Here is a 57,671-nt window from a genome sequence, read left to right on the forward strand (position 1 = left end):
GTTATTCAAAAAGTGAAGAGATGTTGAGAATAACCATTGCCTTATTTATCGCAAAAAGGAATGGAAATTTATCTATATTTGGTTACTAATTCCAATTAGAATTATGCACATTGAAGGCATTCACTTTGTGGTAAACAATCAGGGGAAACGAGTTGCTGTACAAATAGACCTCAACAAGCATCGCGAGCTGTGGGATGAGTTTTATTTTCAGTGGATTTTGATGAAATGGTGGCAAGAGCTGGACCGCTATTGGAAAGCTACCCTGCGCGAAGTAGTTCGTTTGGACCAAGACGAGCCTTCTGTGCAAGATTTGATGAACATTGCTAATCTGCGTTCTTTGCGCCTCACCTATCCCGAAATGGATGATTTAAGCCCCGTAGCAGTACTTGAAGAGCTTGAGGATTTGATTATTGCCCATACTGCCATTACAGACCTGTCGCCGGTAAGCAACCTACCTCACCTTTATCATTTGGACCTAATGCATACCCAGGTCCAGTCTATAGAACCGCTACGCCACTTGCGCGGGCTACACGAATTATACTTGCATCACACGGCGGTAACCGACCTGAGCCCCTTACAGAATATGCACTACCTCCAGATACTGGCAATTGGGGAAACCAAGATTGAGAACATCGAAGCGCTGGCACACACACGCCGTCTTCAGAAGTTGTTTGCAGCACACTGCAAAGTGAAAGATATAAGCCCCTTGCAGTATTGCGAAAAATTAGAAGTGCTTAACTTGAAATATACCCCAGTAAAAGACATCTCGCCTTTAAAAAAGCTGCGCAGCTTAGAACAGGTATATCTGCAAGGCACCCAAGTAGAAGATTTGGAGCCATTGCGCGGCAAGCCATACTTGCAGGAGCTGGGCATCAGCCACACCCCCATCAAAACCTTAGAACCTATCTGGCAGCTGCGCGGTTTACGCACCCTGTATTGCTACCATACCCAAGTGCCACAAGAAGAAATAGAACGCTTCAAACAAGAACACCCTCGCTGCAAAGTGGTAGAAGTAGCCATGGAAGTAGCAGAACTGCGCAGCGAAGAGGAAGATTAGGAAAGTGAAAAATCGTAATTTTGCATATATCAATCCGATACATCTATGAAAACACACATGAGCCTCCTGCTCCTGAGCGCGTGCTTTCTGAGCATGCCACTCTTTACTATGGCACAAAAGAAAACAGACAGTCCCATTGCCGGGCAATGGCAGCTGGTGGCGCTCGAAATCCCTACCTATGAAGAGCTGATTCGCAACGCCTCTCCTGAACAGAAGCAACAATACCGAAACGAAGTACTTACGCTGATTCGGTATTCCTCTTTTGAGTTTCGCCCGGATGGCACCTATTCCATCTATTTTGCCGGCAATCGCGAAGAGGGTACTTGGCGCCTCGACCCCTCACTTAGCAAATTATGGATTCGGCGTAAAGAAGCCGATGGCTCCTATGCCGAAGAGACTTTCATTGCCATCGAAAAGTTGGAAAAGAACGAAATGGTCTTGCTTAATGACTACGAATCGGGCGAAATCATACGCATGAAGCTCAAACACTTGAAAAAATGAGTACACAGAAAATCCTAATTACTGGCTCCAACGGGCTTTTAGGGCAAAAATTGTTAGCTCTTTTAGGACAAGACGAAAACATTCAGATTATTGCCACCTCGCGCGGCACTCCCCGTGCTCCCCTGCCTGCCAATGCCGTGTATATCAGCTTGGATGTAAGCCGAGCAGATGAAGTGGAGAAAGTAGTGAAACTGCACCGCCCCGATGCTATCATTCACACAGCTGCCAAAACCCAAGTAGATGAGTGCGAGCTGAACCCCCAAGACTGCTATCTGCAAAATGTAGAAGCCGTACGCAACGTAGCACAAGCCGCCGCCCAAATGAGGGCTTTTCTTCTTCATTTGTCCACCGACTTCATTTTCGATGGAACGGCAGGTCCTTACAAAGAAGAAGACACGCCCAACCCTATCAGTGTTTATGGAAAAAGCAAGCTGGAAGCCGAAACACTCATTCAGTCTATAAAAGGGCTACAGTGGGCAATTGCCCGCACGGTCTTGGTGTATGGCTATTCGCCCACACTCAGCCGTAGCAATATAGTGCTATGGGCGATAGAAGCACTTGAACAAGGCAAGCCCATCAAGGTAGTAGATGACCAATGGCGAACCCCCACACTCGCAGAAGACTTAGCTGACGGCTGCGCTCGTATCGTAGCACAGCGTGCCGGTGGTATTTGGCATTTATCGGGCAAAGAGCTGATGACACCTTACGAAATGGTCATGCGCATTGCCCGCTACTTTGGTTATCCGACCGACACAGTAGAACGAGCAGATGCATCTTCATTTACGCAGCCGGCTAAACGCCCCCCTAAAACCGGCTTTATAATAGACAAAGCCATGACACAGCTGGGCTATCAGCCACACAGCTTTGAAAAGGGCTTGGCACTTATTCACAAGCAAATGCAGAGGGAAAGCATAAGCAAAGATGTTTAATGAATGACGCTGCTATGCGCCCACTCATCGACTTTTTACACCGTCAATTCTTAATGCATCGTCGTGAGTTGTACGGCATGGCACTGCTCACACTACTTCTGGGCTTATGGCTGGGCAGTTCTCAATTGGCTACCCATTTCTTCAGCAAAACCCTCCCCCCTCTTACTCCACCTCTGCTCGACAGCTTGGCTTCTACCCTACCTTCCGACGGCGGTAATGTATCGGTGCACAACAAAGCGAAGAAGTTCCCTTCTCCTGCGCAAGAATTGTTTGATTTTGACCCCAATACCGCTACTTTGGCTGAGTGGCAACGCTTGGGCGCTCCGCAATGGTTAGCGCAGAGAATTATCAACTACCGAAACAAAGGTGGATATTTTTACAAGAAAGAAGACTTGCAAAAAATATATGGTTTTCCACAAGGGCTATATCAGGCTTTAGCTCCCTACATAAAAATAAACCCTTCCAATAAACCAAATTCCTCTGTTGAATCCCAAACAAATGCCTTCATAAGACCTTCCTATAAGGAAGATAAAAGTCCCCTAATCATAGAACTGAATACTGCCGATACCACTGCCCTCAAACAATTGCGTGGTATAGGTAGTGTGTATGCTCGGCGCATTGTGCATTATCGCGAGCTATTGGGCGGTTTTCATTCGGTAGAGCAGTTGAAGGAAGTGTATGGGCTGCCCGAAGAGACCTATCAAAGTATGCTGCCTTTCATCACCATAGATACAGCCCAGCTGCGTCGGATTCGTATCAATGAAGCCGATGCCGAAACCCTCGCTCGGCATCCTTATCTCGATAAAAGAAAAGCCAAAGCGATGGTAGCCTACCGTTTGCAGCATGGTCCTTTTCACAGCATAGACGATTTGAAGAAAATAAAAGTGCTCAGTGAGGAAGAAGTAAACAAATTGGCACCTTATCTTGCCTTTTAGCAAACAATTTGCCTGTACAAATTCTTTTTCTTTGAAAGAAGCGACAGTACAAGTTATGGGACAATACAGTATTAAGGAGATAGAGCATCTGTCGGGCATCAAGGCACATACCCTACGCATGTGGGAACAACGTTATGGTGTAGTAACTCCCAAACGCAGCGATAGCAACATACGCTACTATGACGATGCCGACCTGCGGCGGCTCATGAATATCGCTTTGCTTACCAAGCACGGCATGCGCATATCGAAGGTTGTTAAAATGAGCGACCGGGAGCTGCGAGAGGCAGTTATGCAACTTGAATCGCAGGGCAGCGGACAGGAAGAAATGATTGATGCCCTCACTTTGGCAATGCTTGAACTGGATGAATACCGCTTCGAAAAAGTGATTTCCACAGCCATTATCAAGCATGGCTTCGATAAGGCGTTTTTGGAAATTGTGCATCCTTTTATGAAACGAGTAGGGCTCTTGTGGCAGACCTCAGCCATTTGCCCCGCACACGAGCATTTTATTTCCTGCCTCATACGGCAAAAACTGATAGTGGCTATCGATGCGCAAGCAGTAAATCCCCATTCCAATAAACCTCGTTTCCTGTTGATGCTTCCAGAAGGCGAATGGCATGAACTCTCTTTGCTCTTCTCTCACTATTTGATTAAGAAGCAAGGCTTTCCAGTGTTGTATTTGGGGCAGTCGGTACCCATGCAAGATGTGGTGGAAGCTTACCGGCAATGGAATCCCAAATATTTGCTCACAGTCTTGACTTCTTACCCGCCTATCAAAGAAATGCAAGCTTTCATTTATGAGCTTTCCGAAAGCTTCCCAGATTCGAGCGTGCTCATCACCGGGCATAATGTCGTAGGGCAAGGTTGGGAGCTTCCCGAAAATGTTCAGTTAATCAACAAAATGGAAGACTTAGTTTTCCTTCTTCAATCTATTGACTGATGCGCTATTGGTTTGTATTGGTTTTCCTGCTGGGCTTTTGTTGGTTGCTTGTCGGCTGTGCAGACCACAACAGAAAAATCGAAGAGGGCAAGGTGCGTTTTCAAACTACCGACGCCAGCCGTTTGTATTTTCACAACGTTCGTTCTATTCGTTATCGCATAGAAGAGGTAGGGAAAGACCGCATGCAAATATGCCGCCACAAAGACTTTACAGAAGCTGCTTTGGCTCTTTATCCCGTCATTGCCAATAATTACATGCACGACCAAGCCTACATCTTTCACGAAATGGCAGACTCACTGCACCAAAAAGAGGCTGTATTGCTGATTGGGGAACCCACTGCCGACACGCTTTCTTTAAACCTGAACACCCACGAAGCCCATTACCGTTTTGCGCAAGAGCTTTATAATGCTATTGTAGCAGACCAAAAGCTGCAACTGTGCCTTAACGGAGAATGCCACGATTTCCTTACCAACGAAGAGCTCCGCAAAACATTTCGTTTGGTGTATAGAGATTATTTTCGACTAGTACAGGTTTTCAAGTAAAAAGTGGAGAGTAGAAGTTCGAGCCGCCATGTTCATAGCAAAATAAACAGGGAGGCACATTTGCCCCCCTGTAAAGCCTAAACTCCGCAAATCCTATTCATCATCCCTTACTTCTGGTGCATTGTCGTCGTCTTCCATTACGAGGTTTTCACTATCACCGGCTTTGATGTCTATGGGCAACTCCACCCCCTGTAAGAGCTCTGCTCGAATTTTCTGCTCCAGCTCATCGGCAAGCTCGGGGTTGTCGCGCAGTAGTTCAATTACTTTTTCACGCCCTTGTGCAAGCTTGGTATCTCCGTATGAATACCAAGAGCCTGATTTTTTCACGATGTCCAGCTGTTCTGCCAAGTCAACAATTTCACCCAGCTTCGATACCCCCTCACCATACATAATATCGAACTCCACAGTTTTGAAAGGGGGTGCCACCTTATTTTTTACTACTTTCACACGGGTGCGGTTGCCCACTACCACTTTGTCTTTTTTGATAGACCCTACGCGACGGATGTCAATCCGCACGCTGGCATAAAATTTCAAGGCATTGCCACCCGTGGTGGTTTCGGGGTTGCCAAACATCACGCCTATCTTTTCGCGCAGCTGGTTGATAAAAATACAACAGCAGCTGGTTTTGCTAATCACACCGGTGAGCTTACGCAAAGCTTGCGACATCAAGCGGGCTTGCAAACCCATTTTGCTGTCTCCCATCTCGCCCTCCAATTCAGCTTTGGGCACCAAAGCTGCCACCGAATCCACCACAATAATATCAACGGCACCGGAACGAATGAGGTGCTCTGTGATTTCAAGCGCCTGCTCGCCACTATCGGGCTGCGAGATAAGCAGTCGCTCTGTATTGATACCCAGCTTTTGAGCATAGATAGGGTCGAAAGCATGCTCGGCATCGATGAATGCCGCTATGCCGCCTTGTTTTTGTGCTTCGGCAATGGCTTGCAATGCCAGTGTGGTTTTTCCGGATGATTCCGGTCCGTAGATTTCAATGATTCGCCCGCGCGGGAATCCTCCTACCCCCAAGGCTATATCCACCATGAGCGAACCGGTTGATATCACTGGAATATCCATTTTCTGGTTGTCGCTCAGGCGCATTACTACCCCTTTGCCATAAGCCTTTTCGAGTTGTGCTATGGCATTCTGCAAACTGGCTAATTTAGGGTCATTGATTTGTTCGTCTTTTTTCTTTGCCATGGTTTTATTTTTTTACTTGATTTTCAATTGATAAGACAAATATAAAAGCAAGCTCCTTCTTTTTATACAGATTACACAAAGCGGCGCTGCCATTCTTCGGCAATGACTCCTTCATTGAGCCATACGCCGCGGTCTGCCATTTTAGCAAGCTCTTTGTGGTGGGTAACAATGATAAATGCCGTACGAAAGTCCTCACGCAATTTAAGAAAGAGTTCATGCAGGTGTATGGCATTGGCTTCGTCGAGGTTGCCACTGGGTTCATCAGCCAGTACCAAACGAGGATGGTTGACCAACGCCCGTGCCACGGCTACCCGCTGCGCCTCCCCCCCCGACAAACGCCCGGGTTCGTGCTTGGCACGGTGTGCTACCCCCAAATACTCGAGTAAGCATGCTGCCCGTTCATAGGCTTCGGCTTTGTCTATGCCCTGAATGAGGGCAGGCATCGCAGCATTTTCAAGTGCCGTAAACTCGGGCAAAAGGTTATGAAACTGAAACACAAAACCCAAGGCTTGGTTTCTTATTTTGTTTAATTGTTTAGCAGAGACAGCGTGTAAAGGAGTCCCTTCAAAAATCAATTGTCCGCGGTCGGGTGTGTCGAGAGTGCCCAAAATGTGCAATAAGGTGCTCTTGCCTGCGCCCGAGGCTCCCATTACGGAAAGCACTTCGGCTTCTTGCAGTTGAAGGTTCACGCCCCTGAGCACCTGCACGTTGCCGTAAGATTTGTGTATATCAATGGCTTCTAACAGCATGTTTGTTTATGTTTGTGTCAATTTACACCAAAATGAAATAAAAGAAAAAAGGACTGCCTTGCGACAGTCCCGAGATATGGAAAGCAAAACACTTCAAAGAAACTATTTGGCATAGTTGATAGCCCGGGTTTCGCGAATCACCGTTACTTTGATTTGTCCGGGGTATTGCATTTCTTTTTCTATTTTTTGAGCTATTTCGAACGAAAGCATGCTTGCCTGTTCGTCGGATATGTTTTCGGCATCGACCATCACGCGCAATTCACGCCCTGCCTGCAAAGCATAGCACTTATAGACACCATCAAAGGAAAGCGCCAAAGCTTCCAAGTCTTTGAGGCGCTGCAAATAGGACTCCATCACCTCGCGGCGTGCGCCGGGGCGTGAACCAGAAATAGCATCGCAAGCTTGCACGATGGGGGCTATCATGGTAGTCATTTCTATTTCGTCGTGGTGGGCACCGATGGCATTGCAAACATCGGGATGTTCTTTGTATTTCTTGGCAAGCTCCATGCCCAAGATAGCATGCGGTAAGTCACTTTCTTCGGGATACACTTTGCCGATGTCATGCAGCAAGCCAGCGCGCTTTGCCATCTTGGCATTCAAACCCAGTTCTGCAGCCATGATGCCACAGAGTTGTGCCACTTCTTTTGAGTGCTGCAACAGGTTTTGCCCATAAGACGAACGGAAGCGCATGCGCCCCACCAGCTTAATGAGCTCGGGATGCAAGCCATGAATACCTAATTCGATGGCAGTGCGTTCGCCTATTTCTATGATTTCTTCTTCGAGCTGTTTTTCTACTTTGGCTACCACCTCTTCGATACGGGCGGGATGAATACGCCCATCTTGCACCAAACGATGCAAAGACAGACGAGCAATTTCACGACGCACAGGGTCGAAGCCTGAAATAATGACTGCTTCGGGGGTGTCGTCCACGATGATTTCCACGCCTGTGGCTGCTTCCAGTGCGCGTATGTTACGCCCTTCTCGCCCGATGATTTTGCCTTTCAGCTCATCAGACTCCAGCGGAAATACCGACACACAGTTTTCTATAGTGTGGTCAGTAGCGGTACGCTGAATGGCTTCCAGTATGATTTTTTTGGCTTTCTTGTTAGCGGTAATTTTGGCTTCTTCCAAGATGTCTTTGATATAGGAAGAAGCTTTGGTTTGGGCTTCTGCCTTGAGCGACTCTAAGAGTTGCGCCTTCGCCTCTTCGGCAGTCATACCAGCGATTCTCTCCAAGTTCTTGATTTGCTGCTGCAACAAGCGCTCGGCTTCTTCACGTTTTTTGGAAATGGCTTCGCTCTGTTGGCTCAAGGAGGTTTCAAGGGCTTTCAGCTCTGCTTCTTTGGCTTTGATTTGCTCAATTACTTTATTTAAGTTTTGCTCCTTTTGCTTGAGCTTAGCCTCGTTGTTGAGCAATATGTTTTTCTTTTTGGCTACCTCATCATCAAATTCTGCTTTCAGTTGTAAGAACTTTTCTTTGGCAGCCAATTCTTTTTCCTTGTACATGTTTTCGGCTTTGGCTTTTGCCTCACGCAAGATTTGCTCGGCACGCGCTTGTGCTTCTTCTTCTAATTTTTGAGAGGCTTTTTTGAAAATACCCCTCCCGATAAGGACTCCACCGCCCAATGACAGCGGTATCAGCATCCAATATAGCCATTCCATAACATTACTACTTTTGAAGGTTCAACCATGATTATAACCTTCAATAGCGCAATGCTTGGGAATGGGAGGGATTGACTGTCAGCGGATGAGGTTTTCGGAACGCTGCAGGGTGAGGTCAATGATTTCTTCTAAGGAGTTGATTTTTGACAGAAACAGGTCTTCATAGGTATCCAATGCTTCTTTCAAGCTTTCTTTTTCCATAGAGCAGTCCACTGCATAAATAGCTAGTAGGTCCTGCGAGTCGGTCACCCCGTAAACGTCCTTATAGTGCTTCAGTTGCTGGTTTATTTGTTTACCCACCGCCCGCAGACGAGCTTCATCCTCGAGGTCCACCTCCATAGGATAGGAACGCTCGGCAATGCGCAGGGTGATGGGCAATTTTTGACTCATAGTCAATGCTCTTTTTAAGACAACAACTTAATACATTTATCTATTTCCGCTATATATTCATCAATCTTTGCTTTCAGCTCCTCCGCATCCTTTGCATCAGGCGCTATTGAAGCAACAATTTTACTAATTTTATATTGATTTTGAAAGTTAATCAGTTCCGTATTTAATCGTTTGACCAAGTCTTTCAGTTTACGATTTTCTTCTTTCAGTTGCTTATTTTCTTCCAATAATATTTCATGTGCTGCCACCAGCTGCAACACCTTTTCTTCGAAAATTTCGATTCGCTTGATTATTTTATCGTAGTTTTTCATTCAATTTTTTTCAACTATTCGCGAATCACTGCACCCAGTTTTTGTCTATATGCCTGCATCAGCTTCTGCATGGTTCTGTCTATAACCTCGTCTGTAAGTGTTTTAGTTTCATCTTGCAGAATGAAGCTGATAGCATAGGACTTTTTACCTTCTCCAATATTATTGCCTTCATATACGCTAAACACGTTGATGTGTTTCAGAAGTTTTCTTTCGGTGCACCATGCCAAGTCTTCTACTTCCTGCCAAGAGATGTGTTTATCGAGGATAAGCGAGAGGTCACGGCGCACAAAGGGAAACTTGGGCAGTTCTTGGGCGGTATGGTCGTTGTGGTAATGGGCAACGAGCCACTCCCAGTCGATGTCGGCAAACCACACGTCTTGTTTGATGTCGAACATACGTGTTATTTTGGGCTGCACCAACCCTATGGTTGCTACGGGGTGCTTGTTTACTTCATAGCGTGTGCCATACCCCCACTGGTCACCCGGCGCTGCGACTTTGGTATATTGTAGCACACGCATGCGTTTCAACAGACGCTCCACAATAGCGGCTAAGTCGTGGTATTGGATGGGCGCTACTGCTTGTGACCAGTGCTCGGGGTGAAGGCTGCCAGTGAGCCATATGCCCAGTCGCTCTTTCTCAGCATATACACCATCAGGCATTTTGAAATACACCTTACCAAATTCAAATATTTTCTGGTATTTGCGTTGACGGTTGAGGTTGTGGGTGATGACCTCCAAACCTGAAAACAGAAGAGAGCTGCGCAATACGCTGATTTCTTCGCTGGTATAGTTGAGCATGCGCACCGGTTCGCCCCATGCTGACTCGACAAGGCGACTGGCATAAGCAGGCTTGGTCAAGGAGTTGGTAATGACTTCATACAAACCTTGCGATGCCAGAAAATCGATAATAGCGTCTTGCAGGTGCTTTTTATCCTCGGAAGGTGCCGGAAAAGGCGAAATAAAGGAGGTATGCAAATGCTCTGACAGAGGCACGCGGTCGAAGCCATAGATGCGCAGTAGCTCTTCGGCAATATCGGCAGTGCCTGTAACATCGGCACGGTAGGGCGGCACATTCACTTCCAGTCCTTCGATTGTTTCTGATTCTATGCTTATGTCGAGGTCAGTTAGGATACGCTTAATTTCCTCAGTAGGGATTTCTATGCCCAACAAAGTAAACAAGCGTTGATATTTTACAAAAAAGCGGCGATTTTCTATAACTTTTGGATAAACGTCTATGATGCGGGCTGCTGCTTTGCCACCGGCAAGCGTTTCAATCAGGTATGCGGCGCGTTGAAGCGCTACCAATACCATATTGGGGTCTGTACCACGCTCGAAGCGGAAGGAAGCGTCGGTCTTCAATCCATGACGAGCAGAAGTCTTGCGCACATAGGTCGGGCTGAAATAAGCACTTTCTAAAAACACCCGGCGGGTATGTGCTTTGATGCCAGAGTGCAAACCGCCCATCACACCGGCGATTGCCAGCGGCTTTGCGGCATCGCAAATCATCAAATCATGGGCAGAGAGCTTACGTTCTTCTCCGTCCAAGGTAACAAAGGGGGTGCCTTCCGCCAAGGTTTTTACTATGATTTTGTTGCCTTCTAAGTAATCGGCATCAAAGGCGTGCATGGGCTGCCCCAACTCATGCATCACGTAGTTGGTGATGTCCACCACATTGTTGATGGGCTTTAAGCCGATTGCCTTGAGGCGCTCTTGGAGCCATGCCGGAGAAGGTGCTATTTTCACGCCTTCTATCAACAGACCTGCATAGCGAGGGCAAGCCTCCGGGTTTTCTATTTCTACAGAGATGGGTGAAGGGGTTTCGGGAAACTGCTGCTGCAACACAGGCATTTGTATAGCACGGCGCAAAAGCGCTCTCAGGTCACGGGCAACACCCAAATGTGAAGCAGCATCGGCACGGTTGGGGGTCAAGCCTATTTCAAAAATAACGTCGCGATAGGGTTTGAAGAAAGCGGCGGCAGGTGTTCCATTGGGCAGCTCTGTGTCAAGTACCATAATGCCCTCGTGGCTTGTGCCTAAGCCTATTTCATCTTCGGCGCAAATCATGCCTTCCGACACTTCGCCGCGTATTTTGGCTTTTTTAATAGTGAAAGGTTCGCCCTCTTTGGGATAAAGTGTGGTGCCTACCAAAGCCACCACTACCTTTTGCCCTTTGGCTACGTTGGGTGCCCCACATACAATGGGCAGAGGCTGCTCCCCCCCCACATCCACTAAGGTTTTTTTCAATTTATCGGCATTGGGATGAGGCTCGCAGTGTAGCACCTCGCCAATCACCAAGCCTTCGAGACTGCCGGGGATGGCTTCGTACTGGCTCAGCTGCTCTACCTCCAAGCCGGCGTGCGTCAATTTTTCTGCTATGCTCTCCGGGCTCTGGTCATCTATTTCGATAAAATCTTTAAGCCACTGATAACTGATTTTCATTGTGTTAATGCTGTTTGACCATTTTACAATATAGGCATAATTCGGTCAAATTTACATATTTTTCTAACTGTTTTACACAAGGCAGCTTGTACAATTCACATGCTTTTTGCAGCTTTAAGCTTCCATGAATTGTGATGATTTAATTTTTTCCGGAAAATGAACGGTTCTCTACATGTAGCCTTGTTTTTGCCTATTGCTTACTTGTTGGGCTCTGTGCCGTCTTCTGTATGGATAGGCAAGCGTTTTTTTGGAGTTGACGTGCGGGAACACGGCAGCGGCAATGCCGGCGCAACCAATACCTTCCGTGTATTGGGCAAACAAGCGGGCAGCATCGTGCTTGCCCTCGATATTTTAAAAGGATGGATAGCTACACAACTGCCTGTGTGGCTGGGGCAAAGTACAAACATAGACAGTTTGTTTTTGTGGCAAATGGCGTTCGGTTTGTGTGCTATTATGGGGCATATCTATTCTGTTTTTCTCAACTTCAAAGGCGGTAAGGGGGTAGCTGCTTCCTTGGGTATGGCTATTTCGCTGCATTGGGCTGCCTCTTTAATAGCCGTAGTAGTATTTTTATTGGTATTGCTTGTAAGTCATTTTGTTTCCTTAGGCTCTATGTTAGCCACTTTGGCTTTTGCCTTGGTGGTTAATTTTGAGCTGCTGGGTGCCACTAGCCTTTATTTCAAGTATTTTAGTTGGTTTATGGTAGCCTTGGTCATATATACTCACCGCAGCAACATCAAGCGCCTGCTTGGAGGTAACGAAAACAAGGTATATCTCTTCGGAAAGAAATCAACGCACTAAGCGCAAATAGCTTTGTCGCGTTTTGTAGGTCGCCATATAACGGCTGTCTTCTTCTGTCCAAGGGTAAGGGCGGATGGTCAGTTCCGGGGTGTTTTTCAATTCCAATAAAAAGCTATCGTCACCGGTCAGGGCATGCAGTAGTTCTGCCAAGAAACGGCAGCAAGCCAGCGGTTGACGTACAACCTGCTCTTCGGTGAAGCGCACGACGCCCCAACCCTTATCCAAAAAAAATTGATTACGCCGCTCGTCAGCTCCTATGTAATGTGTGGGCTCGCCATGAGGCAAGCTGTAGGGTTCGTCTATTTCTATGTCTATCCATAAACCGCAAGGCTCATAGTGAAGCACGAAGTCGGGATAATAATAAGTGTCTTTGATTCTAAGTGCTAAGTTATCGAAGACACAGCCCGGAAAGTGGCGCTTCAGATACCGAAAAAAATAAAGCTCACTACTACCTTTTTGTGGCTGGTTGGTCAAACGTTCCGGCAAGGCAGTTTTTTTATAATCACGCGGCAACAACACCAGCGGGTAGCGCCCATCTTCCGGCATTTGCCATTGCAGCGGTAAGCGGCGATGTGCACTTGGGGCATTATTTCCGCGAAAAAAGCGAAGCGCCAACCATAAAAGAAAAAATAAAATCAGGATGCTAAGCAGCATAAAAACAGTTATAGAGTTAGGATATGGATGCGATAATTTAATAAAAAGTGCTTAGCCGTATTATTAAGGAGCATTTTTAGTTTTTTGAGAGAGGCGTTATTGGGCGGGTATAAAATTGCTGCGGCAGCATGTCTTCCTGCTGCCGCAGCAATTTTAGCTTAGTAAAAGAGTTTCAATAGTTAAAAAGCAATACCAATCATCAAGCCAAAGCGTAAGCCAAAGCCGCTTAAAAAGCCGACGTTGAAGTTCTCTTCACTACCACTTTTCACCTTTATGTTGCCAACATTGTATGAAGGTCCACCATAAAGTTCGAGTGTAATCGATTTAGGAAAATGCCACTGATTACCAACAAGAAAAGCAGCCCCTACGGAACTCCATGTAGCCTCAGCCGTAGCGGGATTGCCATTGTTATCGGTTATGCTAACCTCCAAATTATAGCTTTGATAACGCGGCGACAACGCCAAGAAAAAACCTTGTGTAGCATTTTCTTGAGGATAGAAACGAAATTCAGGGGTTATACCGAACCCAGTAAACTTGGTATCCGTCTGCTGCACCCCAAAAAGATACATGAAACCAAGTTGAGCACTGGTTTTTTTGCTTAAGCCGTACTCATAATTCAAATGAGCTGCGCGCAAGAGAGGGCTAAGCAAGTTGGTTTTGATGACATTCCGCTTTTCAGTTTGGGCAAAGCCACAGAAAGTAAAAGCAGTCAAGCAAAAGGTAGTCAAGCAGGCAGTCAATAACACAGGTATTTTCATATTATTTTACATTTATAATTTCGGAACCATAAAAAATAAAAAATAGCTATGATTTTGACAAAATCATAGCTAAAAAAAGGGTAAAATCTTTAAAAACAAGCTCCTACATAAGCTGCTATAAATACGAACAAAATAGCACTTATTTACTTGCCATTTGAAAAGCTTTTTCGATAGCTTGTGAAAGGTCGGCAATGAGGTCTTCGACATCTTCAACCCCCACACTCAAACGAATAAGGGTATCGCGCAGACCGGTTTTCTCACGTTCTTCTTTGGGAATGCTGGCATGAGTCATGGTTGCCGGATGACAGCACAAAGACTCCACACCGCCCAACGACTCTGCCAAAGTGAATACTTGTAAATTACTCATGAAAGCCTTTGCCAAGTCTATGTTATCTTCTTTGAAAGTAAAAGAAACCATGCCGCCGAAGTCTTTCATTTGCTTGCGTGCCACATGGTGGTTGGGGTGTGTTTCGAAGCCGGGATAGTACACCTTGCCCACTGCGGGATGCTGCTCCAGCCACTCGGCAATGACACGTCCGTTTTCGCAGTGCTGCCGCATGCGCAGGTGCAAGGTTTTGATGCCCCTCAGTACCAAGAAGCAATCCATAGGACCTGGCACTGCCCCTACTGCATTTTGCAAAAAAGCAAGTTGCTCGGCTAAGTCGTCGTGTGAGGTAACCAAGGCACCCATGACCACATCGGAATGCCCACCCAAATATTTGGTTACCGAATGCATCACAATATCAGCGCCCAAATCCAATGGGTTTTGCAAATAAGGTGAAGCAAAGGTGTTGTCAACGGTCAATAGAAGTCCATATTTTTTGGCAATACGCGCCACCCCTGCAATATCTATAATCTTCATCAGGGGATTAGTGGGCGTTTCTACCCACAGCATGCGGGTGTTTTCATTGATGTAGGCTTCTATATCAGCCACATTTTCCATGTTGATGAAATGGAATTTCAAGCCGTAGATTTCATGCACACGACGGAAGAGGCGGTAAGTGCCACCGTATAAGTCGTTGGTAACGATGACTTCATCGCCCGGTTTGAGGGTGCGCATGAGGGTGTCGGTGGCAGCCAAGCCGGAGCTGAATACAAAGCCGTATTTTCCGTTTTCAAGTGCTGCCAGATTTTTCTGCAAAGCATCGCGCGTGGGGTTGTGTGTGCGCGAGTATTCATAGCCCTTGTGCACCCCAGGCGCTTCTTGTGCATAGGTAGAAGTTTGAAAGATGGGGGTCATGACTGCCCCAGTAGAGGGGTCCGGTTGAACGCCTGCATGTATGGCTTTAGTTCCAAATTTCATAGCTTATGTTCTTTTAAAGAGAATTGCGTTGGTTCAAAGTTAAAAATAATATTGGAAGAGTAGCTTATACGAGCAAAACTTGGTTTAGATAAGCATGAAAGGCTTCGAACGAAGACAGCAGATGGTCGGCAGAACAACAACGCCGTGGGGTATCCAATAGTTTGGCTTGGTGGCGAAGCAAGCTTTCTGCTTTCGGAGGGGCAGGAAAAAGGATGTAATAGGAGCGGTTTTCTGCTACACGCCCGTAAAGGCTTTCGTCAAAGAGCAACTCGTGAATTTTTTCTCCGAGGCGCAAACCCATGATTTGTTGAGGTGTATGCGGTTTCATCCACTTGCCTAAGTCTGCAATGCGCACTGCCTGCATCTTGGGTACGACTATTTCGCCCTCATGGGCACGACTCCGCACATATTCTATGGCTTGCAGCAGCTGGACTTCCGACAGAAAGAAACGGCTTGCTTCGGGGTGTGTGATGTGTAGCACCTGCTTGTCGCTGTTGAATTGTTCAAATACCGAACCGCGTGCATTCACCAAGTTACCGGGTCGCAAAATGCCAATAGCTGGTGTCGGTATCCGTTGCGCATGGGCAATCAGCAGCTGTTCGGCGCATCGCTTGGTGGCAGCATACACACCGGCAGCTAAAAAGGCTTTATCGGTGGAGATGAAAGTTATTTTCCGGACAGCATGTTGCAGGGCAGCAGTTAGCAAATTTTGTGTGCCTCCTATATTGGTTTGTATGTATTCATTAGGGAAATGCTCTGCCAGAGGCACATGTTTCAAGGCGGCAGCGTGCACTATTTCGTGACAGGGATACTGTGCCAAAAGCTGCGTGATGCGTGCAAGGTCGCGTATATCTCCTAATTCAAATCGCAGATGAGGATACTGTTTACGAGGATATTGTTGCTGCAATTGTAAAATCTTTTGCTCATCACGACTAAGGGCAACCAAAGGGGTTTCGGGCTTTTTTGCCATCTGATATGCCAAAAAAGCCCGCCCTATTGAGCCCGTTGCACCTGTAAGCAATATGTATTGCGAATGCATGTGTATTTATAAACGATTAGCTTTCCGGATAAAATCTTTTTAAAAGTGCCTCTGCTTCTTCCTGAATCAAAAGCCGAGTATCCGGAAACTGGCTGAACAGCTCCTCTTTTCTTATTTTTCCCTGCTTACCTACAAAATTCATCCTGTAGGTAGGGTGATATTTTCTATACAGTTCTTCCGACTGCTTCATCCTCTCTAATTGAGAGCGCTCAATAGCTGTTTTAATAATGCTCTCCGGAACATCTACCCCCAAATTATGATACAACTCAGTCAAATAGGTCAGTGGGTCTTGTACCAAATCTTCATAGCGCATCAGGTGTATACGGCGCGCGTTGCTGCTGTTATTCACCCACGAGCTCACATGATTGCACCACGCTCGTATGCCATACTTAGACGATGCGACAAAATCTGGGAAAGTAGCTTGCAATCCTTCATCCCTCATATAATTGTAGTAACTTACCATTACATCCTCGGGATGGCGAATGAGATATATCAAATGAATGTAAAAAGGTGTAAATGGCTCATGGGACTTTATAAATGTTCTTCTTGACCACCTTCTTATGGGCATTCCTCTTATCAAACTAACATCCGGAATATATTGTGAGTAGTTGAAGAATGAAATTTGTTCATGATTCTTGCCGTCTAAAAGTAGCTCGATGTTGCCCAGTAGAAAACCAAGATAGGTAACCCCACTTTTGGGAAATTCCACTAAGTAAATGTCCTCTTGTTGAGGGTTTCTGGGCAGCAGATATGGATTGGAGTTATCGGTGTCATGATTGGCACCCTTTAATATGCGCTTCATCAAGGAATATAATCTACCCATTTACGTTTCTTTATTTCCTGTAATATCAAATTTACTCCTTCTTCAACAGACAGCTCGTGAGTTTCTATAATAAGGTCGGGATTGGATGGTGGTTCATACGGAGCACTTACCCCTGTAAAATGGGCAATTTCTTGGCGTCTTGCCTTCTCATACAAACCCTTCGGGTCTCTTTGCTCGCATACTTCCAGCGGGCATTTTACATACACCTCAATGTAGAGGTCTTCATCAAAAATCGCTCTCACATCCTGTCGGTCTTGTTCGTATGGTGAAACAAAAGCTGCTATTGTAATCACTCCCGCTTCAACAAATAACTTGGCGACCTCCGCAATTCGGCGAAGGTTTTCCCTCCGGTCTTCTGCACTAAATCCCAAATCCCGGTTTAATCCATGGCGAATATTGTCCCCATCCAATACATAGACTTGCATGCCTGCATGAAAAAGACGATGCTCCAGTTCATAAGCAAGGGTGGACTTACCCGACGCCGGTAAGCCCGTGAGCCATATGACTCCGCTTTTATGTTTGTTTCTTCGGTGCCTGTCTTCCAAAGATATACGCCCTTGATGCCATTTGATATTGCGGGGTTTCATATTTTATCCTTTATCATGTATCGGGAAAAATAAATTTATAATCAATAAGCACATGTCGTCCATACCAATAAGGGCGACTGTTTCGCTCTGTTCCATAAAAGCTTCCACCTGAGACTACAAGGTTAAAGGCATTTTCGACATAGTCATGTATCTGCCCTTTGGACGCAACATACAAGTCCATTCTGTAAATACCTTCTGAAAGCGGCAATTTTGGAATATCAATATCTATATATCCACTGCCCTTTAATTCTGGTAAGGGAGGAGTACATGCTGTCATCGTTGTAAGGTAGCCCAGAAAGTCTCCTACTTTATCATAGAGGTTAACACAAAGGTCATAGTCCGATATAGGATTAGAGTGGTTCACGGTGTAATATAATCTAAGCGTAACATGTGCACCTGACGCCACTGTTGTACACACACTTTGGTTGGAGAGTAGCTCTATAGAAGTAAAGCGAACTCTGCCATCTCCCTCCCTATCTGTACGGGTCCTTATGGATTCGTTCTGCCCCATGCGATTATTCAAGCCCACGTATTGTTCTATGCAAGGAGTCACTGGTCCATCGAAAGCCACTTTGCCTTGGTGTAATAAAATCCCTCTTTGACACAGACTTTGTATACTTGCCATATTATGACTTACAAACAGCACTGTGCGTCCCTGTCTGCTGCTCACCTCTTTCATTTTGCCTACTGCCCGCTTTTGAAATTCGACATCTCCTACCGCCAATACTTCATCTACAATGAGAATATCTGCCTCTAAGAAGGCAGCTACGGCAAAGCCTAGCCGCACACCCATGCCTGAAGAATAACGTTTCACTGGCGTGTCGGCATACTTGGCAATGCCGGCAAAGTCAATAATATCATCTAATTTTTCTTTGATTTCCCGACGGCTCATGCCCAGTATAGCACCATTCAGATAGATATTTTCAATACCTGTCAATTCCGGATGCATACCGGTGCCTACTTCCAGCAAAGAAGCCATACGTCCTCTTATTTTCACGCAACCGCTTGTAGGGGCAGTAATTTTAGAGAGAATTTTCAATAAGGTACTTTTTCCTGCCCCGTTCTTGCCAATGATACCGATTACTTCACCTTCTTTGATTTCCAGATTGATATTTTGAAGCGCCCATACATAGGAACCTTTTGCTTTATGGTTCAAATGATTGCTTTCATCTAAAGGCACGGTAGGGTCTTCCTTATTACGCAACTTCGCACCAAGGCGCTTCAATTCATCCCGCAAAGTAGTAGCTCCTATCACTCCCAAACGATAGCGTTTCCAGACTTCCTCTACCTGTATTACTGTTTTTGCCATATATCGTTGCTTATACTGTATCTATAAATACACGCTCGACCCGGTTGAAGCTGAAAACTCCCACCAGTAAAATCAGTACACACATAAGCATACTGTAAGCAAACCAAGCCAGCTCAAAAAAACCTTCCCCCAATAAAGATAAACGAAATAATTCCATCAACGAAGTCAAAGGATTTAAAAGCAAATATTTTTGCCATTGAGGTGGCACCATCGATAAAGGGTAGATGACAGGCGTAGCATACATAAGCAACTGCACCCCAAAGCTCACGGCATGACGCAAATCATGATATTTGGTAGTCATTGCCGAGATGATGATACCCATTCCCAGCCCCAATATAACCATCAGCAATACAAGCAGGGGAAACAAATAAATCGCCCATGAAAAATGGATAGGTGCACCTTGCCAAAAGGCATATGCTGCAAATATCAAAAACAAACCCAATTGTATCAAAAAGCCAATACCTGCACTTATCACCTGCGACAGCGGCATAACCAAACGGGGAAAGTAAACTTTTGAAAATATATGTCGATTGCCAACAAATGTATCTGCGGTGGAAGCAAGGCATTTGGCAAAATATCCCCAAAACGTAATACCACACAAATAAAAAAGGAAAGGAGGAATGCCATCGGTCGGCAGCTTGGCTATATTGCCGAAAATCACCGTGTAAATCAAAGTGCTTAGCAGCGGAGTTATCAAATGCCACAAAGGACCTAAAATAGTTTGCTTGTAATATGCTACAAAATCGCGTCGCACCAGCAAGATGACTAAATCTCTATAGCGCCATAATTCTGCGATGTTCAGCTTCCACCAGGGTTTATGTGCCTCTATTACTTCTGTCCACTCTTGCTCTCGCGATGCCAAGTTCTTAGCAGTATGTTTTTCCATGAGTTTTAAACGCTGTTCATTTTTCAAAAATAGAAATTTTAGTGTTTTCAGCGTTGAATGATGACTCGATATACAAAAAAACGCTGCCCGTCACTGACTTTTAGAAAATAGAGACCTACAGGCAAAAACGAAGTATTCAACTCATATTCAGCGGGTATGGCGAAAGTATCAAAACGATGCTGCCATACCGACTCGCCTCGCGTGTTGTAGAGTTGGCAATCTATTGCCAATTGCCGGTCATGTACCCAACGAAGCATCAATGACTGATTCGCCGGATTAGGTGCCGGCATATAGACATAAAGACCATTGCGGGTAGGTATGCACTTTTCGTTGTCTGTCGGTTGAGCATCTTCATAGTTGACCAAGTTCACCGAAGCACAAAGGTAATTTCTTTCCATTAAATCTTTTCCTGTGAGCGTGAGGGGTATTTCTATCTCCTGTGACTGACCACTATTAAGCAATGTAGAGACAGTAGTGTCTGCAACGAGCTCCTCGCCGGCGGTTAACCTTATCTTAAACGAAGCAACGGCGATGTTTCCATTATTGGCAACTATCAGCTTAGCTGTGTTTCCGTTGGCAGGTAACCACAGACTATCTAAGACTAAATCACGGTCCAACTTGCCCACCTCTATATCCTTTGCGAAAGAACTACTGCATCCGTCCACGCTGGTAGCCGTAAGCTCCACCCGGTAAATACCAGGCAATGAATAGACATGCGAGGGAGATAAGTCGTTGGATTGTGAGCCATCGCCAAAGTCCCATAGAAAACTTACCCCCCCACTACTCTGATTGAAGAAATCAATGCTCAGAGGATTGGTTCTGGAGGGCGTGCTTGTAAATAAAACAATCGGCAAGCCTTTTACATCTACATTTTGAGAATATAAGTTGTCACAGCCATTGGGCGAAAACACGCGCAAGCTTACTTCGTGCGTTCCGGGTGTAGAAAAGGTCAGAAAAGGGTTCGCTTCCGTACTTATTACTTGTCCATCGATAGTCCACTCATAAGCAGCGATGCTCCCTGTGCTCTGAGAAAAAAACTGAACGGCATTGCCCTGACAAATGAGAGCAGGGGGCTCGAAATACGCTATGGGACCCTGAATAATAGAAACCATTTTTGAGACAGAAGCCATACAACCACCGGCATCTCGAATGGTCAACTGCACGAGATAGTCCCCCGCAGCAGTGTACACCTTTCTCGGATTGGCTTCTACAGAATAAGTGCCGTCGCCAAAATTCCAATAGTAACCATTTGTTGCATGGGGTGGGTTGAAACTCCATGTGCTCAAATCTTCAAACGTAAGCTGGTTATTCACACAAGCGTTGCCCGTATATTGAAAATCAGCCACAAGGGCACCTGAAATAGAAACTGTTTTCACTGCTGTTGTCACACAGCCATTGAGTGCCTGTGCCGTAAGTGTTACTGTGTAATTACCTGCCAAAGCATAGGTATGCACCGGGCTCTGGGCATTCGATACCGGACTGCCATCGCCAAAGTCCCATGTCCATTGTGAGATATTGGCAAAATTACCAACACTGTTGTTTGTAAAAACAGTGTTTGACCCCACGCACTGCCCTGAAAAACTGAAATCTGCAATGATGCTGTTGTTATCGATATTTATGTTGTCTTCGTAAATACTTTGTGCGCCATTCCCTTGTGTAGCCACCATGACCACCCGCCGGCTTCCCAAACCGTGATAACTTACCGTAGGGTTAGGGTCTGTTGAATAAGCGTCGCTTGCATCGCACCCATTAAACGACAGGCGATAAACCACACGGGTATTGTAGTTAGCTGCCCACAAATGTAAAATGCCTTGGTAGAAATAGCCCGTTATTCCCTTTATACGTTCTACTGTAATACTGTAGGTTTGAACCGTAGGTGCTGAAGTTATGTCGCTAGAAAAAAAGGCATGTTTTAAGCTTCCTCCAGTTTCAGCCAAGAAAACCGTATGCACTTTTTTTCCTACTCGCAAACTGTAGCTTCCTGCTGGGCGGCTGAGCCCAATTTCCGCACTCCTGTCATATACAGTAGGAGCATTTTCAAGCCCTGTGGCAAAATTCAAAAGATATACTTTATTGCCCAACAACCCCAGCACCCACGCATATACTTTGCCACAATCTTCAAAAACATCAACATTCCATATGTAATTACCTGCAGCAAAACTTACCTCTTGTATAATACTGCTTGCATCAATGCTATTTGTAATGGAACTACCAAACTTCACTACATAAAGTTTGTTGCTTGTGGCATTGGCTACCAGCATATAATAATTCCCACCTTGCTTTACAAGTTTAAGCCCCCTGCTCAATGCCGGCAAGCCCAAATCTCCCAAGCTGGTCGCAACAGGTGTGTTGCCGAGACTATTGCCAAAGCTAAGTCTCACAAAAGACTTACTGCCTCCCACGTACCCTATATTTGCTACAACGGCATACCATTGCCCATTTTCTTGAATAAAATCAATCGGTTCCGGCTTGTCCAAGGAACTAAAATTAAAGTACTGCGCCCTCTCCTGCGGAGCATTCAGAGGTGAATTGCCCAAATAGACACGAACCAACTCGTTCGTTTCACGACTGCTTGCAAACAGATAATAGTCATCACCGTCGCGTACTAACCGAGGATCAGTAATGATGTTGCCATTCAAAAGCAAAGCATTGCTAATGGTAGGAGCCTTCTCCAAAGCATCGGCACAGAAATACCACTCCCAAGTGTTGGCAGAAGTAGCCGGATTGCTCAATGCCACAGAGCTGTCCGGGCAAACAGAGGCAGGCAACCCAAAACCAGTACTGGTATCTACCACGCACTGTGCCATTGCATCATACGCTACAAAAGAAAGCAACCCAAATAATAAAAGAAAGAGCAAGCCCTTACTAATCCTCATAAAGCCAAATATTTTTTACTATATACGTTTGCTTACCTAGAATGTCATTACAAGATGGCAAGTTCAAGACTAAGATACATAAAAATAGAAGGAAAAAATGCGGGGCGTGCCCGACTGGTGTTTCTGGGGGCTGGTCAAGACGCTAATCTTTTTGGTAAATATTTACCTTCGATGCTCCCCTATCCCACTTACCTTATTGAAATACAAAAAATCGCCCCTATCTCTCTTTTCCGACAGCTTCAAGAAATCACTTGGGGCAGTGAAACTGAAATCATAGGATTAAGTATGGGAGCACGCATAGCGCTGTGGACAAGTATTGCACTTCGTCCCATAAAACTCTCTCTGATTGCCCCCGAGGGCATGCCTGCGCATCCGCTACTCCATTGGGTGCTCCGTCCCCAAACAGCCTTTTTATGGGATTGGTGGCATGCCTTGCTTCCTTGTATGCGCAAACACAGACAACACATCATGCATTTTTTGGGCGTATATCCCCCCTTGTCTTCCCAAAAGCTTCGTATGCTGCGCAAACACTGGGGCATTGCCGCCGCCTTTGAAGTATCACCTCGTGCTCTTGAGCTGCTGACCCCCATCCCCGTAAGCATTTACCTCCCGAAACAAGACCGACTTATTTCTTCAAATAAAACAAAGCGCTTTTGGAAGTTTTACCAGCATGTTGAGTTTTTTTTCACCCATGAAACCCATGCAAATGCTCTAAAGAATCAATGCTTCGATATTATTCACAAAGAGTAATTCCAAAAAATCATATGGCTTAAACCATTTTCAACATCTAATCATTAAACCATCGCACGGTTTTTGCATCTAAGTAAGTGAAGTCAAACCCAAAACACAAAAAACTATGAAAAGAGTATTTTGGAAGTATGCAACAATAGTTGCCCTTGCCTCTCTTACAGGCTTGAGCGCTTGTAACAAAAAAGACAGCGAGCCTACCATTCCTGAAGATGCCTATGTACAAGACGGCAATGATTTACAAAGCGAATTCGACGACTTGGAAAGCTTCTCTATCGATGCTACTCTGCAAGCAGAAGCTGCTGCTAAGCCTTCCGATGAAAGTGCAACTGCTCGCGCCAATGGTGTTGTGCGTGGCTGCAACTGCACAATCAACATTGACTCATCTAGAAAAAAAATCACCATCGACTTTGGCACACAAGGCGTACAATGCCAAGATGGACGTATCCGCAAAGGGAAAATCATTATCACCTACACCGGACCTTATATGGAACCAAGCAGCGTGATTACCACCACACCTGAGAATTATTTTGTAAGTAACCGCCGTGGTATTGGCTTTGTGCAGATAGTAGGTACCAGAACCGTTACCAACATCACCGAACAAGGAGGTAACCCTACTCATAGGTTACAAGAGGATGGTAAGCTGATATTCCCCAGCGGACTGGAAGCTACTTGGGAATCAAACCGTGTGCGTGAGTGGGTAAGTGGTTATGAAGGGATTGAAGAGCGGCGCAACCCCTTCGACGATGTCTTTAAAATCACCGGTGAGTGGTCCGGTACTGACCGTCGCAAGCAGTCTTATTCTGCTGAAATTTTGGAAGCCCTGACCATCAACACCGAGTGCTTCTTGAGTCAAAATTACCTACCCGTATCAGGTGTATTGCGGATGGAAGGACCTCGCGCCATTCACGTGATAAATTACGGCAATGGCGAGTGTGACAACACCATCACCGTAACCATCACCAGAAAGTAATTCTTAGCTTCTCGATAAAACAAAAAGCAGCTGGTTGCCACCAGCTGCTTTTTTATTCTCTGTGTATTCCCAGCTACAACAACAATGATTTATGCGCATGCTATCTTTTGCACACGCCGTTCATGGCGTCCTCCTTCAAAGTCGGTAGAAAGAAAAATTTTCACCATCGCTTGGGCTTCTTCCAAAGACACAAAACGAGCAGGCAGACAAATCACATTGGCATCATTGTGTTGACGTGCCAAACGTGCAGTTTCTTCATTCCAACACAAAGCAGCGCGCACTTTGGCATGCTTATTGGCGGTCATACATACTCCATTACCCGAACCGCAAATAAGAATGCCCCACTGTGCTTTTCCTTCGTCTACAGCTTGTGCCACAGGGTGAGCGTAATCTGGATAATCGACCGAATCGGCGCTATGTGTTCCCACGTCTTCTACTTTGTATCCTTCCTGCAACAGCATTTGCTTAATTCCTTCTTTGTATTCAAAGCCTGCATGGTCTGAACCAATGAAAACTACTGCTTTTTCCATGAGTCAATTGGGTTGTTGACGTTCCTTCTACAAAACTAAGGAAATCATTCGACAAGTAGCCGGAAGTAGTACATTTCACCACTCAAAGAAAGCTGTAAAACATAGGCGCCTTGTGGTAAGCCATGTAAATAAAATGATTCTACCCGGGACAACACCGCTTGCCTTAGCAACCTTCCATCATATGCATAAAGCCACCACTGCATGCTTCCGGCTTGTATTCTGTTCGTGTCAACCTCTATGCGCACCACTCCCCTGCTCGGATTAGGATACAGTCGAACTGCCGGCACCTGTGCTGCTTCTATGGCTGTGGGGCTTTTTGGTACTCCTACAATAGCTACTCGCTGCCAAGCGCTGGGCAACAAATGATTGAAATCATAAGAAGCATTTTCTACGAAGAAAAAAGTTTCCGAAGGAAAAGTGTTCACCACATATACCATCGCTGCCCCGCTCTGATACAAAGAGCTATCTGCCCGGTAGAAATTAAAATGATAGCCTCCCGAAGGTACAATAGAAGCAAGATACACGGCATCTGTCTGGTGCACTTCCACCACTGCCGGCACTTGTGGCAGTGCACAAGTACGCAGAGCAAGGAAGCGTTCACGGGCAAGCCCATACAGTGTCCGCAGGCTGTCATGCGAAGGTGCCGACAATACCGCCCATGCTACCCATGCAGAATCTTGTGCTGGAATGCTGAAATGAATGCTTGCCAGTGCTGCTACGTTTGCGTTGTTTCCACCTGCCTGCAAGCGGTTGGAAGTCATGGCGCCCCACATATCCGCCGCAGAGAAACCATCATTCAAAGCAAGGCTACCATTGCTGCCATCCACATCGAAAGCATAGTATGTCGTATCTATTTGACGGAAAGCTTGTAGCAAAGCTATGGCGGCGTAGTGTCCACTACCATCACGGGCATAAATCATGGACACAGCAGTATCAACAGCGCATTGCTGAAGCGAAACATTCGGCAAATCGAAGTCATAAAACAAGCCAAGTCTTACTGTATCGGCAAAAAGCTGGCGGTTGTGCACACGGTATTCTTGAAAAAGCACACCGGGGACTAAAGAATCAAGATATAATCGCTCAGTGACAGTGTATGCACTTGTGGCAGTAGGTTGTAAGAATGTGTACATGGCGGAGGGAGCACTCCACGAAGCCGTTTCTTCAAAATCGTTATTCATGCCCCCCACATAATCGGGCACGGTACTCCACAGACTATCTTGTGAAACAGCCATCACAAAGCCGCCTGCGCGCGCATAAGTAGTATCATTAAAACGCATTCCCTGACTGTAGGGGTAATCATAAACTGCCAAATGCCCCTTCGTATCATACCAAAATGTCAAGCGTTTATCAAAGAGTGCAGGGTACAAAGGCGCAAAACGAAGTTCCACATATTCCCGAAAGATGCCTTGGTCTGCGGTATATTCTATCCCGATGTAAGCCGTATGCGATGCCGGAATATCGCCAGTTCGCTCTATGACCAAAGCACCTAAGGGGGTCTCTTTGCTCTCCAAGGTAGTCATATCGCCTATGTTTGCCGTTGCCGCAATAACATTGACATAAGGCGATAAACTATTGATATGTACTTGCACATGGGTGGCAGGTGTCAGTAAGTTAGTATGTTTCATATGAAGCGCGTAGTGCTCGTTTCCTAAAGCGTATAAAATTGGGTCGGAAGGAGTTACGGCAAACACCTGTGTTTCAGTCAGTGCACGGTAGATGTTTAGTCGTCCCTTACCCAGTTTACCGATAAATCCGGGGTTTTGGGCGTCTATGTTGTCGGCAGTTGCCATCAGGCGTGCCATCACCTGACGGGCATTTAAGCCGGGATAGTGGGCACGCACCAGAGCCGCAGCCGCACTCACTTGGGGAGCAGCGAAAGAAGTACCCGAAATGCCGGTGGCAGGATAATAATCGCTGTCATGGCGGTTGTAAGTAGAATAAATATATTGAGCTGGGGCTGCCACGTCCATATGATAACCAAAAGTGCTGCCTGAACCCCAACCACCCCATTTTTGGTCATTGGCGTTGGTGCCCGGCACGGCTATCACTTCGGGGTACACCGCTGGCGACCACTTTTCGTCTTTACCACTGTTTCCGCCAGCAGCCACCAATACAATGTCGTAGTAATCGACCATCAGGCGCAAAAGGTCTCGCTCAAATTCTGATTCGGGCTCGGTGGGTGTAATGGGGCGCCCAAAAGACATGTTGATGACGGAAGCACCTTGCGCTGCTGCATAAAGCAAAGCGCCGTCGAAGTTGAAATAAGTGAAATCGTCTGAAATAGCTTTAATGGGCAGATAACGACAATGAAAGCCCACACCAGCTATCCCTTTGGCATTATCGGGAGTAGCACTGCTTACTCCTGCTACCACAGTTCCATGATATATCCCGCTTAGGTTGGTATCGTTGCCGGCTACGTCATAATAAGCAGGATGCAGGTTGCCCTGCAAGTCCTCGTGGGTGAGACGAAAACCGTAATCTATAATGGCAATCACCACAGAGGGGTTGCCTTGCTCTATATCCCAAGCTTCAAAAGCCTTGATTTTCTCTAAGTAGTATTGATAGTTGGGTGCATTGGCGGAGTTGGTGCCTGGGTCATTGGGCACATACAGCGGTTGGTAATTATAGAGCGGTTCAGCATAGAGCACCCCAGGCAAGCGGCGCAGGGAGTCCAGAGCTACCTGCAGAGCTTGCTTGCTTTGAGTCTTTACGGTAAAAAACTGCTCCAAGACTGCCGGAGGGCGCTTGACAGCAGGGGCGTAGCGCCATTGGCTTTGTTCCGCATAACGTGGTGTAATCTGCAATGCGGACGATTGCGTACGTTGAACGGACTGTGTCTTTTCCAACCACTGCTGCTTCAATTGGGGCGATACTTTCACCACACCATAAAACCAAACAGACTCTTGTGCAAAAGCAGGCACACAGAAGCACACAAGACAAACAAAAGTCAGAAGGCGTTTCATAAAACTTTCAGTTTCTTTGCATATATCCTTTAAAATAGGAAAATGAAACCATTTCATTTTTCTGCGCAGCGAACGATAGGGACTGTAAGCAGCTGCTTTGTCTTGATAGCATGGCTGTTGGGCAATGTCCATGGGGTTGCCTATACCAACGACTCACTTCACTTTGCAGCTTCCGGGCACTCTTTCTGGCACAATGGCACATGGATAGATGCCAACGGGGCAAGGCTTACACACTGGCAACCTCTTTATCCTACTGTTTTAGGTCTTTTTTTGAAACACGACTCAGGGGTTTTTGTGTTGCATTTGCTGTGTCTGATTTGCTTTATTTATGGAACATGGCGTTTGATACGGCTTTGGCAACTATCTGCTTGGTGCTATGTGGCAATTGTGTGCCACCCCATGGTGCTGACTGCCTTTTCTTTTGTATGGACCGAAGCCCTGGCGTTGCCGCTTTTTGTGTGGTTTCTTTGGGGTTATGAACGGCTTCGGCTCTATACTGGTGCCCAGCGCTTGCCTGTCTTTTTATTGCTTGTAGCCCTTATTTGGTGTCGCTTTAGTTTTCTACCGCCTATTTACGCACTTTTATTGTGGGACATCTACCACTTTCAGCAAACAAAACAGCTACGCCTCGCCTGGCTGCTGCTTGCTGTCAGTCTATTGGCAGTATTTGCATGGGTAGCTTATGCCTATCTTTTACAAGGCGGTATGCTTGAAAACTATGGTATGTGGCAAGCTAACTGGCTCAACACTTTGATACTCTACATGCAAGCATGGGGCAATTACTTTTTACCCTCTGCTACAGTTGTGTTGCTGCCGGTTGCCGCTATAATTAGCATTATAGCATTTGTACAGCGGCTTATAAAGCTGCCTGACGCCTTTTTTCCTCGTCGTCTTGCTGCTGCGGCTGGTGCTTGCTTTCTTTTTTTACTGATGGTCAATATTCAGTCCTACGATGACCAACTGCGTTACCTGCTGCCTGTGTGGTTATGCTTCGTTCCTGCAGTGGGTAATCTATGCCCCACTGCCAGTAGAAGTAAGGTGTGGCATGTGGTGTTGATTACATGGTTGTTGGGCACAGCAGCTCGTAGTTTGCATGCTGCATTTTTTTGGCAGCACATAAGACAAAGCGCCTCCATCATTGAGCAGCCGCTGATTCGTAATCATACAAAGGAGCTTTTGTCAAAGGCAAGCGTACATAAAAGGTAGTGCCTCGTGCCGGTTCCGACACAAACAAAATGCGCCCTCCTAAACGATTAACTACCTTTTTTACAATGTAAAGCCCCAAACCGGCACCTTCCGAGCGCTCATGCCCTCGGTAAAACATCTTGAATATATGGGGTTGAATTTCGAATGGTATGCCCACTCCATTGTCTTCTATCGAAAGAATCAGATTATTGTCTTGTACATCGGCTATAATATATACCATGGGGTAGGGCTTGGTATAGTCAGCATATTTCAGTGCGTTGCTGAGTAGGTTATTTACTATCAAACTCAAGCTAAATTTGTCTATTACAACCTCTGACCTAAACTTCACTTCGTAGCGGATATCTATGCGCCCGTCTTGGTTTAAATAGTTGTAATGCTCTACGCTGTAACGGATAAGGTCTTCCAAATCTACCGGTTCTGCTTTATTGTGTGCTTTGGTTTCCGATACAGCTATAACCAATTGAATGGTTTCATCCAGCCGTTCAATGCTTCGCCGCAAATGGTTCACATACTCTTGCACGTTGGCAGGCGAGGGATTCAATTCCATCAATTGCACAATACCCAGAATAGAGCGCAAAGGTGCGCGCAGTTCATGTGAAGCGTGATATACGAAGTTATCCAGCTCATCGCTCAGCCGTTGAAGTTCAGTCATATTGTGTTTCATGTCGGAGATATCCTGCACCACCACCTCTGCTATATTATGCCCAGCTTTCTTGGCGGCAATCAAGCCCCAGAGGTTTTTATGCTGCTTTACACGCAAGAGTGCCTCTTGTGGTGTCACCCGTCCTTTATGGGTCAACTCTTTCATAAAAGTTTCATAAACAGTGCGCTGTGCAAAAAAACTGGCGAACTGGCGGTCGTTCTCTTTGAGATTCAGAATTTCCTGTGCTTTTGGACTGCTTTGTAAAATTTTATTCTCGGACAAATCGACCAACAGCACTCCTATCAGCTCGTTGTCAAACAAGGCTTTATAGAGCCCTTCTTGTTGTTCAAGGTCTATCTGTTTTTGATGCAGCTCCTTTAATTGCAGGCGTATGGTTGCCAGAATGTAGGCTACCCGCTCATACAACCAACGCACTTCTTTAGATGAGCGAGGTGGTGCATCGGAAATGTAGTAGGTCTGGTTTTGCACGGCTTCGTACAAAAGGTGCTCCAATTGAATGATAGGGTTAATCAAACGGCTTCTAAGAAATACCGAAAGAGGGATGCCGCACAAAAGCAAACAGCCGACAAATAAAAGAGCACTGTTCCATAGCTGTTCTTGCTTGAAAGCCCGCAACTCTGAGGTATTTACTTTGGCATACAAGTAGCCCAGCAATTCAGCATGCATGCCACGTATGTCAGCCTTAACGTACAAATGTTCTTCTGCCCATTGCACACTGTCGGTGGTAAGGGCAGCGCCTAAAAAAGTATTCCCGGCAGGATAAGAAAGCCACACACTTCCATCAGGAGTTACCAACTGTACACATTCTACCATCTTTTGCGCTGCTATTTTCTCTATGAACTCGCCAGCAGCTTCCGGTTGTCTCAACTCAATGGGCACAATGCAATATTCGGCGGTCATGCGCAGTTGGTTGAGATGATAGCTTACAAAATGGCGTTTGTGTTGCTGATAGCTGCTATGAAACATAAAATAAAACCCCAACAAAAGCGATACCCCCACCGCCACAAGTGTGTAGAGGGTAATGCGCTTGTCTAATGTCCAATAGCTTTTGCCTTTTATCGCAACCATAGGCACTTCCCTACTTTACTATTTTGGCGAGCTTCAACAGGCGAAAATTGACCACGAAGCCCTTTTGTGTGAGGATTCTTGTATTCATTTCAAACTTCACCTTGCCTTCCGATTCAAAAAAATTCACCATACTTACCTCTTGAGCATAGCCCGGAGTATCACTTACGATTAAAGCACTACTTTGTTGTAGGTAAGGCAACAATTGGCGCAAATGTGTTTCTGAAAGCCTTCCTAACCATATGACGTCAAAAGGCATATGCAGCATCTCTTGCTCATCATGTATAGGAAGCACTCCTATAACTCTTGATTTTGCCTTGCGCTCGGCATATACTTTTCGCAAGACGCGCAGCATCTGATTGTCTTGATAAACCCCTATCAAAAAGACATCTTTCTGAGGACGATGCAATACCGGCCACTCAATAAAATCAACCATCTTGGCTAAAAGGGCTGCCTTTACCTGCCAGTCGTCCACCTCTGTTGTAGGCTGCGACCACGTCGGAATCCATATACCTCCAAATAGCAACAAGCAAAATGCAATTTTGAACCCCAAGTCCTTCATGAAATGTTTGTGCAATAACAGTAGAACCATTCTAAACAAAGGCAAAATACAAAACCTATCGCTTATTTCCTTGAAATTCCTAATTTTGCAAGATGACACATTCTCATGAAGGCTATGAAGCAGATAGTAAAAGACATTGAGTTGATTCAACCTGTGGAAGGGGAAGCTTGTGAAACGGTAAAAACTACCCAAGAACAAGACACCGGCAAAAGCCGCAAATTGTATATTGAAAGTTATGGTTGTCAGATGAACTTCTCTGACAGCGAAATTGTGGCTGCCATTTTACAAGAACATGGCTTCGATACTACCAATAATGCCCAAAAAGCCGACGTAATTTTTCTCAACACCTGTGCCATCCGCGACAACGCCGAACAACGCATCTGGAAGCGTTTACGTGAGCTGGAATCGTTGAAAAACAAAAAACCGGGCTTGCTTGTAGGCTTGCTGGGCTGTATGGCAGAGCGCCTCAAAACCAAGTTGCTCGAAGAAGAAAAAATCGTAGATATCGTAGCTGGTCCGGATGCCTACCGTGACCTGCCGCAGCTTGTAGCAGAAGCCGAAGACGGCAACAAAGCCGTGAATGTCTTTCTCTCACGTGAAGAGACTTATGCCGACATCAACCCGGTACGCCTGAACTCCAACGGCATCACGGCTTTCATCTCTATCATGCGCGGTTGCGACAATATGTGTACATTTTGCGTAGTGCCCTATACCCGTGGGCGCGAACGCAGCCGCAACCCTCACTCTATCGTGCAGGAAGCACGTGCTTTATACGAACGTGGCTACAAAGAAGTAACCCTGTTGGGGCAAAATGTAGATTCCTATTTCTGGACTTCCCATCCCAAGGTTATTTCTCTGAACGAATACCGCAAAGCCCTCACGCGTGGCGAAGACCTCAGCCAATACGAGCAAGTCAACTTTGCCAAGCTGCTTGAAATGGTAGCACAAATAGCTCCTGACCTGCGCGTGCGCTTTTCTACCTCGCATCCCAAAGACATTACCGACGAGGTGCTCTACACCATGCAGCGCTACGACAACATATGCAAATACATACACCTGCCCGTGCAAAGCGGCAACAATCGTATCCTAGAGCTGATGAATCGCACCTATACCCGCGAATGGTATCTTGAGCGCGTGGCAGCCATTCGCCGCATCTTGGGCGAATCCTGCGGCTTATCTTCCGATATGATTGCAGGCTTCTGCAGCGAAACAGAAGAAGAGCACCAAGACACCCTTTCGCTCATGGAAGCCGTAAAATTCGACTTCTCCTATATGTTCTACTACTCGGAACGCCCTGGCACGCCAGCAGCCAAACGTCTGCAAGACGATGTACCATTGGAGGTAAAAAAGCGAAGACTGCAAGAAATCATTGAATTACAAAACAAGCACTCTCTGGAACGTAACCTGATGGACGTGGGCAAAGTGCATCGCGTATTGGTTGAAGGCTACTCCAAACGTTCCAAAGAGCATCTTTTTGGAAGAAATACAGCCAACAAAGTAGTTGTATTTCCTAAAGAGAATTACCAAGCCGGCGACTACGTAGATGTGCTGGTGGAGCAATGCACCAGCGCAACGCTCATCGGCAAAGCCGTAGGCAAATGGACTCCCTAACTGAAAACAACCATGAAAGAATTTATCATAGAACCACTTTCCAAACAATTCGCCACACAAGTACAAGAAAAAATTGACAACAAAATCAAACCTTTAGGTGCTTTGGGCAGGCTTGAAGAGATAGCACTTCAAATTGCCACCATACAGCAAACCCTCACCCCTGCCCTTCAAAAACCTTATGTGTTGGTATTTGCCGGTGACCACGGCATTGCCGTCGAAAGAGTAAGTGCCTATCCACAAGAAGTAACCGCGCAGATGGTACTGAGCTTCGTGCGTGGAAAGGCAGCCATCAATGTGTTTTGCCAACAACACCACTTAAACTTGAAAGTCATTGATGCAGGTGTGGCGGCTGACTTCCCCAAAGATTTGCCTATTGTGCATGCCAAAATAGCCAAAGGCACCCGCAACTTCCTTTATGAGCCAGCGATGACCCAGCAAGAAATGGAGCAAGCCATCCAAACGGGTAGCGAATTGGTCAAAGAAATTCATAAGGAAGGCTGTAATGTGGTGGGCTTTGGCGAAATGGGCATTGCCAATACCTCTTCGGCTTCTGCCATCATGAGTGTGATTACCAAACAACCTGTAGAGGTATGTGTGGGCAGAGGCACAGGTCTCAACGATGAGCAATATCGACACAAAATAGAAGTCTTGCGCAAAGCACTGCTTCACCACCAACTCAGCAGCAATGACCCCTTCGAGGTGCTGCGCATCTACGGCGGCTACGAAATAGCCATGATGTGTGGTGCCATGCTACAAGCAGCGGCGCTGCGCATGCTTATACTGGTCGATGGTTTTATCAGCTCAATAGCTTTTCTAATTGCCTACAAATCCAATCCGTACATACGAAACTACGCTATCTTTTGCCACACTTCGGCAGAGCAAGGGCACCTCAAACTGCTTGAGTATATGCAAGCACGCCCAATCTTACAGCTGGGTATGCGTCTGGGTGAAGGCAGTGCCTGTGCCATAGCTTATCCCGTTGTGGAATCAGCGGTGCGCTTTCTAAATGAAATGGCAAGTTTTGAAGAAGCCGGTGTCTCCAATCGCCAAAATATAGAATCAGACAGCTGTTTGTAACTTTTTGCCAGGGGGTTGGTTTTAATTATACACCAAGAATCACACAAAACAGCCCAACAATGAAAAAAGCAGTACTATTGGTAAACCTTGGTACACCCGATGCTCCACATACACCGGAAGTGCGCCGCTATTTAAAAGAATTCCTTTTGGATGGACGGGTCATAGACATACCCGCGCTTTCGCGTTGGCTTCTGGTCAATCTCATCATTGCGCCATTCAGGGCGCCGCGCTCTGCCAAAGCCTACCGCAAACTGTGGACTGCCGAAGGCTCTCCTTTGAAGGTATATGGCGAACGCCTGAAAACACTGCTGCAGGATGCCTTAGGTGAAGACTACGAGGTGTATCTGGCAATGCGCTACCAAAACCCATCCATGCGCAGCATACTGGCTCAAATTCAACAAAAAGCCTACGAACAAATTATTTTACTCCCTCTTTTTCCACAGTATGCCTCTGCCACCAGCGGCTCTGTGATTCAAAAGTTTTATGATGAAACCCGTCATTGGCAAGCTTTTCCTTCTATAAGCATCGTCTCTTACTTTTACAACCACCCTGCCTTTGTGCAGGCACTGGCAAGCCGGGCGCGCCCCTACATAGAAGCAGACCGCTACGATTACTTTGTTTTCTCATATCACGGGGTGCCTGTGCGGCAAATACAAAAGGCAGACCTTCACGGCTGTTGTTTGCAAACCGAAGACAAAAAAGTGGCAGGCTGCTGCAGCCGGTTGCATGAGCAAAATCAGTATTGCTACCGTGCACAATGCTTTGCCACCACCCGCCTGCTGGCAGAAGCTCTGCAGCTGCCTGCCGAACGCTGCATTACTGCCTTTCAATCGCGTTTGGGCAAAGCCGAATGGATTCAACCCTACACCGAAGATGTCATTCGCCAACTAGCAGAACAAGGTGCCAAAAAAGTACTTGCTTTCTCCCCCGCCTTCATTGCCGACTGCTTGGAAACCACCATCGAGGTAGGCGAAGAATACAAAGAACTTTTTGAAGCGCTGGGCGGTGAAAAGTGGGTACTGGTAGAAAGTCTCAACGACCATGCCAGCTGGGTCGAAGCACTCAGGCAAATAGTAACAGAAGCCACTTTGAACATATCGCGGCAGACGGTTCCTACCCAAGCAACAACTGTCACCAACCAAACAACAGCATAAGCACAACCATAAAAAAACACCATGAGGCTGGTTGAAATACTGAAAAACATGGTGGGCAAAGAAATGCCCGAACAAGCCCCGCCAGTTACCAAGTGGCTCAATTTTGTATTGCGTAAAGTAGAGCAAGGACACCTGACAGCTACTATGGAAGTGCGCCCCGACATGGCAAACCCTTTGGGACTGCTGCACGGTGGCGTGCAAGCGACACTGCTCGACGAAATCATAGGCATGACGGTGCATACTTTAGAAAAAGACAAGCCCTCCGTATCTGTTAACCTAAACATTGATTTTTTAGGGAAGGCACGCGTAGGTGAAACAATAGAGGTAGAGGCATGGGTAGTGCGCCAAGGACGCCAACTCATTCATGTCGTAGGCGAAATACGCAATGCCGAAGGCAAGCTGATAGCCAAAGCAAGCAGCAACATGCTGAACATAGAACCGAAGTAATACCTCTGTGCTTTCAAACAAAGCCCGTGCGCACCGGGTCCTCCGGCTACACGGGCATTTGCTTGTTATTCTAATCCCACAACAAAAAAACGAAATTTTAGTAATATTTGCCGGGCAACAGATAATTTTTTACATAATCGGCAATCCCCTCTTCCAAAGAGGTAAAAGACTTATCGTAGCCCGCAGCACGTAGCTTATCCATTTTTGCCTCGGTAAAGTATTGATATTTATCACGTATGTCCTCCGGGGTATCTATGAAAGAGATGCTCACTGGTTTATCTAACGCATGAAATACAGCTGTTGCCAAATCGAGGAAGGTGCGTGCTTTGCCTGTACCTAAATTGTATATGCCCGAAGGCTTGCGTTTTTCCATCAAGAAAAGACACACCTCTACCACGTCTTTCACATAGATAAAGTCGCGCATTTGCTTGCCATCTTCGAAGTCGGGGCGATGCGAACGAAACAACTTCATGCTGCCGGTTTCGCGAATCTGCCGAAAAGCATGAAACACTACCGATGCCATACGCCCTTTGTGATACTCGTTGGGTCCGTACACATTAAAAAACTTAAGACCCGCCCAGAAAAAAGGTTTCTCTTCCTGCTCCAGCACCCACAGGTCAAACTGCTGTTTTGACCAACCATAAGGGTTCAGTGGCTGCAATTTGGGAATCAATGCCTCGTCGTCAGCATAGCCATGTTCCCCCATTCCGTAGGTGGCTGCCGAAGAAGCATAGACCAAAGGAATTTGATAACGGGTGCAGGCATTCCATACCTCCTTCGAATAGTTCACATTAAGACGCTCAAAAATGGTCTCATCGAACTCAGTGGTATCGGTGCGTGCTCCTAAATGAAACACAAATTCCACAGTCTTTTCATGACGGTGCAGCCAGTCGATAAACTGCTCGCGAGGCACCTGCTCCACTATCGCTTTGCCTTGATAGTTGGGACGCTTGTCTTCGCGCGAAAAGTCGTCAACAGCTACTATGTGTTTGTAGCCGGCTTCATTGAGACGCTGAATCAAACAACTGCCAATAAAGCCGGCAGCTCCGGTTACTACTATCATCTTTGCTTACGATTTGGCAGGAACACCTAAGGTTTCAAGGGCGTATAGCAGACGCTTGACCACTTCTTCCTTACCAAGAATATTCATAATCTCTACCAAATCAGGACCTGCCATCTGCCCAGTAAGAGCCAAACGCAAAGCAGGCATCACCTTACCTACCTTTACTCCCTCAGCTTCTGCCAACTTGCCCAGCAGCTGCTCCATAGCAGTGCCGTCAGGTGCGTCGGTAGTCTGTAGCTTCTCGGCATATGTCTTCAGCAGGCGAGCTGCCTGTTCATTCCAGCGCTTGGCTACTGCTTGTTCATCGAAGGCGGCAGGTGCCACAAAGAAGAAAGAGGCTTCTTCCCAAATATCTTTTGGGAAAGTAATGCGCTCTTTCATCAATTCACAAATACGTATTGCTTTTTCTTTGGCTATGTCGTCGGTGCTTATGCCCACCTTGGCTTGTTCCAAGCCTTCAAAGAAGAAAGGCAACAATTCTTCGCCAGACTTTTGGCGCAGGTACTGTTGATTGAACCACTTGGCTTTTTCGAAGTCGAAGCGCGCACCCGATTTGGTAATACGCTCAAGACTGAACTCTTGAATCAGTTCTTCTAAGGTAAACAACTCACGGTTGTCGCTCGGATGCCAGCCCAACAGCGCCAAGAAGTTGATGATGGCTTCGGGCAAGAAACCGCGTTCACGATACCCTACTGACACATTGCCTTCTTGGTCGGTCCAAGTCAAGGGAAATATAGGGAAGCCCAACTGGTCGGCTACCCGCTTACTTAATTTTCCGTTGCCATCGGGGCGCAGAATCAAAGGCAAGTGCGCAAATTCCGGCGGCTGCCATCCAAAGAATTCATACAACAACACATGGATGGGCGCCGAAGGCAACCACTCCTCACCACGAATGACATGGGTAATTTTCATTAGGTGGTCATCCACGATGTTTGCCAAGTGATAGGTAGGCATGCCGTCCGATTTCAGCAATACCTTGTCGTCCAAGGCAGAAGCATGCACCACTACCCACCCCCGAATATGGTCTTTAAAGCGGATTTCTTTTTTGTGCGGCACCTTCATTCGAATGACATAGGGCTCGCCCGCCTCAATACGCGCCTTTACCTCTTCTGGGGGCAGCGTAAGCGAGTTTTTCATGCTCATGCGCGAGATGGCATTGTACGAAGGATTTTTTGATTTGGCAGCCACCAAGCGCTCACGCATAGCCTCCAGTTCTTCTTCCGTATCGAAAGCATAATAGGCATGCCCCTTTTCTATCAATTGTTCTACATACTGCCGGTACATCGCTTTACGCTCCGACTGCCGGTAGGGTCCATAAGGACCTCCCACTTTGGGGCTTTCGTCGGGCAGCAAGCCCAGCCACTCCAACGCCTCGTAAATATACTCTTCGGCACCGGGCACAAATCGCTTTTGGTCAGTATCTTCTATGCGGATGATAAATTTGCCGTTGTGTTTCTTGGCAAAAAGATAGTTATAGAGGGCAGTTCTCACACCGCCAATGTGCAAGCCTCCTGTTGGGCTCGGCGCAAAACGAACACGCACTTCTTGTTGATTCATAGTTTTCAGACATTTGACGCAAATCTACAAAACTCATCAGGAACAAAGAAGCGAGCCCGGCACCTATTCGCAAGCTCGCTTCCCAAAAACTGACAATATGTCATACTATCCATTCATGCCGCCCACTGCGTCAAATGTTTCATCAACAAGCGTCGGGCTATGGGCACCACGGTCTCTTGCAAGGGACACTGCAGCTTGGCAACAATCAAGAAAGTAGCAGGCTGCGGCAGGGCTTTGTACTTTCTGATAAGCTGCACCTTTACACTCTCGTAAGTTTCTGTTTTTCTCTTTTCTACTTCTTCCAAAAGATTCAGCCGCACCGTACGGTATTCTTCATTAGGCTCGAACAAGGTGCTTTGGTAGAAATAGACCTGCACCGCCTCGGTGCCATCAAAATGCAGCAGCAAATATCCTTCCTCGTTACGCAGCGGCTCTATACCCACCGGCGACAACACCATGTGTTCTTCCACATATTTATAAATGTCTTCGCCCTCTTTCATGACGCGTTTGAGCTCAGGCAAAGCAAACAAAATGATATCTTCAATCACTTGCATGAGCTCGTTGTCTTTCACAATTTTCTCATACTCGAGTGTCAGACGTTCGAAATCCGCTTTGCTGATGACTTGCGGAAACTGCTCATACAGCAAGTTTTTGTTTTTCTTTATGTTCAGAAGGTTTTGGTAGTGAAATACCAAATCCGAAAGCGCCGGATATAGCTTTACTTCACCGAATTCACGGCGCACCTCCTGTAAATAAGCCAGCAATAAGTACTTCTTGTACTCGAAATCCATCAGACCACTTGTCAACCAATCAACACTCAACTTTTTCATAGCCAAAAATCTAATTTTACAAAAGCTTTCACAACAAAAACAACACCATCAAAACATATTTTACTCAAAAAAACAAAAAAAACCAAATATCAACCTCCAACAGAAAAGTAATATAAACCTGACACTTTTACAGTTTTCACCTGACAACGGGTAGATTGGCACAAGAAGTGCTATGCACAAGGGCGAAGTGTTCAACTTCTAAAAAGTGTAAGTGCTATGAGCGCAGCAGTTGAAACCAAAAACAGCAAAAACATGACGCAAGTAAACATCAAGCCTTTGGCTGACCGTGTAGTGGTAGAACCTCTACCCGCAGAAGAAAAAACTAAAGCTGGCATCATCATCCCCGACACTGCCAAAGAAAAACCCCAAGAAGGAGTGGTAGTAGCAGTAGGTCCCGGTAAAAAAGACGAACCCATGACCGTGAAAGTAGGTGACCGCGTGTTGTACGGAAAATATGCAGGTACCGAAATCCAAATCGACGGGAAAGAATATCTCATCATGCGTGAGTCTGACATCTACGCTATCGTCTAAGCACAGATGTAATTTACCCCCTAAAAAATCTCATTTCCCTATTCAATCATAGTAAATGTCTAACCTTTAAAAAAGAAAAGAGCTATGGCTAAAAATATTCTCTTCGACGTAGATGCTCGCGAAAAGCTGAAAAAAGGCGTTGATACTTTGGCAAACGCCGTGAAAGTAACTTTGGGTCCTAAGGGTCGCAACGTTATTCTGGATAAAAAATTCGGTGCTCCTGCCATTACCAAAGACGGTGTAACAGTAGCTAAAGAAATCGAGTTGAAAGACCCCATCGAAAACATGGGTGCACAACTTGTAAAAGAAGTAGCCTCTAAAACCGCCGATAGCGCCGGTGACGGTACCACCACTGCTACTGTATTGACTCAAGCCATCTTCAATGCTGGCTTGAAATATGTAGCCGCAGGTGCTAACCCCATGGACCTGAAGCGTGGTATCGACAAGGCTGTAGAAGCAGTAGTTGCGCACCTCAAAAAACAATCTAAAACCATTGACAACTCGAAAGAAATCGCTCAAGTAGCTACCATCTCTGCCAACAACGACAGCGAAATCGGTAAGATGATTGCCGACGCTATGGAAAAAGTGGGCAAAGATGGTGTAATCACCGTAGAAGAAGCCAAAGGTACCGAAACCGAGGTGAAGGTAGTAGAAGGTATGCAATTTGACCGCGGCTACCTGTCGCCTTACTTCGTGACCAACCCCGACAAAATGGAAGCTGAACTTGAGCGTCCTTACATCTTGATTACCGACAAGAAGATTTCTTCGCTCAAAGATATGCTTCCTGTGCTCGAGCAAGTAGCCCAAAGCGGTCGTCCGTTGTTGATTATCGCTGAGGATGTAGAAGGTGAAGCTTTGGCTACTTTGGTAGTGAACAAACTGCGTGGCACTTTGCGTGTAGCTGCTGTGAAAGCTCCCGGCTTCGGCGACCGTCGTAAAGCTATGCTCGAAGACATCGCTATCTTGACCGGCGGTACTGTGATTTCAGAAGAACGCGGCTACAAGCTCGAAAACGCTACCATCGAGTACTTGGGGCAAGCTGAAAAAGTAACCATCGACAAAGACAATACCACCATCGTAAATGGTGCTGGCAAGTCTGAAGACATCAAAGCCCGCATCAACCAAATCAAAGCTCAAATAGAAACTACTACCTCTGACTACGACCGCGAAAAACTGCAAGAGCGTCTGGCTAAGTTGTCTGGCGGTGTAGCTATCCTCTATGTAGGTGCCGCTACCGAAGTAGAAATGAAAGAGAAGAAAGACCGCGTAGATGACGCGCTGCATGCTACCCGCGCTGCCGTAGAAGAAGGTATCGTACCCGGTGGTGGTGTAGCCTTGGTGCGTGCCATCGAAGCCCTCGAAGGTCTGAATGTAGAAAACGAAGACCAGCAATTGGGTGTCAACATCATCCGCACTGCTTTGGAAGCTCCGTTGCGCACCATCGCTGCCAACGCCGGTGCCGAAAGCTCTGTGGTAGTACAGCGCGTAATGGAAGGCAAAGGCGACTTCGGCTACAACGCACGCGAAGACAAATTTGAAAATATGATTGCTGCGGGTATCATCGACCCAACCAAAGTAACCCGCTTGGCTCTGGAAAATGCCGCTTCTATCGCTTCGCTGTTGTTGACTACCGAAGCCGTAGTAGCCGAGCTGCCTGAACCTAAGAAAGAAGGCGCTGCTGGTATGCCCGGTGGCGGTATGGACATGATGTAATCATGACCTCAAGGCATCTTTCATAAAAAACGGGGGGTATTTGCCTCCCGTTTTTTATTTTAGACTATTGCCGGTTCCAAAAAAAAGGACATGTTTTTCATTCTTTCTAAAACACTCTATTACCTGGCAATGCCTGTTGTGTGGCTGCTTTTGTTGACTGCTGCCACTGTGTGGGTACGAAGACCCGCCATAAAGAAACGCCTAATGCTTTTATTACTCGCGCTGTTGGTGCTTTTTTCCAACCCTTATATCATCAACCAGCTCATGAAATCGTGGGAACTGCCGCCACGCCCTCTGCATGACTTGCACACTTATGACGTAGGCATCGTGCTTTCGGGTATTGTGCAAACACACCAACAGCCAGCAGATAGGGTATATATGCAACGAGGCGCAGACCGCCTGCTGCATGCTCTACTTCTTTACAAAAAGGGTATCATCAAAAAAATATTGATTACTGGCGGCAACTACGATAAAAACGTAACACCCGAAGCAGAACAGCTCAAGCAAGTATTGCTTTTAGCAGGCGTGCCGCCACAGGACATACTTGTAGAACCGCACGCCTTGAATACGGTCGAGAATGCACGTTTTTCAGCCCCTATTTTACAACAGCATTTTCCCGGTGGCAAGTATCTACTTATCACTTCGGCTTTTCACATGCGGCGTGCACTGGGCTGTTTCCGGCAGGTAGGCATCAAAGCGGAACCCTTTCCCGTGGATTTTTACGCTGTGCCCAAGCAAACACATTGGTTGTTGTGGGTAGCTCCCAGTGAGCAAAGTATTGCCCTATGGGGGCTGTTTATCCATGAAATCATTGGTTATATAGTGTACGATATTTTAAATTATCTTTGAATCGCTTGCAACATAACAGACTACCGAACATGAGTTGGCGCAAAGTCAGTATAACGGTACTTCTTATTCTTGCCATATGGTTGAGTTATTATTTTTTGTGGGTTTATCCGCAACGCTACCGTTATTCCACTGAAAAAAGTATTCCCTACCAAGAGGAAATGCTTTTTTACTTTCCTACCACCGCGCTGCTCCTAAACTACATAGAAAACAGCCCTTATGCCCATCATATACTCAACAGCCAAACGCCTGAAAAGGCATGGACGCTGTTGCGTCTGCTGCTTCAAAGTGATACCGGACGTACAGCATGGTTGATTGTTGATTTTCAAAACCCGAGTCAAAGCAAGGGGGTGTTGTGTATTCCTTTGCGCGGCAAAGAACGCACCGATATCCTACCCAAGCTTGAATCGCTATTTGCCTCCGACTTTATTAGCGAAAAGTATCAGCTGGAAAGACGCTCTTTGTTGCGCCTTCAAGAGCGTAGCAGCAAACGTTACATTAGCTTCTGCGTAGAAAAAGACTATCTGCTCATCAGCTTCACCGCCGACTACATGGAATACACACTCCGCTACAACTACTGGCAACATCTGGAGCGACTGCAGCGCATTTTTCACCCCGAAAGCCATACAAAAGCCATCAGTGTTTTTTTCCGCTTCCACCTTATTGAACGTTTTCAAAGAGGCATCCGACATCTATTTCATAAGCCGCCTGCTGCCAACACACTCATTTATGCACAGCTAACCCCCAGCAATGAAGGTTGGTGGCTCAGCGGCAATTTTCTTACGCCAAGTTATGCCGTTCATGACCTGAACCGCTGGCGCCACGTGAGCCCTGCCACCTTCCGGCAAGCACACCTGATTCCTGACTTTCTTAGCAACATTTACAAGATAAGTACTATTCCGGGCTACGGTAACCCGGCTGCCATCCCCAATGCTCCCCCGCTGCCGTGGATAGGCGACGAAATGAGTTATTTTACCGACAGCCTGCAAAAAAGCCGCTCTATTGCTTTTTTAACGGTTCAAAACCAAGGAACCCTTGAAGAGCACTGCCGGCGTATGAAGCACGAGCCTTTTTTGCACGATGTAGTTTTTGCTATACGCGACAGTATGCGCGCGATCCTGCAGGCACACCTGCCCCGGCAGTTTCCCGATTTGAGTATTTACTGGGGGGTATTGTTAGATGAAGGACGTTCGCTATTGGTGTCGCCCAGTGCCAATTTGATAGAAGAGGCAATCCATTATTACCGGCAAGAGCGCACTTGGGGAAAAAACGTGCAAATTATGCAGTATTTGCGCTCGTTACCCAGCGAACAAGACATCTGCTTCATACAATTGCCCGATGCCCCCTACCAAAGTTTGATGACGCAGCTGCCACTGCCCTCATTGCGGGGTCTTGAGTTGAACATGACGCCTTCGGAAAGTAAAATATTCATTCAGTTGGGGCAAGCCCTGAGCGCTTCCTCTGCCACCGATACCCTTGATTCCAGCACCCGTAGCCCCCAGATACAACAAGCATGGGCAGTTGAGCTTGACGAGGGCAATCTTGTAAGTGTGCAAAGGGTAACCAACCACACAAGCAAAACCAAAGATATTCTGCTGACTACAGACCTTCACGAAGCAATTTTGCTGTCGAATGAAGGTAAGCTCCGTTGGAAAAAAAGCCTACCAAGCACTGCAGTGACACCCGCCATTGAGGTAGATTATTTCAATAACGGCAAGTATCAGTACCTCATTGGATGTGAACAGCATTTAGCACTATATGACCGCTTAGGGCATCCGATAAAAGGTTACCCTCTTCCTCTGCCTCTGCAATCGCAGTTAGCACAGTTGAGCGTTGCCAGCTACGACGGTTCAAACAACTACCGTTGGGTAGTGGGCAACACCAGGGGCGAAATATTACTACTTGACAAAGAAGGCAAGCTATTGCAAGGGTGGAACCCCAAACGTACCGGGGGGCACCTCATACAGGCAGTACAGCACTTCCAGCACAAAAGCAAAGACTACTTTATTGTATTGCTACGCGAGAAGGGCTGCTTGTTGCTCAACCGTCGTGGTGAAACGTACCCCGGCTTTCCGGTGGCTCTGCCCGAGCCCCCCGTTGCCTATCAGGTAGATGCACAGCAAGGTTTGATTTATATCATTGGTGAAAAAGGGCTGCTTTGTGTCCTGAATACCGAGGGCAAGATGATAAATAAGGTGCAACTGCCACGCAAAGAGGGTTCTATTTTTAAAATCATAAGCAACGAATTTGGCTTTTGGATTGTAAAACAGCACCTCAACGAGCTAAGCATCTACTCGCCCGAAGGAAAGCTACTGTGGGAGCAACGTTTTTCTGCAACTGATGACATGGATGTACAAGCCATACGACACCGCAACCGCGATTATTTCTTGGTAGTGGAACCCAGTATTGCCATTGCTTACCTATTAGACCACCAAGGCAATTTCATAGTGAACAACATTGAAAAAGTACAGGCGGCTTGTGGCTTATCCAGTGGCGAAATGATTGACATAGTTGCCACCTACGGCAATACAGCCAAACTAATTCACATTTCTTTGAACTAAAAAAGGGTAAAAGCTGCTAACTTTTTGTTGTAAAAACTACTACTAAAAGAGAACAGAAATCAAGCTTCTTGGTCATGGAAAAGAAGAACAAATACATAGCTGCCGCCTTGGCTTTTTTTGCAGGAAATTTCGGTGCTCACAGATTTTACTTAAATCAACCCTTATGGGGCGTGCTTTACCTTATGACTTGTGGACTTTTTGGCATTGGTGCTATCATAGATGCCATTGTTTTTCTGACGATGAGCGAAAAGCAATTTGACCTTCGTTATAACAGCAACGATGATTATATATCTGGAAGCCCCGACAAGTACAAGCAGAATATAGCCGCGCGACTAAAGCGAGCCAGGGATATACAACCTTTGCTCGTGGCTCAACAGCTAAAAGACTTAGAGCAAATGTATGAAAAAGGCACCATCAACTTTGAAGAGTTTGAATACTTAAAACAAAAGTTATTGTCCGGAATGTAAAAGCACTTTATTCATTAACTTCACTAAAAAGCAAAAAAGGCACAAGCAATGCTCGTGCCTTTTTTCTCATACCTTTAAAAAGGAGGAGGTATGTGGTTTATACAGAGATTGCTTCTTTCTTCTCTTCTAATGCTTCACCAGCGTTGGACTTGCGCAAGCCCATTTTCATACGGTCTGCAATCATATACATTACCGGCACAATCACCAGTGTCAGGAAAGTAGCAAAGGTGAGTCCGAAAATAACGGTCCATGCCATCGGTCCCCAGAAGTTGGCGTTATTGCCTCCGTAATAAATATTAGGCTCGAAGCGGGCAAATAAACCAAAGAAGTCTATGTTCAAACCTATGGCAAGAGGAACCAAGCCCAAAATGGTGGTGATAGCAGTCAACAATACCGGACGCAAGCGGGTTTGTCCAGCTTTGGCAACGACTTCTATTAACTCTTCACGCGATAGGAAGTCGCTGTCGGCAAGCCCCAGCTCTGCCTTGCGGCGCTTGCGCGTCAGGTTAGTGTAGTCAATCAACACAATGGCATTGTTTACTACCACCCCTGCCAAAGAGATGATGCCAATACCGGTCATAATCACGATGAAATCCATCTGGAAGGCTACCAAGCCCAAAAATACACCAATGGTGCTAAACAAGACCGAAGTCATGATGATGAAAGGCGCCGAAACAGAGTTGAACTGCGTAACGATAATCAAGAAGATGGCAAACACGGCAATGAGTAATGCCTTTAGCAAGAACTGCATAGACTTTTGCTGCTCTTCTTGCTCACCGGTAAATTTCACGGAATAGCCTTCGGGCAGTTGTAAATCTTTCAATTCATTTTTGATTTGCTGCACTATTTCGTTGGCATTATAGCCTTCCTTCACATTGGAATAAATGCTGATGACACGGTCGAGGTCTTTGCGTTTTACCGAACCGTAAGTAGAAGAATAGCGCACATCGGCGACCGCCGAGATGGGTACCTGCTGTATTTGTCCAGTGTTGTTGCGGAAAGTGATGTTTTTGTTCAGCAAAACATCAAGCTTGTGTCGGTACTCTTCCTTCAAACGCACATAAATCGGATATTCGTCTTCGCCTTCTTTGAACTTAGATACCTCTTTGCCAAACAGGGCAGTACGTATCTCATTGGCAATAGAGTAGGTAGATATCCCAAAGCGGCGGGCTTTTTCGCGGTCTATTTCCACAACCAACTCTGGCTTGCCAATTTCAAGGTCGGTTTTTAGCTCTTCGATGCCGGGGATACCAGCCGCTTCAATGCGGTTGATGACTTGTTGCGAGATGGCAATGAGTTTGTCGTAGTCTTCACCTGCCACCTCTATGTTGATAGGCTTACCAACAGGCGGTCCATTGCGGTTCTTTTCCACGGTAATAATCACTCCGGGATATTTGTTCAACGCACGCCGCACGTCTTCCATCAACTTGGCAGTAGAGACTCCGTTACGCAACTCATATTCCACAAAGCCAACGGTGATTTTGCCTTTGTGTGGTGTGTTGCCCCCTTGACTGGCAAAGCCGTCTTCACCGGTGCCAGCGCCCACCTGTGCGATGAACGACTCCACCATGAAATCATAAGGCTTGAGCAACTGCATCAGGTCTTTTTCTATCTGCTCTACCTGACGGTTGGTAGCCTCTATGTCGGTACCGATGGGTTTTTCTATAAACACATTGATGTATTCCGGCTCATTGACAGGGAAAAAGTTGACTTTGGGGGCGCTGATGCCCAACAACATAATAGAAAAGATAAGCAGCAAAAAAGTTCCACCAAGGAAGTAGTAAGGATTGCGTCCTTGAAGGGCAAAACGCACAAAACGCGAATACACCGCTTCAATCTTGGGCAACAAGGTATCTTGGAACCAATGCGTTGCCGGAATAAGTGCATACTGATAGAGCAGAGTCAGCAAGCCTGCTGTTACGAATAGGTTGGGCAGCGTGAAAGTGCTTAAAGCACCCGCAAACTTCAAACCGAAGAAGGCAATCCCTATCAACGTAAGGGCTATGCCCACTTTAATGGTTTTGGGGTTGCGTGAGGCTTTTCCGTCGGCGTCATCTTTGCGCATGAATAACACTGCAAAAGCCGGGTTGACAACAAGTGCCACAAAAAGCGAAGACGAAAGCGTAATAATCAAGGTGATAGGCAGGTATTTCATGAACTCACCGATGATGCCGCTCCAAAATGCCAAAGGCACAAAAGCCACTACAGTAGTTGCGGTGGAAGCAATGATAGGCACTGCCACTTCGCCAACCCCTTCTTTGACTGCCTGCAAAATAGGTTTCCCTTCTTCCAACTGCCGGTAGATATTTTCAATAATCACAATACCGTTGTCAACAAGCATGCCCAATGCTAAGATGAGCGAGAACAACACCATCAAGTTGAGGGTTACACCAGCGGCATCCAGTATCATGAACGACATGAACATAGACAGGGGAATGGCAATCCCTACAAACAAAGCATTGCGCAAGCCCAAGAAGAAGAGCAACACAAGCACTACCAAAATCACCCCCGAAATGATGCTGTTTTCCAGGTTAGCCAATTGCGAGCGTGTCCGCTTTGATTGGTCATTAGTGATAGTTATATTTAGGTCTTCAGGAAACTTTTTCTTCTTAGCGTCTTCTATGATTTGTTTGATTTTGTCGGCTGCATCAATCAGGTTTTCGCCACTGCGCTTCACCACATTGATGGTTACCACAGGCAAGCCCGATGAGCGGGCATAGCTCTCGCGCTCTTTATAGCTGTTTTCCACAAAGACGTCGGCAATGTCTTTGAGATAGACCACTTCGCCGCGCTCTTGCTTCACCACTATATTTTCTATCTGCTCTCGGTTTTTAAATTCTCCATCAATGCGGATAGTACGCCGAAAATCCCCTTCTTTGATGTTGCCACCCGAAAGAGTGATATTTTCTTGCTTGATGGCATTTTCAACATCCATAAAAGACACTCGACGGGCTTCCATCTTGAAAGGGTCCACTTCTATCTTCACCTCGCGCTCGAGCGCACCCCGTATAGGAGCTTCCGATATTTCGGGCAGCTTTTCAATTTCGTCTTGCAGATATTCGGCATACTTTTTCAAAGTTTCCAAATCATAGTTGCCCGATATGTTGATAAACATAATGGGGATTTCTGAAAGATTGATGTCGAACACATTGGGGTCGGAAGGCAAGTCGTTGGGCAGCTCCGCTCTGTCCACTGCATCTTTTACGTCCTGCAAGGCTTTTTCTACTTCTACATCGGGGTTGAATTCCACAATGATGGTAGAGTAGTCTTGGATGGAAGTGGACTTGATGTTCTTTATCCCAGATATGGACTTAATTTCCTTTTCTATGGGGCGGGTTACCAAATTTTCCATGTCGATAGGCGAGTTGCCCGGGTAGGGGGTACCTACATATATGGTAGGAATGACAATCTCCGGGAAGGTCTCTTTGGGCATCTGCACATAAGACATCACCCCAAAGAGCACAATCAGCACCGTGAGAATAAGCACACTGGTTGTGTTGCCCACCGCCAAGTTGGTCAAGCCGAACTCTTTCTTGATGTGCGGCTTTTGCTCGTTTATATTTTGCTTGTTGCTGCTCATGGCTCTTACGATTGAGTGATTTTTACTTTCTTACCTTCCGATACAAAGCGGAATCCTTCATTCACCAGCAATTCGTTTCCTTCCAAGCCCTTTAATACTTGGGCTTTTCCGTCATATACCCTACCTATTTCTATGTTTCGACGCTGCACGGTATTCGTGGTGGTATCTACGATATACACAAACTTACCAGCAGCATCTTCCTGCACGAGACTTACCGGTATGACGACAGCATCGGGCACTTCGCTGTCCTTTAGTTTTACAAGCACTATCATTTCGGGCTTCATCTTGCCGTTAGGATTGCGCAAAGCCACCTCTATGCGGAAAGTGCGGTTGGTGGGGTCAATGACTTGCCCCACATATGTGATGCGTGATGTTTGCGTTTCTTGCAGTGCGGGCACCTCTACCAACACCTCATCCCCTACTTTCACTCGATTTAAGTGAGCTTCTGACAGCTCAGCTACCACTTTTATTTCGTTCAGACTTACCAGACGTGCAATGGGCGTTGTTAGTGCCGCCACTTCGCCCTCTTTGGCAAACACCTTGTCAATCACTCCACCAAAGGGAGCACGAATGACTGCCAAGTCGGCTTGTGCCTGCAAAGCTGCCAATTGACGCTCCAAAGCTTCTTTGTTGGTTTTTGCCTGTAAATACTGCACTTCGGTACCAATGTTTTGCTCCCACAAGCGCTTTTGTTTTTCGAAAAGAGTGGTGGCTAATTCCAGTTGTGTTTTTAACTGCTCAATGTTTTTCAAAATTACGTCCACATCTTGGCGGGCAATCACTTGCCCAGGGGTTACCACCTGACCTTCTTTCACGTATATTTTAACGATTTTACCCACAGTTTGAGGGGTAATTAGTACATTTTTTTCAGCCTCTATGATGCCTCGAGCTTCTACGTAGTGTGCAAAAGTAGTGCGAGTTACTGGAAGGGTAGTAATCAAGGTGCGGTCATCCAAGTCTTCTTTAAATGCCGGGTCTAAGGCAGCTATCTCCTTTTCCAAGGCTTTGACCTCAGCTTCGAGCTTAGCCAATGCTTTCTTTTTCTGAATCAACTGTTCTCTTTTAGCGGCTAAGTCATTTTTTTCAGCACCGCAGGCAAGTATAAAAGCGGCGATGCTTATGGCTATCAAAATTCGTTTCATATGGATATACTTTTTTGAAGGGTGAGTCTTGCTTTTTATTCTTGAACCAATGCGCCTAAGGCTTTGTCTAAGTCTATTTTGGCACTCCATGCCTCATACAGAGCGTTGTAATAGTTTGTTTCTGCTTCTTTGAATGCTGTTTCTGCATCGATTACTTCCAAATTAGTACCCACACCCTCTTGGTATTTGACGGCAGCAATACGGGCAACTTCTTTGGCAAGCTCAAGATTTCGTTTTTGCGCTTCGAGCGAACTCATGGCATTCCGGAAGTTCACTTGTGCCTGCATGACCTCCATCTTGATGGCTTGTGTCAGCTGGCGCTTGTCTTCTTCCAACTTGGCAATTTCCATTTTGTTTTGCTGTATTTTATATTTCCTCTGCAAGCCATCGAAAATAGGAACATCCAAACGCAAGCCTATCAAAGAGTAGTCAAACCAGCGGTTTTCGAAGTCAGTGTATTTGTCCAGATTTTGTCCGGCAAAGTTGGCACCTATAGTAGCAAAGGCACTAAGCGCAGGCAGGTAACCGGAAAATACATTCTTCTTGTTGAGCTCCTGCAAATGAATGGCTTGTTCTATCAGTCTGTATTCCGGACGTTTTTCTACCGATGCTGCGGCTTGCAGTGTTTCTTCGGTTACTGTGCTCAGCTGAAAGTCAGCAAGTGTTTGCGACAGTTTCAACTCTTGTTCTACAGGCATGCCCATCTGAAACTTCAAAAATACATAGCCTAAATTCACTAAGCGGCTAACCTTTTCATATTCGGCACGCAGGTTGTTGCGTGCCACCTCTACCCGGAAAGCGTCGATTTTTTCGACAAAACCAGCTTCATTGAGCGCTTTAGTTTGAATAAGCAGCGAATCGAGGCGTTGCAAGTTGGATTGCAACAGCCCCAAACGCTCTTCGTTGATAAGCACATTCAAATATGCCTTGGATACCTGTTGTGCTACCTCCACTTTGCTTACTTCCAACTGGCGCACAGAAAAGTCTTTATAGGCACGAGATGCCTCCAACCCTACAAAATAAGAGCCGTTGAATATCAACTGAACAGCTGTAATCGAAGCATTGCTGTTGTACTTGGGCTGAAAAGCAACGGGTACAAAAGTGCCGGGTTCGCCACCAAAAAATACGGCAGGCACAAAAGAAGGCTGTACGTTCAAGTTATCCACAAACTGCACTTGTCCGTTGATTTGGGGCAAGCCAATCCCTACCGTTTCACGCACACGTGCCTTGGCTTGCTCTACATCGTATTGGGCTTTGCGCATGGTGGTGTTTTGCTCCCACGCATATTCAATGCATTCCTGCAGACTCATCATCACAGGCTGCTGCTCGGGCTGTTCTTCCTGTGCCCGGCTCATCCAAGGGGTGCAGCAAAGCAGCACCCAAGTGAGGTATTTTCTCATTTGTTTAACCATAATTTTCCTTCTTCTTCGTATTTTTTGACAAGTTGTAGTCCTTTCTCAGAAAGTACGCCGTAAATAAAGTGCTTGAGCAACTCTTCCTGCACCTCCACAAAGTGGAATTTTTCGGGGGGAAATACATGCGGATTGAAAACTGTAAAGACCTGCTCCACGCGCATGGCAGCGAGTATATCAATGCGTAAGTCAGCTCGGTAAATGCCTTCTGCTACCCCCCGGTTCAAGTTTTCTTCTACCTGCTTGCGAATCACTTCATTTTTGTACTCATGGAAGAATTGCCAAGCCTCGGGGAAGTAGCGCCCCAGCTCGTAAAGGAAAGTGGGCTTCAAGGCAGTAATCACCGTGCGAAAATGCTGAAAAATCAATATAAGCTCCTCTATAGCATTTTGAGCCTTTTCGCGTGCATCTTTCACTATACAGTGGTTTTCCTTCATCTTATAGCTGATGGCTTGCTTGACCAGTTCGCGCTTATCCTCGAACAACTGATACAAGGTACGCTTTGACATAGCCAAAGCCCGCGCCAAGTCATCCATGGTCACACTGCGTAAACCATACATGCGAAACAACTCATCAGCTTTTTGTATCACTCTTTCCTTTGCTTCTTCCATGCACAAATAACAAGCTTTCGGTTTCAATTGTTATGCGCAAAACTAAAAAAACTTTTTAGGTTTCAAAAGTTTTTTTAGTTTCAATAGTACCACCTCCGGCATAAGATTTTTTTCAAGAATGTAGTTTTCATTCATAAAGTGCAGCTATATGTACAAGCCACTGAAAACCAAATGCATAAAGCACATTGGGAAGTAACAACAACTTTCCAAATGATATATTGCAGACTCCCTTAGCTCCCAAACCATTGTCAAGGCACAAAACAGACTCTACAAAGAAGTAAGAAGATTCTGTGTGTGTAATTTTTTTGGTAAACTCGTATATTCTCTACTCAAATGGCTGCCGGTGCCCTACCTTCTCACCATGCTTCAGCGAAAGATAGGCTACGGCGGGTGTGCAGTAGAACATTGCTGAATACCTTACGAAAAAGTGCCTCTGTATGTAAAAACAAGCTGCCGCTGCATCAGAAGAGCGATGTTTTCCAGCATACTGAAGCATAGACTGGCAAGCCATGCGCCAAGCCTATCAGACCAATCAATGGCGAAAACAAAGAGGCTACTTCTGTTAGCGGCAACAGCATCAGCCAACAAGTAACCAAATGTATTTTTGTGAAAATGGAACGAATATCTGCACAAGGCACCAGAGGCGTATTTCACTTATGCCATTGAAGCGATATGGGGTAGGCAGTGAAAATACTATGAAGTGTATTTGAAAGTTGCACAGATAGGTTCACAGTATTGTGGTGTAGAAGCAGCTGCGCAACACTATTTCCATGAGGCTTGGCTTTACCGGAACCAACATTACCTCGTATGCGAAGTGTATCTGCTGGACAACTATGCCTATGTTCTCCACTTAGGGCATCTTTGAGCCAAATACCTGCTGCCAATAATGCCAACAAACAATGCCTATAGTAACCGATACGTTCAGAGAGTGTTTGGTGCCAAACTGTGGAATCTCCAGTGCCATATCCAAAAAAGGAAGTACTTCATCGGACAAGCCATAGACCTCATTTCCAAATACAAATGCATACTTTTCGGCTTTCAAAGGACGAAAATCCTGCAAATAGGTGGGTGTGTCGGTTTGTTCTACTCCCACGATGCGATAGCCCCGTTCTTTGAGGTGCTTCAGTGCTTCGGTTGTTTGTTCAAAGTAGTACCACTCCACCGATTCAGTGGCTCCCAATGCCGACTTATGAATTTCTTTGTGCGGCGGCTGGGGGGTGATGCCACATAAATACAAGGCTTCTAAGGCGAAGGCATCACCAGTGCGGAAAGCCGCTCCCACATTGTGCGCACTGCGCAGGTTGTCAAGCACCAACACCACCGGGTGTTTAGGCTTGCTTTTGAAAGTATCTACATCTACTCGTCCGAGTTCTTCAAGTTGCAACTTGCGCATGGTTCTGTGCCGAATTGAAAAGTATAAAAAGACGTAACTTTGTTGGTAGTGTCAAAAGTCTCAAAGAGAAGGAATCGAAAAAAGCGTTATGGCAACAAGCAAAACCAAGGAAACACCCTTGATGCGGCAATATTATGCAATCAAAAAGAAATATCCGAATACCATATTGTTGTTTCGCGTAGGCGACTTCTACGAAACCTTCGGAGAAGATGCCATTCAAGCCAGTCGCATTTTGGGCATTACCCTCACTAAGCGCGCCAACGGTGCCGCTGCGGAAGTAGAACTGGCAGGCTTTCCATACCATGCCCTCGACAACTACTTGCCCAAGCTTATCAAAGCAGGCAAACGTGTTGCCGTTTGTGACCAACTCGAAGACCCCAAAGAAGCAAAGGGTATTGTTAAGCGGGGCGTAACCGAACTGCTCACTCCAGGGCTTTCGCTGAACGACCAAGTACTGGAAACCAAAAAAAACAACTACCTCTGCGCCATCTGCAAAGAAGGCGAACAGCTGGGCATAGCTTTCCTCGACATATCGACCGGTGAATTTATGTGTGGACAAGGCAGCCTTGCCTATGTGGAAAAGCTACTGCAAAGCTTTGCCCCTGCTGAAATAATTTTTCCTCAACCCCTAAAAAAAGAATTTCCCCTTTTGTTTGGCACCGAGTGGAACGTGGAGTATCTCGACGACTGGGTGTTTAGCATCGATTTTGCCCAAGATGCCCTCTGCCGCCACTTCGACGTGCGCACACTCAAAGGGTTTGGCATCGACCACCTGCCTTTGGGCATCACTGCTGCCGGTGCCATCTTGCACTATCTCACTATCACAGAACACCACCATGTTACCCACATACGCCACTTGGCACGCATCGAAGCCGAGCAGTATGTTTGGCTCGACCGCTTCACTATACGCAACCTTGAACTATTGCGCCCCCAACAAGAAAACGGCGTAGCACTCATTGACATACTCGACGAAACCGTAACCCCCATGGGTGGGCGTCTGCTGCGCAAATGGATTGCCTTTCCACTCAAATTGCCGGAAGTCATCCGTGCGCGTCTTTGGGCAGTCAAAGCCTTGCATAGCAGCCGCAGCCTGATGGAAAGCCTCCGTGCTCATATGAAGCCCATTGGCGACTTAGAGCGACTGGTTTCCAAATTGGCTACCGGGCGCATCAATCCGCGCGAACTGCGCACCATGGCAAAGGCTTTGCAACAAATACCTCCTATCAAGGAAGAGCTGGCAGTCCTATTGGCAGAAGACCATGAACAACAATACCGCCTATTGCAAGATATATGGGAGCAGCTGGATGAATGCCAAGACATAGCCGGGCTTATACTTAAAAATCTGGTAGAAAACCCGCCGGTCAGCAGCACTCAAGGCGGTGTCATTGCCGAAGGCATCCATCCCGAGCTCGACGAGCTGCGCAATCTGATGAACAACGGAAAAGATTATTTGGACAAAATACTGCAACGCGAGATTATACGCACTCAAATCCCTTCCCTCAAAATAGGCTTCAACAAAGTGTTTGGTTACTATCTGGAAGTAACCAATGCCCACAAAAACAAAGTGCCCGGCGACTGGATTCGCAAACAAACACTCACCAATGCCGAGCGTTACATTACCGAAGAGCTTAAAGTCTATGAAGACAAAATACTGCACGCCGAAGAGCAGATTCTCGAGCTGGAAACGCAACTCTATCGCCAACTGGTGGAGCAGTGCTTGCCATTCATCGGACGCATACAACAAACAGCACAAGCACTTGCCCACCTCGACGTACTTACCAACTTTGCTTACATTGCACAGCTCTATGACTACTGCTGCCCCGAAGTGAACGAAAGCCAAGTCATCGACATACGAGAAGGACGCCACCCCGTCATTGAACGTTCATTGCCCGTAGACGAGCACTATGTGCCTAACGACGTGCATTTAGACCGCGACACACAACAAATACTCATTATCACCGGTCCCAATATGGCGGGTAAGTCGGCACTCTTGCGCCAAACTGCCTTGATTGTATTGATGGCACAAATGGGCTGTTTTGTGCCTGCCACCCATGCAAGCATCGGCGTGGTGGACAAGGTCTTTACCCGCGTAGGCGCTTCCGACAATTTAGCCAAAGGTGAATCTACTTTTATGGTAGAAATGACCGAGACCGCCTCTATCATGAACAACCTAAGCGACCGCTCGCTCATCCTTATGGATGAAATCGGCAGAGGCACCAGCACCTACGACGGCATTTCCATTGCATGGAGCATCGTAGAGTATCTACACAACCATCCTGCCTATCGCCCCAAGACACTCTTTGCCACCCACTACCACGAACTAAACCAATTGGCAGAGCAGTTGCCGCGAGTCAAAAACTTCAATGTGGCAGTCAAGGAGCTGAAAGACAAAGTGATATTTTTGCGCAAGCTACAAGCTGGAGGTAGTGAACACAGCTTTGGCATTCATGTCGCCAAAATGGCAGGCATGCCGCCGAGCATTGTGCAGCGCGCCGAAGAAGTACTTAGCCTGCTCGAAGAGGAGAAGATGCACCGTCGCAAGCAGTCCAAAAGACTGGCAGCTGCAAGCCCTGCCATGCAGCTGCAAATATTTCAAACCCACGACCCGCAATGGGAAAAAATAAAGCAGTTTCTTGGCAGCCTCGACCTCAACACACTTACCCCACTCGAAGCCCTCATGAAGCTTCATGAGTTAAAACAAATCATAGAAAGCGAATGAAGATAGATGCTACTGCTTGGTTCATCGCCCGGCGTTACTTCCGGTCGCGCAAACGACAAAAATTCATCCACCGCATGACCACCCTCGCTTGGCTGGGGGTAGCTGTTAGCACTATGGCTATGCTGCTGGTGTTGTCAGTATTTAACGGATTGGAAGACTTACTGCGCCAGCAGTTCAGCAAGTTCAACCCTGACTTGAAAATATTACCTGCTCAAGGTAAAACCTTTATCCTTAACGACAGCCTGCGCCACCAGCTCGATGCCATCGATGCCATAGCTGCATATAGCGAAGTAATTGAAGACGAAGCCGTAGTCCGTTATCAAGAAAAGCAAACCGTTGCCCGCATCAAAGGCGTAAGCCCCAATTACGGCGAAGTAAGCGACTATCCCAAACACATGCTTGCTGGGCGCTTCGTATTACAAGAAGAAGACTACTTTTTTGCCATCATAGGCTATGGCGTGTACCGCACCCTAAGCTACGCTTGGGGCGATATCACCCCCTTGGAAATATGGTACCCGAACCGTAAAGGCAAAATAACCCTTAGCGAAAAAGATTTAAAAAAGGGGCTTATTCAAGCAGGAGGCATCTTTGAAGTAGAGTTTGAGCAAGATGCCCGCTATATATTGGTGCCTTTGCCTTTTGCGCAAGCCCTTATGCAGTATGAAGACGAGCGCTCAGCACTCGAAATCAAAGCGCAACCGGGCAAAGAAGTTTTATTGCAAAGGCAATTAAAAGAACTGCTGGGCGAAAAGTTTCTGGTGCTCAACCGAGAAGAACAACAAGCTGACATCCTTCGAGCCATCCACACCGAAAAGTTATTCGCCGGCTTGGCACTGGGCGTAATCATGCTTATTGCCGCTCTCAACATCTTCTATACCCTTTCTATGGTAGTCATAGAAAAAAATAAAGACATCAGCATTTTATGCAGTATGGGTGCCAGTAGAGGGCTTATCCGTCGCATCTTTCTTTTGCAAGGCATGATGATTGGGTTTAGTGGGGCAATTGGAGGGGTCGTAACCGGCACCCTCATTGTGTGGCTACAAGAACACTATGGATTCATCAAAATGGGCGTTGTCAGCAGCATAGTCGAAGCCTACCCGGTACGCTTGGCTTGGCAAGACGCCTGCATCGTCAGCCTCTGCATGATTCTGCTTACTACCCTGCTTTCGTACATTCCGGCACAAAAAGCAGAGCGTTCATTTCAAATGGAACAGCTTTAAAATTTCAACAAAATGATTAACTTGCTCATAGACCCGCAATGAAACCATCGCACGCAATGAAGCAACAGCATAGCCCGGTTTATGTTAAGCGCAGCATCTTGCCTTCCTTCAACGTCAATTCGATTCAGAGCAAAGCCACTCTGCTGCTTATCGCCTTGGTGCTGCTCACCTTAGCCAGCTACCTGCTGGTGTTCTATTCAACCAACCAGCTTGCCCGCCATCATACATGGACAGAAATAGCACGACGCAATGAGTTAAGTGTGCAACAAATGGTTTATTGGACAGAAAAGGTAGCCGCAGGCGAAACGCAACTTAATAAAAAGTTGGAACAAGAAACCAT

Annotated in this window: 50 protein-coding genes (1 of these 50 running past the window's edge); 23 read left to right on the top strand and 27 right to left on the bottom strand. The window is 46.4% G+C overall.

The annotated features are described in order from the left end of the window. Positions 1-103: 103 nt before the first annotated feature. Genes FHS56_RS10730 through FHS56_RS10755 form a run of 6 tightly spaced genes read left to right on the top strand, consistent with a single transcriptional unit; the run spans position 104 to position 4,904 of the window. Entirely contained in the window at positions 104-1,057 is a 954-nt protein-coding gene (locus tag FHS56_RS10730) for a leucine-rich repeat domain-containing protein (protein ID WP_166920673.1), read from the top strand. 45 nt (positions 1,058-1,102) lie between these two features. Further along, a complete protein-coding gene (locus tag FHS56_RS10735) occupies positions 1,103-1,558 on the top strand; it encodes a hypothetical protein (protein WP_166920675.1) in 456 nt (151 codons plus the stop codon). Beyond that, positions 1,555-2,487: a dTDP-4-dehydrorhamnose reductase gene (rfbD, locus tag FHS56_RS10740; protein ID WP_166920677.1), complete on the top strand. Its 933-nt coding sequence runs from the start codon at positions 1,555-1,557 to the stop codon at positions 2,485-2,487. The genes FHS56_RS10735 and rfbD overlap by 4 nt, the downstream gene beginning before the upstream one ends. Next, the gene (locus tag FHS56_RS10745; RefSeq protein WP_166920680.1) at positions 2,487-3,422 is read left to right on the top strand and encodes a ComEA family DNA-binding protein; all 936 of its coding nucleotides are present in this window, start codon (positions 2,487-2,489) and stop codon (positions 3,420-3,422) included. Before rfbD ends, FHS56_RS10745 begins: the two co-directional genes overlap by 1 nt. Positions 3,423-3,477: 55 nt before the next feature. Beyond that, the gene (locus FHS56_RS10750; protein WP_166920682.1) at positions 3,478-4,362 is read left to right on the top strand and encodes a MerR family transcriptional regulator; all 885 of its coding nucleotides are present in this window, start codon (positions 3,478-3,480) and stop codon (positions 4,360-4,362) included. Then, positions 4,362-4,904 carry a hypothetical protein gene (locus FHS56_RS10755; protein WP_166920684.1) on the top strand — a complete coding sequence of 181 codons (543 nt, stop codon included), beginning with the start codon at positions 4,362-4,364 and terminating at the stop codon, positions 4,902-4,904. The genes FHS56_RS10750 and FHS56_RS10755 overlap by 1 nt, the downstream gene beginning before the upstream one ends. A 93-nt stretch (positions 4,905-4,997) precedes the next feature. Here FHS56_RS10755 and recA read toward each other — a convergent pair whose 3' ends face one another. From recA to pheT, 6 genes are all read right to left on the bottom strand, one after another. Continuing rightward, positions 4,998-6,101, bottom strand: a complete 1,104-nt coding sequence (gene recA / locus FHS56_RS10760; RefSeq protein WP_166920686.1) for a recombinase RecA — start codon at positions 6,099-6,101, stop codon at positions 4,998-5,000. A gap of 71 nt (positions 6,102-6,172) precedes the next feature. Next, entirely contained in the window at positions 6,173-6,850 is a 678-nt protein-coding gene (locus FHS56_RS10765; RefSeq protein WP_166920688.1) for an ABC transporter ATP-binding protein, read from the bottom strand. 102 nt (positions 6,851-6,952) lie between these two features. Then, positions 6,953-8,512, bottom strand: coding sequence for a ribonuclease Y (gene rny / locus FHS56_RS10770; protein ID WP_166920690.1), 1,560 nt, complete (start codon positions 8,510-8,512; stop codon positions 6,953-6,955). 78 nt (positions 8,513-8,590) lie between these two features. After that, the gene (locus FHS56_RS10775; RefSeq protein ID WP_166920692.1) at positions 8,591-8,902 is read right to left on the bottom strand and encodes a cell division protein ZapA; all 312 of its coding nucleotides are present in this window, start codon (positions 8,900-8,902) and stop codon (positions 8,591-8,593) included. A gap of 14 nt (positions 8,903-8,916) precedes the next feature. Beyond that, positions 8,917-9,213, bottom strand: a complete 297-nt coding sequence (locus FHS56_RS10780) for a hypothetical protein (protein WP_166920694.1) — start codon at positions 9,211-9,213, stop codon at positions 8,917-8,919. A gap of 14 nt (positions 9,214-9,227) precedes the next feature. Next, positions 9,228-11,651: a phenylalanine--tRNA ligase subunit beta gene (gene pheT / locus FHS56_RS10785; protein WP_166920696.1), complete on the bottom strand. Its 2,424-nt coding sequence runs from the start codon at positions 11,649-11,651 to the stop codon at positions 9,228-9,230. Positions 11,652-11,807: 156 nt separating this feature from the next. Here pheT and plsY point away from each other — a divergent pair, with 156 nt between their 5' ends. Further along, entirely contained in the window at positions 11,808-12,452 is a 645-nt protein-coding gene (gene plsY / locus FHS56_RS10790) for a glycerol-3-phosphate 1-O-acyltransferase PlsY (RefSeq protein WP_166920698.1), read from the top strand. Here the strand turns inward: plsY and FHS56_RS10795 are convergent. The 9 genes from FHS56_RS10795 to FHS56_RS10835 all read right to left on the bottom strand — a co-directional run bounded on the left by FHS56_RS10795 (position 12,441) and on the right by FHS56_RS10835 (position 22,687). Continuing rightward, on the bottom strand, positions 12,441-13,106 hold the full coding sequence (locus tag FHS56_RS10795; protein ID WP_166920700.1) for a PDDEXK family nuclease: 666 nt from the start codon (positions 13,104-13,106) through the stop codon (positions 12,441-12,443). The genes plsY and FHS56_RS10795 overlap by 12 nt on opposite strands. Before the next feature lie 179 nt (positions 13,107-13,285). Continuing rightward, positions 13,286-13,864 (bottom strand): DUF3575 domain-containing protein, encoded by a 579-nt coding sequence (locus FHS56_RS10800; protein WP_166920702.1) that lies wholly within the window; start codon positions 13,862-13,864, stop codon positions 13,286-13,288. 139 nt (positions 13,865-14,003) lie between these two features. Then, the gene (locus FHS56_RS10805; protein WP_166920704.1) at positions 14,004-15,167 is read right to left on the bottom strand and encodes a cystathionine gamma-synthase; all 1,164 of its coding nucleotides are present in this window, start codon (positions 15,165-15,167) and stop codon (positions 14,004-14,006) included. 64 nt (positions 15,168-15,231) lie between these two features. Next, positions 15,232-16,206: a polysaccharide biosynthesis protein gene (locus FHS56_RS10810; protein ID WP_166920706.1), complete on the bottom strand. Its 975-nt coding sequence runs from the start codon at positions 16,204-16,206 to the stop codon at positions 15,232-15,234. Between the two features lie 16 nt (positions 16,207-16,222). Continuing rightward, complete coding sequence (locus FHS56_RS10815) at positions 16,223-17,029, bottom strand: sulfotransferase domain-containing protein (protein ID WP_166920708.1); 807 nt, start codon at positions 17,027-17,029, stop codon at positions 16,223-16,225. Beyond that, complete coding sequence (cysC, locus tag FHS56_RS10820) at positions 17,008-17,616, bottom strand: adenylyl-sulfate kinase (RefSeq protein WP_166920710.1); 609 nt, start codon at positions 17,614-17,616, stop codon at positions 17,008-17,010. The genes FHS56_RS10815 and cysC overlap by 22 nt, the downstream gene beginning before the upstream one ends. Before the next feature lie 13 nt (positions 17,617-17,629). Beyond that, positions 17,630-18,925, bottom strand: a complete 1,296-nt coding sequence (locus FHS56_RS10825) for an ABC transporter ATP-binding protein (RefSeq protein WP_166920712.1) — start codon at positions 18,923-18,925, stop codon at positions 17,630-17,632. Between the two features lie 10 nt (positions 18,926-18,935). After that, on the bottom strand, positions 18,936-19,811 hold the full coding sequence (locus FHS56_RS10830; protein ID WP_166920714.1) for an ABC transporter permease: 876 nt from the start codon (positions 19,809-19,811) through the stop codon (positions 18,936-18,938). Positions 19,812-19,858: 47 nt separating this feature from the next. Further along, positions 19,859-22,687 carry a PKD domain-containing protein gene (locus FHS56_RS10835; protein ID WP_166920716.1) on the bottom strand — a complete coding sequence of 943 codons (2,829 nt, stop codon included), beginning with the start codon at positions 22,685-22,687 and terminating at the stop codon, positions 19,859-19,861. Between the two features lie 54 nt (positions 22,688-22,741). Between FHS56_RS10835 and FHS56_RS10840 the strand changes: the two genes are divergently transcribed. Then, positions 22,742-23,437, top strand: a complete 696-nt coding sequence (locus FHS56_RS10840; RefSeq protein ID WP_166920718.1) for a hypothetical protein — start codon at positions 22,742-22,744, stop codon at positions 23,435-23,437. 106 nt (positions 23,438-23,543) lie between these two features. Continuing rightward, positions 23,544-24,407 carry a hypothetical protein gene (locus FHS56_RS10845; RefSeq protein ID WP_166920720.1) on the top strand — a complete coding sequence of 288 codons (864 nt, stop codon included), beginning with the start codon at positions 23,544-23,546 and terminating at the stop codon, positions 24,405-24,407. Between the two features lie 89 nt (positions 24,408-24,496). On the opposite strand, the gene rpiB is transcribed toward FHS56_RS10845, so the two are convergent. After that, on the bottom strand, positions 24,497-24,937 hold the full coding sequence (rpiB, locus tag FHS56_RS10850) for a ribose 5-phosphate isomerase B (protein ID WP_166920722.1): 441 nt from the start codon (positions 24,935-24,937) through the stop codon (positions 24,497-24,499). Positions 24,938-24,981: 44 nt separating this feature from the next. Further along, complete coding sequence (locus tag FHS56_RS10855; RefSeq protein WP_166920724.1) at positions 24,982-27,900, bottom strand: S8 family peptidase; 2,919 nt, start codon at positions 27,898-27,900, stop codon at positions 24,982-24,984. 102 nt (positions 27,901-28,002) lie between these two features. Between FHS56_RS10855 and FHS56_RS10860 the strand changes: the two genes are divergently transcribed. Next, positions 28,003-29,106, top strand: coding sequence for a hypothetical protein (locus FHS56_RS10860; protein ID WP_208409681.1), 1,104 nt, complete (start codon positions 28,003-28,005; stop codon positions 29,104-29,106). Here the strand turns inward: FHS56_RS10860 and FHS56_RS10865 are convergent. Together FHS56_RS10865 and FHS56_RS10870 are read right to left on the bottom strand one after the other, a co-directional pair. Continuing rightward, a complete protein-coding gene (locus tag FHS56_RS10865; protein WP_166920728.1) occupies positions 29,036-30,838 on the bottom strand; it encodes a sensor histidine kinase in 1,803 nt (600 codons plus the stop codon). The two genes, FHS56_RS10860 and FHS56_RS10865, sit on opposite strands and share 71 nt — an antisense overlap. 10 nt (positions 30,839-30,848) lie before the next feature. After that, the gene (locus tag FHS56_RS10870; RefSeq protein ID WP_166920730.1) at positions 30,849-31,397 is read right to left on the bottom strand and encodes a YfiR family protein; all 549 of its coding nucleotides are present in this window, start codon (positions 31,395-31,397) and stop codon (positions 30,849-30,851) included. Positions 31,398-31,511: 114 nt separating this feature from the next. Here FHS56_RS10870 and miaB point away from each other — a divergent pair, with 114 nt between their 5' ends. The 4 genes from miaB to FHS56_RS10890 are packed head-to-tail and all read left to right on the top strand — an operon-like array spanning position 31,512 to position 35,686. Continuing rightward, a complete protein-coding gene (gene miaB / locus FHS56_RS10875) occupies positions 31,512-33,008 on the top strand; it encodes a tRNA (N6-isopentenyl adenosine(37)-C2)-methylthiotransferase MiaB (protein WP_166920732.1) in 1,497 nt (498 codons plus the stop codon). Positions 33,009-33,020: 12 nt separating this feature from the next. Beyond that, positions 33,021-34,085, top strand: coding sequence for a nicotinate-nucleotide--dimethylbenzimidazole phosphoribosyltransferase (gene cobT, locus FHS56_RS10880; RefSeq protein WP_166920734.1), 1,065 nt, complete (start codon positions 33,021-33,023; stop codon positions 34,083-34,085). Positions 34,086-34,144: 59 nt separating this feature from the next. Then, complete coding sequence (hemH, locus tag FHS56_RS10885) at positions 34,145-35,239, top strand: ferrochelatase (protein ID WP_166920736.1); 1,095 nt, start codon at positions 34,145-34,147, stop codon at positions 35,237-35,239. Positions 35,240-35,260: 21 nt separating this feature from the next. Beyond that, positions 35,261-35,686: a PaaI family thioesterase gene (locus tag FHS56_RS10890; RefSeq protein WP_166920738.1), complete on the top strand. Its 426-nt coding sequence runs from the start codon at positions 35,261-35,263 to the stop codon at positions 35,684-35,686. Between the two features lie 97 nt (positions 35,687-35,783). Here FHS56_RS10890 and rfaD read toward each other — a convergent pair whose 3' ends face one another. From rfaD to FHS56_RS10905, 3 genes are all read right to left on the bottom strand, one after another. Beyond that, positions 35,784-36,749, bottom strand: coding sequence for an ADP-glyceromanno-heptose 6-epimerase (gene rfaD, locus FHS56_RS10895; protein ID WP_166920740.1), 966 nt, complete (start codon positions 36,747-36,749; stop codon positions 35,784-35,786). Positions 36,750-36,755: 6 nt separating this feature from the next. Beyond that, complete coding sequence (gltX, locus tag FHS56_RS10900; protein WP_166920742.1) at positions 36,756-38,306, bottom strand: glutamate--tRNA ligase; 1,551 nt, start codon at positions 38,304-38,306, stop codon at positions 36,756-36,758. Positions 38,307-38,419: 113 nt separating this feature from the next. Next, positions 38,420-39,136 carry a hypothetical protein gene (locus FHS56_RS10905; protein ID WP_166920744.1) on the bottom strand — a complete coding sequence of 239 codons (717 nt, stop codon included), beginning with the start codon at positions 39,134-39,136 and terminating at the stop codon, positions 38,420-38,422. A 252-nt stretch (positions 39,137-39,388) separates the two neighbouring features. On the opposite strand from FHS56_RS10905, the gene FHS56_RS10910 reads away from it, so the two are divergent. The 5 genes from FHS56_RS10910 to FHS56_RS10930 all read left to right on the top strand — a co-directional run bounded on the left by FHS56_RS10910 (position 39,389) and on the right by FHS56_RS10930 (position 45,254). After that, entirely contained in the window at positions 39,389-39,667 is a 279-nt protein-coding gene (locus tag FHS56_RS10910; protein ID WP_166920776.1) for a co-chaperone GroES, read from the top strand. Between the two features lie 84 nt (positions 39,668-39,751). Beyond that, entirely contained in the window at positions 39,752-41,380 is a 1,629-nt protein-coding gene (gene groL, locus FHS56_RS10915; protein ID WP_166920746.1) for a chaperonin GroEL, read from the top strand. 90 nt (positions 41,381-41,470) lie between these two features. Then, entirely contained in the window at positions 41,471-42,229 is a 759-nt protein-coding gene (locus tag FHS56_RS10920) for a YdcF family protein (RefSeq protein ID WP_166920748.1), read from the top strand. 29 nt (positions 42,230-42,258) lie between these two features. Beyond that, positions 42,259-44,787 carry a hypothetical protein gene (locus FHS56_RS10925; protein ID WP_166920750.1) on the top strand — a complete coding sequence of 843 codons (2,529 nt, stop codon included), beginning with the start codon at positions 42,259-42,261 and terminating at the stop codon, positions 44,785-44,787. Positions 44,788-44,861: 74 nt separating this feature from the next. Next, on the top strand, positions 44,862-45,254 hold the full coding sequence (locus FHS56_RS10930) for an NINE protein (protein ID WP_166920752.1): 393 nt from the start codon (positions 44,862-44,864) through the stop codon (positions 45,252-45,254). A gap of 97 nt (positions 45,255-45,351) precedes the next feature. Here the strand turns inward: FHS56_RS10930 and FHS56_RS10935 are convergent, their stop codons facing one another. The 4 genes from FHS56_RS10935 to FHS56_RS10950 are packed head-to-tail and all read right to left on the bottom strand — an operon-like array spanning position 45,352 to position 51,999. Next, the gene (locus tag FHS56_RS10935; protein WP_166920755.1) at positions 45,352-48,834 is read right to left on the bottom strand and encodes an efflux RND transporter permease subunit; all 3,483 of its coding nucleotides are present in this window, start codon (positions 48,832-48,834) and stop codon (positions 45,352-45,354) included. Positions 48,835-48,839: 5 nt separating this feature from the next. Further along, on the bottom strand, positions 48,840-49,976 hold the full coding sequence (locus FHS56_RS10940; RefSeq protein WP_166920757.1) for an efflux RND transporter periplasmic adaptor subunit: 1,137 nt from the start codon (positions 49,974-49,976) through the stop codon (positions 48,840-48,842). Positions 49,977-50,011: 35 nt separating this feature from the next. Beyond that, a complete protein-coding gene (locus FHS56_RS10945) occupies positions 50,012-51,376 on the bottom strand; it encodes a TolC family protein (protein WP_166920759.1) in 1,365 nt (454 codons plus the stop codon). Then, positions 51,373-51,999 carry a TetR/AcrR family transcriptional regulator gene (locus FHS56_RS10950; protein ID WP_166920761.1) on the bottom strand — a complete coding sequence of 209 codons (627 nt, stop codon included), beginning with the start codon at positions 51,997-51,999 and terminating at the stop codon, positions 51,373-51,375. Before FHS56_RS10950 ends, FHS56_RS10945 begins: the two co-directional genes overlap by 4 nt. Before the next feature lie 706 nt (positions 52,000-52,705). Between FHS56_RS10950 and FHS56_RS10955 the strand changes: the two genes are divergently transcribed. Next, complete coding sequence (locus FHS56_RS10955) at positions 52,706-52,864, top strand: hypothetical protein (RefSeq protein WP_166920764.1); 159 nt, start codon at positions 52,706-52,708, stop codon at positions 52,862-52,864. Here the strand turns inward: FHS56_RS10955 and FHS56_RS10960 are convergent. Beyond that, entirely contained in the window at positions 52,850-53,392 is a 543-nt protein-coding gene (locus FHS56_RS10960; protein WP_166920766.1) for an RNA methyltransferase, read from the bottom strand. The two genes, FHS56_RS10955 and FHS56_RS10960, sit on opposite strands and share 15 nt — an antisense overlap. A gap of 88 nt (positions 53,393-53,480) precedes the next feature. Here FHS56_RS10960 and mutS point away from each other — a divergent pair, with 88 nt between their 5' ends. The 3 genes in view from mutS to FHS56_RS10975 are tightly spaced (at most 56 nt apart) and all read left to right on the top strand, a layout consistent with a single transcriptional unit that may run on beyond the window. Continuing rightward, positions 53,481-56,111 carry a DNA mismatch repair protein MutS gene (mutS, locus tag FHS56_RS10965; protein ID WP_166920769.1) on the top strand — a complete coding sequence of 877 codons (2,631 nt, stop codon included), beginning with the start codon at positions 53,481-53,483 and terminating at the stop codon, positions 56,109-56,111. Then, complete coding sequence (locus tag FHS56_RS10970) at positions 56,108-57,331, top strand: ABC transporter permease (protein WP_166920772.1); 1,224 nt, start codon at positions 56,108-56,110, stop codon at positions 57,329-57,331. Before mutS ends, FHS56_RS10970 begins: the two co-directional genes overlap by 4 nt. Before the next feature lie 56 nt (positions 57,332-57,387). After that, positions 57,388-57,671 carry the beginning of a HAMP domain-containing protein gene (locus FHS56_RS10975; protein ID WP_166920774.1) on the top strand. It continues 1,627 nt past the right edge of the window, so the window shows 284 of its 1,911 coding nt (coding positions 1-284); its start codon is at positions 57,388-57,390; its stop codon lies beyond the right edge, outside the window.

The organism is Thermonema lapsum (assembly GCF_011761635.1).
GTDB lineage: Bacteria > Bacteroidota > Bacteroidia > Cytophagales > Thermonemataceae > Thermonema > Thermonema lapsum.

Coding starts and splice junctions, on each gene's coding strand:
- FHS56_RS10950 (WP_166920761.1), bottom strand. CDS start 51,999: ATGGAAGAAGCAAAGGAAAGAGTGATACAAAAAGCTGATGAGTTGTTT.
- FHS56_RS10970 (WP_166920772.1), top strand. CDS start 56,108: ATGAAGATAGATGCTACTGCTTGGTTCATCGCCCGGCGTTACTTCCGG.
- FHS56_RS10835 (WP_166920716.1), bottom strand. CDS start 22,687: ATGAGGATTAGTAAGGGCTTGCTCTTTCTTTTATTATTTGGGTTGCTT.
- FHS56_RS10730 (WP_166920673.1), top strand. CDS start 104: ATGCACATTGAAGGCATTCACTTTGTGGTAAACAATCAGGGGAAACGA.
- recA (WP_166920686.1), bottom strand. CDS start 6,101: ATGGCAAAGAAAAAAGACGAACAAATCAATGACCCTAAATTAGCCAGT.
- gltX (WP_166920742.1), bottom strand. CDS start 38,306: ATGAATCAACAAGAAGTGCGTGTTCGTTTTGCGCCGAGCCCAACAGGA.
- FHS56_RS10830 (WP_166920714.1), bottom strand. CDS start 19,811: ATGGAAAAACATACTGCTAAGAACTTGGCATCGCGAGAGCAAGAGTGG.
- FHS56_RS10890 (WP_166920738.1), top strand. CDS start 35,261: ATGAGGCTGGTTGAAATACTGAAAAACATGGTGGGCAAAGAAATGCCC.
- miaB (WP_166920732.1), top strand. CDS start 31,512: ATGAAGCAGATAGTAAAAGACATTGAGTTGATTCAACCTGTGGAAGGG.
- FHS56_RS10780 (WP_166920694.1), bottom strand. CDS start 9,213: ATGAAAAACTACGATAAAATAATCAAGCGAATCGAAATTTTCGAAGAA.
- FHS56_RS10745 (WP_166920680.1), top strand. CDS start 2,487: ATGAATGACGCTGCTATGCGCCCACTCATCGACTTTTTACACCGTCAA.
- FHS56_RS10750 (WP_166920682.1), top strand. CDS start 3,478: ATGGGACAATACAGTATTAAGGAGATAGAGCATCTGTCGGGCATCAAG.
- FHS56_RS10855 (WP_166920724.1), bottom strand. CDS start 27,900: ATGAAACGCCTTCTGACTTTTGTTTGTCTTGTGTGCTTCTGTGTGCCT.
- FHS56_RS10845 (WP_166920720.1), top strand. CDS start 23,544: ATGAAAAGAGTATTTTGGAAGTATGCAACAATAGTTGCCCTTGCCTCT.
- plsY (WP_166920698.1), top strand. CDS start 11,808: ATGAACGGTTCTCTACATGTAGCCTTGTTTTTGCCTATTGCTTACTTG.
- FHS56_RS10810 (WP_166920706.1), bottom strand. CDS start 16,206: ATGCATTCGCAATACATATTGCTTACAGGTGCAACGGGCTCAATAGGG.
- FHS56_RS10795 (WP_166920700.1), bottom strand. CDS start 13,106: ATGCTGCTTAGCATCCTGATTTTATTTTTTCTTTTATGGTTGGCGCTT.
- pheT (WP_166920696.1), bottom strand. CDS start 11,651: ATGAAAATCAGTTATCAGTGGCTTAAAGATTTTATCGAAATAGATGAC.
- FHS56_RS10930 (WP_166920752.1), top strand. CDS start 44,862: ATGGAAAAGAAGAACAAATACATAGCTGCCGCCTTGGCTTTTTTTGCA.
- FHS56_RS10940 (WP_166920757.1), bottom strand. CDS start 49,976: ATGAAACGAATTTTGATAGCCATAAGCATCGCCGCTTTTATACTTGCC.
- FHS56_RS10755 (WP_166920684.1), top strand. CDS start 4,362: ATGCGCTATTGGTTTGTATTGGTTTTCCTGCTGGGCTTTTGTTGGTTG.
- FHS56_RS10935 (WP_166920755.1), bottom strand. CDS start 48,834: ATGAGCAGCAACAAGCAAAATATAAACGAGCAAAAGCCGCACATCAAG.
- cobT (WP_166920734.1), top strand. CDS start 33,021: ATGAAAGAATTTATCATAGAACCACTTTCCAAACAATTCGCCACACAA.
- FHS56_RS10825 (WP_166920712.1), bottom strand. CDS start 18,925: ATGGCAAAAACAGTAATACAGGTAGAGGAAGTCTGGAAACGCTATCGT.
- mutS (WP_166920769.1), top strand. CDS start 53,481: ATGGCAACAAGCAAAACCAAGGAAACACCCTTGATGCGGCAATATTAT.
- FHS56_RS10840 (WP_166920718.1), top strand. CDS start 22,742: ATGGCAAGTTCAAGACTAAGATACATAAAAATAGAAGGAAAAAATGCG.
- rpiB (WP_166920722.1), bottom strand. CDS start 24,937: ATGGAAAAAGCAGTAGTTTTCATTGGTTCAGACCATGCAGGCTTTGAA.
- FHS56_RS10910 (WP_166920776.1), top strand. CDS start 39,389: ATGACGCAAGTAAACATCAAGCCTTTGGCTGACCGTGTAGTGGTAGAA.
- FHS56_RS10815 (WP_166920708.1), bottom strand. CDS start 17,029: ATGGGTAGATTATATTCCTTGATGAAGCGCATATTAAAGGGTGCCAAT.
- FHS56_RS10920 (WP_166920748.1), top strand. CDS start 41,471: ATGTTTTTCATTCTTTCTAAAACACTCTATTACCTGGCAATGCCTGTT.
- rny (WP_166920690.1), bottom strand. CDS start 8,512: ATGGAATGGCTATATTGGATGCTGATACCGCTGTCATTGGGCGGTGGA.
- FHS56_RS10905 (WP_166920744.1), bottom strand. CDS start 39,136: ATGAAAAAGTTGAGTGTTGATTGGTTGACAAGTGGTCTGATGGATTTC.
- FHS56_RS10800 (WP_166920702.1), bottom strand. CDS start 13,864: ATGAAAATACCTGTGTTATTGACTGCCTGCTTGACTACCTTTTGCTTG.
- FHS56_RS10870 (WP_166920730.1), bottom strand. CDS start 31,397: ATGAAGGACTTGGGGTTCAAAATTGCATTTTGCTTGTTGCTATTTGGA.
- FHS56_RS10775 (WP_166920692.1), bottom strand. CDS start 8,902: ATGAGTCAAAAATTGCCCATCACCCTGCGCATTGCCGAGCGTTCCTAT.
- hemH (WP_166920736.1), top strand. CDS start 34,145: ATGAAAAAAGCAGTACTATTGGTAAACCTTGGTACACCCGATGCTCCA.
- FHS56_RS10805 (WP_166920704.1), bottom strand. CDS start 15,167: ATGAAATTTGGAACTAAAGCCATACATGCAGGCGTTCAACCGGACCCC.
- groL (WP_166920746.1), top strand. CDS start 39,752: ATGGCTAAAAATATTCTCTTCGACGTAGATGCTCGCGAAAAGCTGAAA.
- FHS56_RS10865 (WP_166920728.1), bottom strand. CDS start 30,838: ATGGTTGCGATAAAAGGCAAAAGCTATTGGACATTAGACAAGCGCATT.
- cysC (WP_166920710.1), bottom strand. CDS start 17,616: ATGAAACCCCGCAATATCAAATGGCATCAAGGGCGTATATCTTTGGAA.
- FHS56_RS10945 (WP_166920759.1), bottom strand. CDS start 51,376: ATGAGAAAATACCTCACTTGGGTGCTGCTTTGCTGCACCCCTTGGATG.
- FHS56_RS10960 (WP_166920766.1), bottom strand. CDS start 53,392: ATGCGCAAGTTGCAACTTGAAGAACTCGGACGAGTAGATGTAGATACT.
- rfbD (WP_166920677.1), top strand. CDS start 1,555: ATGAGTACACAGAAAATCCTAATTACTGGCTCCAACGGGCTTTTAGGG.
- rfaD (WP_166920740.1), bottom strand. CDS start 36,749: ATGATAGTAGTAACCGGAGCTGCCGGCTTTATTGGCAGTTGTTTGATT.
- FHS56_RS10735 (WP_166920675.1), top strand. CDS start 1,103: ATGAAAACACACATGAGCCTCCTGCTCCTGAGCGCGTGCTTTCTGAGC.
- FHS56_RS10765 (WP_166920688.1), bottom strand. CDS start 6,850: ATGCTGTTAGAAGCCATTGATATACACAAATCTTACGGCAACGTGCAG.
- FHS56_RS10925 (WP_166920750.1), top strand. CDS start 42,259: ATGAGTTGGCGCAAAGTCAGTATAACGGTACTTCTTATTCTTGCCATA.